The sequence below is a fragment of the Microvirga sp. jy35 genome, from assembly GCF_056148915.1.
This window is the reverse complement of the sequence record NZ_JBWBEW010000001.1, coordinates 56,308-111,843: the sequence shown is the minus strand read 5'-3', so window position 1 is coordinate 111,843 and position 55,536 is coordinate 56,308. Positions and strand designations below refer to the sequence as shown.

52 protein-coding genes and 1 other RNA gene (2 of these 53 cut by a window edge) are annotated in these 55,536 nt (G+C 64.7%); 36 read left to right on the top strand and 17 right to left on the bottom strand.

Annotation, left to right across the window (positions count from 1 at the left end; all coding sequences use genetic code 11):
• The 5 genes from ftsZ to AC0QTX_RS00515 form a co-directional block, all read left to right on the top strand.
• Nucleotides 1-1,458: the 3' portion of a cell division protein FtsZ gene (gene ftsZ / locus AC0QTX_RS00535; RefSeq protein WP_474601860.1), read on the top strand. Its footprint begins 222 nt before the window's first position; 1,458 of the gene's 1,680 nt are visible here — the last part of the coding sequence; the start codon falls outside the window, past its left edge; its stop codon occupies nt 1,456-1,458.
• A gap of 292 nt (nt 1,459-1,750) precedes the next feature.
• The gene (gene lpxC, locus AC0QTX_RS00530; protein ID WP_474601859.1) at nt 1,751-2,695 is read left to right on the top strand and encodes a UDP-3-O-acyl-N-acetylglucosamine deacetylase; all 945 of its coding nucleotides are present in this window, start codon (nt 1,751-1,753) and stop codon (nt 2,693-2,695) included.
• A gap of 308 nt (nt 2,696-3,003) precedes the next feature.
• Nucleotides 3,004-3,900, top strand: a complete 897-nt coding sequence (locus AC0QTX_RS00525) for an outer membrane protein assembly factor BamD (protein WP_474601858.1) — start codon at nt 3,004-3,006, stop codon at nt 3,898-3,900.
• 12 nt (nt 3,901-3,912) lie between these two features.
• Nucleotides 3,913-5,589, top strand: coding sequence for a DNA repair protein RecN (recN, locus tag AC0QTX_RS00520; RefSeq protein WP_474601857.1), 1,677 nt, complete (start codon nt 3,913-3,915; stop codon nt 5,587-5,589).
• Between the two features lie 123 nt (nt 5,590-5,712).
• The gene (locus tag AC0QTX_RS00515) at nt 5,713-7,146 is read left to right on the top strand and encodes a M20/M25/M40 family metallo-hydrolase (protein ID WP_474601856.1); all 1,434 of its coding nucleotides are present in this window, start codon (nt 5,713-5,715) and stop codon (nt 7,144-7,146) included.
• A gap of 26 nt (nt 7,147-7,172) precedes the next feature.
• Here AC0QTX_RS00515 and AC0QTX_RS00510 read toward each other — a convergent pair whose 3' ends face one another.
• Nucleotides 7,173-8,210 (bottom strand): NAD-dependent epimerase/dehydratase family protein, encoded by a 1,038-nt coding sequence (locus tag AC0QTX_RS00510; protein WP_474601855.1) that lies wholly within the window; start codon nt 8,208-8,210, stop codon nt 7,173-7,175.
• A gap of 1,030 nt (nt 8,211-9,240) precedes the next feature.
• Between AC0QTX_RS00510 and ligA the strand changes: the two genes are divergently transcribed.
• From ligA to AC0QTX_RS00490, 4 genes are all read left to right on the top strand, one after another.
• Complete coding sequence (gene ligA / locus AC0QTX_RS00505) at nt 9,241-11,397, top strand: NAD-dependent DNA ligase LigA (RefSeq protein WP_474602076.1); 2,157 nt, start codon at nt 9,241-9,243, stop codon at nt 11,395-11,397.
• Nucleotides 11,398-11,443: 46 nt separating this feature from the next.
• Nucleotides 11,444-12,310, top strand: a complete 867-nt coding sequence (locus AC0QTX_RS00500; protein WP_474601854.1) for a helix-turn-helix domain-containing protein — start codon at nt 11,444-11,446, stop codon at nt 12,308-12,310.
• A 66-nt stretch (nt 12,311-12,376) separates the two neighbouring features.
• Nucleotides 12,377-13,087 carry an AzlC family ABC transporter permease gene (locus tag AC0QTX_RS00495; RefSeq protein WP_474601853.1) on the top strand — a complete coding sequence of 237 codons (711 nt, stop codon included), beginning with the start codon at nt 12,377-12,379 and terminating at the stop codon, nt 13,085-13,087.
• Nucleotides 13,084-13,383, top strand: a complete 300-nt coding sequence (locus AC0QTX_RS00490) for an AzlD family protein (protein WP_474601852.1) — start codon at nt 13,084-13,086, stop codon at nt 13,381-13,383. Before AC0QTX_RS00495 ends, AC0QTX_RS00490 begins: the two co-directional genes overlap by 4 nt.
• Here the strand turns inward: AC0QTX_RS00490 and AC0QTX_RS00485 are convergent.
• Nucleotides 13,380-15,200 carry an aminopeptidase P family protein gene (locus AC0QTX_RS00485; RefSeq protein ID WP_474601851.1) on the bottom strand — a complete coding sequence of 607 codons (1,821 nt, stop codon included), beginning with the start codon at nt 15,198-15,200 and terminating at the stop codon, nt 13,380-13,382. The genes AC0QTX_RS00490 and AC0QTX_RS00485 overlap by 4 nt on opposite strands.
• Before the next feature lie 290 nt (nt 15,201-15,490).
• Between AC0QTX_RS00485 and AC0QTX_RS00480 the strand changes: the two genes are divergently transcribed.
• Nucleotides 15,491-15,715: a hypothetical protein gene (locus AC0QTX_RS00480; RefSeq protein WP_474601850.1), complete on the top strand. Its 225-nt coding sequence runs from the start codon at nt 15,491-15,493 to the stop codon at nt 15,713-15,715.
• Between the two features lie 140 nt (nt 15,716-15,855).
• Here the strand turns inward: AC0QTX_RS00480 and AC0QTX_RS00475 are convergent, their stop codons facing one another.
• Nucleotides 15,856-16,776 carry a 50S ribosomal protein L11 methyltransferase gene (locus AC0QTX_RS00475; RefSeq protein WP_474601849.1) on the bottom strand — a complete coding sequence of 307 codons (921 nt, stop codon included), beginning with the start codon at nt 16,774-16,776 and terminating at the stop codon, nt 15,856-15,858.
• Nucleotides 16,777-16,931: 155 nt separating this feature from the next.
• Between AC0QTX_RS00475 and AC0QTX_RS00470 the strand changes: the two genes are divergently transcribed.
• Entirely contained in the window at nt 16,932-17,807 is an 876-nt protein-coding gene (locus AC0QTX_RS00470) for an SDR family NAD(P)-dependent oxidoreductase (RefSeq protein ID WP_474601848.1), read from the top strand.
• A gap of 132 nt (nt 17,808-17,939) precedes the next feature.
• On the top strand, nt 17,940-18,857 hold the full coding sequence (locus tag AC0QTX_RS00465; protein WP_474601847.1) for a PhnA-like protein: 918 nt from the start codon (nt 17,940-17,942) through the stop codon (nt 18,855-18,857).
• 31 nt (nt 18,858-18,888) lie between these two features.
• On the opposite strand, the gene AC0QTX_RS00460 is transcribed toward AC0QTX_RS00465, so the two are convergent.
• Complete coding sequence (locus AC0QTX_RS00460) at nt 18,889-20,160, bottom strand: class I SAM-dependent methyltransferase (RefSeq protein ID WP_474601846.1); 1,272 nt, start codon at nt 20,158-20,160, stop codon at nt 18,889-18,891.
• A gap of 205 nt (nt 20,161-20,365) precedes the next feature.
• Here AC0QTX_RS00460 and AC0QTX_RS00455 point away from each other — a divergent pair, with 205 nt between their 5' ends.
• Nucleotides 20,366-21,247, top strand: a complete 882-nt coding sequence (locus AC0QTX_RS00455) for a manganese catalase (protein WP_474601845.1) — start codon at nt 20,366-20,368, stop codon at nt 21,245-21,247.
• A 119-nt stretch (nt 21,248-21,366) separates the two neighbouring features.
• On the opposite strand, the gene AC0QTX_RS00450 is transcribed toward AC0QTX_RS00455, so the two are convergent.
• A complete protein-coding gene (locus AC0QTX_RS00450; protein WP_474601844.1) occupies nt 21,367-23,730 on the bottom strand; it encodes an ATP-dependent helicase in 2,364 nt (787 codons plus the stop codon).
• Between the two features lie 149 nt (nt 23,731-23,879).
• Here AC0QTX_RS00450 and AC0QTX_RS00445 point away from each other — a divergent pair, with 149 nt between their 5' ends.
• Nucleotides 23,880-24,164 (top strand): hypothetical protein, encoded by a 285-nt coding sequence (locus tag AC0QTX_RS00445; RefSeq protein WP_474601843.1) that lies wholly within the window; start codon nt 23,880-23,882, stop codon nt 24,162-24,164.
• Here AC0QTX_RS00445 and AC0QTX_RS00440 read toward each other — a convergent pair.
• Nucleotides 24,161-24,703 carry a thioesterase family protein gene (locus AC0QTX_RS00440; protein ID WP_474601842.1) on the bottom strand — a complete coding sequence of 181 codons (543 nt, stop codon included), beginning with the start codon at nt 24,701-24,703 and terminating at the stop codon, nt 24,161-24,163. The two genes, AC0QTX_RS00445 and AC0QTX_RS00440, sit on opposite strands and share 4 nt — an antisense overlap.
• Nucleotides 24,704-24,867: 164 nt before the next feature.
• On the opposite strand from AC0QTX_RS00440, the gene AC0QTX_RS00435 reads away from it, so the two are divergent.
• Complete coding sequence (locus AC0QTX_RS00435) at nt 24,868-26,283, top strand: FAD-linked oxidase C-terminal domain-containing protein (RefSeq protein WP_474601841.1); 1,416 nt, start codon at nt 24,868-24,870, stop codon at nt 26,281-26,283.
• A gap of 83 nt (nt 26,284-26,366) precedes the next feature.
• The gene (locus AC0QTX_RS00430; protein WP_474601840.1) at nt 26,367-29,936 is read left to right on the top strand and encodes an AsmA family protein; all 3,570 of its coding nucleotides are present in this window, start codon (nt 26,367-26,369) and stop codon (nt 29,934-29,936) included.
• Here the strand turns inward: AC0QTX_RS00430 and AC0QTX_RS00425 are convergent.
• Genes AC0QTX_RS00425 through fumC form a run of 3 tightly spaced genes read right to left on the bottom strand, consistent with a single transcriptional unit; the run spans nt 29,912 to nt 31,765 of the window.
• Entirely contained in the window at nt 29,912-30,166 is a 255-nt protein-coding gene (locus AC0QTX_RS00425) for a ribbon-helix-helix domain-containing protein (protein WP_474601839.1), read from the bottom strand. The two genes, AC0QTX_RS00430 and AC0QTX_RS00425, sit on opposite strands and share 25 nt — an antisense overlap.
• The gene (locus AC0QTX_RS00420; protein WP_474601838.1) at nt 30,167-30,355 is read right to left on the bottom strand and encodes a DUF4169 family protein; all 189 of its coding nucleotides are present in this window, start codon (nt 30,353-30,355) and stop codon (nt 30,167-30,169) included.
• Between the two features lie 18 nt (nt 30,356-30,373).
• Complete coding sequence (gene fumC / locus AC0QTX_RS00415; protein WP_474601837.1) at nt 30,374-31,765, bottom strand: class II fumarate hydratase; 1,392 nt, start codon at nt 31,763-31,765, stop codon at nt 30,374-30,376.
• An 89-nt stretch (nt 31,766-31,854) separates the two neighbouring features.
• On the opposite strand from fumC, the gene AC0QTX_RS00410 reads away from it, so the two are divergent.
• The gene (locus tag AC0QTX_RS00410; protein ID WP_474601836.1) at nt 31,855-33,267 is read left to right on the top strand and encodes a cytochrome P450; all 1,413 of its coding nucleotides are present in this window, start codon (nt 31,855-31,857) and stop codon (nt 33,265-33,267) included.
• A gap of 10 nt (nt 33,268-33,277) precedes the next feature.
• Here the strand turns inward: AC0QTX_RS00410 and AC0QTX_RS00405 are convergent, their stop codons facing one another.
• Together AC0QTX_RS00405 and ssrA are read right to left on the bottom strand one after the other, a co-directional pair.
• The gene (locus tag AC0QTX_RS00405) at nt 33,278-33,874 is read right to left on the bottom strand and encodes an SspB family protein (protein ID WP_474601835.1); all 597 of its coding nucleotides are present in this window, start codon (nt 33,872-33,874) and stop codon (nt 33,278-33,280) included.
• Between the two features lie 23 nt (nt 33,875-33,897).
• Nucleotides 33,898-34,254: a transfer-messenger RNA gene (ssrA, locus tag AC0QTX_RS00400) on the bottom strand.
• 77 nt (nt 34,255-34,331) lie between these two features.
• Here ssrA and AC0QTX_RS00395 point away from each other — a divergent pair.
• The 8 genes from AC0QTX_RS00395 (at nt 34,332) to AC0QTX_RS00360 (ending at nt 40,514) form a co-directional block, all read left to right on the top strand.
• The gene (locus AC0QTX_RS00395; RefSeq protein ID WP_474601834.1) at nt 34,332-35,126 is read left to right on the top strand and encodes a thymidylate synthase; all 795 of its coding nucleotides are present in this window, start codon (nt 34,332-34,334) and stop codon (nt 35,124-35,126) included.
• A gap of 5 nt (nt 35,127-35,131) precedes the next feature.
• The gene (locus AC0QTX_RS00390; RefSeq protein WP_474601833.1) at nt 35,132-35,437 is read left to right on the top strand and encodes a DUF2293 domain-containing protein; all 306 of its coding nucleotides are present in this window, start codon (nt 35,132-35,134) and stop codon (nt 35,435-35,437) included.
• A 36-nt stretch (nt 35,438-35,473) separates the two neighbouring features.
• Nucleotides 35,474-35,956 (top strand): N-acetyltransferase family protein, encoded by a 483-nt coding sequence (locus AC0QTX_RS00385; protein ID WP_474601832.1) that lies wholly within the window; start codon nt 35,474-35,476, stop codon nt 35,954-35,956.
• Complete coding sequence (locus AC0QTX_RS00380) at nt 35,953-36,465, top strand: dihydrofolate reductase (RefSeq protein WP_474601831.1); 513 nt, start codon at nt 35,953-35,955, stop codon at nt 36,463-36,465. Before AC0QTX_RS00385 ends, AC0QTX_RS00380 begins: the two co-directional genes overlap by 4 nt.
• A 137-nt stretch (nt 36,466-36,602) precedes the next feature.
• On the top strand, nt 36,603-37,748 hold the full coding sequence (hflK, locus tag AC0QTX_RS00375) for an FtsH protease activity modulator HflK (RefSeq protein WP_474601830.1): 1,146 nt from the start codon (nt 36,603-36,605) through the stop codon (nt 37,746-37,748).
• On the top strand, nt 37,745-38,701 hold the full coding sequence (gene hflC, locus AC0QTX_RS00370; protein ID WP_474601829.1) for a protease modulator HflC: 957 nt from the start codon (nt 37,745-37,747) through the stop codon (nt 38,699-38,701). The genes hflK and hflC overlap by 4 nt, the downstream gene beginning before the upstream one ends.
• 9 nt (nt 38,702-38,710) lie before the next feature.
• Nucleotides 38,711-38,902, top strand: a complete 192-nt coding sequence (locus tag AC0QTX_RS00365; protein WP_036350916.1) for a DUF2065 domain-containing protein — start codon at nt 38,711-38,713, stop codon at nt 38,900-38,902.
• A gap of 88 nt (nt 38,903-38,990) precedes the next feature.
• Nucleotides 38,991-40,514 (top strand): DegQ family serine endoprotease, encoded by a 1,524-nt coding sequence (locus AC0QTX_RS00360; RefSeq protein WP_474601828.1) that lies wholly within the window; start codon nt 38,991-38,993, stop codon nt 40,512-40,514.
• Between the two features lie 83 nt (nt 40,515-40,597).
• Here AC0QTX_RS00360 and serB read toward each other — a convergent pair whose 3' ends face one another.
• Nucleotides 40,598-41,506, bottom strand: coding sequence for a phosphoserine phosphatase SerB (gene serB, locus AC0QTX_RS00355; RefSeq protein ID WP_474601827.1), 909 nt, complete (start codon nt 41,504-41,506; stop codon nt 40,598-40,600).
• 15 nt (nt 41,507-41,521) lie between these two features.
• On the opposite strand from serB, the gene miaA reads away from it, so the two are divergent.
• Nucleotides 41,522-42,475 (top strand): tRNA (adenosine(37)-N6)-dimethylallyltransferase MiaA, encoded by a 954-nt coding sequence (gene miaA, locus AC0QTX_RS00350; RefSeq protein WP_474601826.1) that lies wholly within the window; start codon nt 41,522-41,524, stop codon nt 42,473-42,475.
• On the opposite strand, the gene AC0QTX_RS00345 is transcribed toward miaA, so the two are convergent.
• Complete coding sequence (locus AC0QTX_RS00345; protein WP_474601825.1) at nt 42,432-43,262, bottom strand: RMD1 family protein; 831 nt, start codon at nt 43,260-43,262, stop codon at nt 42,432-42,434. The two genes, miaA and AC0QTX_RS00345, sit on opposite strands and share 44 nt — an antisense overlap.
• 275 nt (nt 43,263-43,537) lie before the next feature.
• Between AC0QTX_RS00345 and AC0QTX_RS00340 the strand changes: the two genes are divergently transcribed.
• The 4 genes from AC0QTX_RS00340 to AC0QTX_RS00325 are packed head-to-tail and all read left to right on the top strand — an operon-like array spanning nt 43,538 to nt 47,082.
• Nucleotides 43,538-45,310 carry an acetolactate synthase 3 large subunit gene (locus AC0QTX_RS00340; protein WP_474601824.1) on the top strand — a complete coding sequence of 591 codons (1,773 nt, stop codon included), beginning with the start codon at nt 43,538-43,540 and terminating at the stop codon, nt 45,308-45,310.
• A 17-nt stretch (nt 45,311-45,327) separates the two neighbouring features.
• Nucleotides 45,328-46,008 (top strand): glutathione S-transferase family protein, encoded by a 681-nt coding sequence (locus AC0QTX_RS00335; RefSeq protein WP_474601823.1) that lies wholly within the window; start codon nt 45,328-45,330, stop codon nt 46,006-46,008.
• A 29-nt stretch (nt 46,009-46,037) separates the two neighbouring features.
• The gene (ilvN, locus tag AC0QTX_RS00330) at nt 46,038-46,580 is read left to right on the top strand and encodes an acetolactate synthase small subunit (RefSeq protein ID WP_036350902.1); all 543 of its coding nucleotides are present in this window, start codon (nt 46,038-46,040) and stop codon (nt 46,578-46,580) included.
• Nucleotides 46,581-46,593: 13 nt separating this feature from the next.
• A complete protein-coding gene (locus AC0QTX_RS00325) occupies nt 46,594-47,082 on the top strand; it encodes an NUDIX domain-containing protein (protein ID WP_474601822.1) in 489 nt (162 codons plus the stop codon).
• A gap of 12 nt (nt 47,083-47,094) precedes the next feature.
• Here AC0QTX_RS00325 and AC0QTX_RS00320 read toward each other — a convergent pair whose 3' ends face one another.
• Nucleotides 47,095-47,643, bottom strand: coding sequence for a DUF924 family protein (locus AC0QTX_RS00320; protein WP_474601821.1), 549 nt, complete (start codon nt 47,641-47,643; stop codon nt 47,095-47,097).
• 279 nt (nt 47,644-47,922) lie between these two features.
• Here AC0QTX_RS00320 and ilvC point away from each other — a divergent pair, with 279 nt between their 5' ends.
• Both ilvC and AC0QTX_RS00310 read left to right on the top strand, forming a co-directional pair.
• A complete protein-coding gene (ilvC, locus tag AC0QTX_RS00315; protein WP_474601820.1) occupies nt 47,923-48,942 on the top strand; it encodes a ketol-acid reductoisomerase in 1,020 nt (339 codons plus the stop codon).
• Nucleotides 48,943-49,100: 158 nt separating this feature from the next.
• Nucleotides 49,101-50,852 carry a patatin-like phospholipase family protein gene (locus AC0QTX_RS00310; RefSeq protein ID WP_474601819.1) on the top strand — a complete coding sequence of 584 codons (1,752 nt, stop codon included), beginning with the start codon at nt 49,101-49,103 and terminating at the stop codon, nt 50,850-50,852.
• Between the two features lie 477 nt (nt 50,853-51,329).
• Here the strand turns inward: AC0QTX_RS00310 and AC0QTX_RS00305 are convergent, their stop codons facing one another.
• Both AC0QTX_RS00305 and AC0QTX_RS00300 read right to left on the bottom strand, forming a co-directional pair.
• Nucleotides 51,330-51,485: a hypothetical protein gene (locus tag AC0QTX_RS00305; RefSeq protein ID WP_160195434.1), complete on the bottom strand. Its 156-nt coding sequence runs from the start codon at nt 51,483-51,485 to the stop codon at nt 51,330-51,332.
• 64 nt (nt 51,486-51,549) lie between these two features.
• A complete protein-coding gene (locus tag AC0QTX_RS00300) occupies nt 51,550-52,071 on the bottom strand; it encodes a DedA family protein (protein ID WP_474601818.1) in 522 nt (173 codons plus the stop codon).
• 152 nt (nt 52,072-52,223) lie between these two features.
• On the opposite strand from AC0QTX_RS00300, the gene pdxY reads away from it, so the two are divergent.
• The 3 genes from pdxY to AC0QTX_RS00285 are packed head-to-tail and all read left to right on the top strand — an operon-like array spanning nt 52,224 to nt 54,693.
• Complete coding sequence (pdxY, locus tag AC0QTX_RS00295; RefSeq protein WP_474601817.1) at nt 52,224-53,072, top strand: pyridoxal kinase PdxY; 849 nt, start codon at nt 52,224-52,226, stop codon at nt 53,070-53,072.
• Between the two features lie 5 nt (nt 53,073-53,077).
• A complete protein-coding gene (locus AC0QTX_RS00290) occupies nt 53,078-53,983 on the top strand; it encodes a PhzF family phenazine biosynthesis protein (protein ID WP_474601816.1) in 906 nt (301 codons plus the stop codon).
• Entirely contained in the window at nt 53,980-54,693 is a 714-nt protein-coding gene (locus tag AC0QTX_RS00285) for an NUDIX hydrolase (protein ID WP_474601815.1), read from the top strand. The genes AC0QTX_RS00290 and AC0QTX_RS00285 overlap by 4 nt, the downstream gene beginning before the upstream one ends.
• Here the strand turns inward: AC0QTX_RS00285 and AC0QTX_RS00280 are convergent.
• On the bottom strand, nt 54,684-54,989 hold the full coding sequence (locus tag AC0QTX_RS00280; protein ID WP_474601814.1) for a hypothetical protein: 306 nt from the start codon (nt 54,987-54,989) through the stop codon (nt 54,684-54,686). The two genes, AC0QTX_RS00285 and AC0QTX_RS00280, sit on opposite strands and share 10 nt — an antisense overlap.
• 426 nt (nt 54,990-55,415) lie before the next feature.
• On the opposite strand from AC0QTX_RS00280, the gene AC0QTX_RS00275 reads away from it, so the two are divergent.
• Nucleotides 55,416-55,536 carry the 5' portion of a 2-isopropylmalate synthase gene (locus AC0QTX_RS00275; RefSeq protein WP_474601813.1) on the top strand. It continues 1,442 nt past the right edge of the window, so 121 of the gene's 1,563 nt are visible here — the first part of the coding sequence; the start codon lies at nt 55,416-55,418; the stop codon falls past the right edge of the window.

The window sequence follows — 55,536 nt, the reverse complement described above, 5'->3', positions numbered from 1 at the left end:
GGCTCGCAGCCGGAAGTCGGCCGGGCCGCAGCCGAGGAGGTGATCGACGAGATCCGCGATCAGCTCGCAGGCTCGCACATGGTGTTCATCACCGCCGGCATGGGCGGCGGCACCGGCACGGGCGCTGCCCCGGTCGTGGCCCGCGCGGCCCGCGAGCTCGGTATACTGACGGTCGGCGTCGTGACGAAGCCGTTCCAGTTCGAGGGCGTGCGCCGCATGAAGCTGGCGGAAGCCGGCATCAACGAGCTGCAGCAGGCGGTCGACACGCTCATCGTGATCCCGAACCAGAACCTGTTCCGGGTCGCCACCGAGAAGACGACCTTCGCGGACGCCTTCGCCATGGCCGACCAGGTGCTCTATTCGGGCGTTGCCTGCATCACCGACCTCATGGTGAAGGAAGGCCTCATCAACCTCGACTTCGCCGACGTGCGCTCCGTCATGCGCGGCATGGGCAAGGCGATGATGGGCACCGGCGAAGCCTCCGGCGAGAAGCGCGCCATCCGCGCGGCCGAGGCGGCCATTGCCAACCCGCTCCTCGACGATGTGTCGATGAAGGGTGCGCGCGGCCTGCTGATCTCCATCACCGGCGGCAACGACCTCACCCTCTACGAGCTCGACGAGGCTGCCACCCGCATCCGCGAGGAAGTGGACCAGGACGCCAACATCATCCTCGGCGCCACCTTCGACGAGAGCCTGGAAGGCATCATCCGCGTGTCCGTCGTGGCGACCGGCATCGACCATGCGATCATGGAGAACGGCGGCGATCTCACGGCCACCGAGCAGCGCATCTCCGAGGTCGCCGAGCGCCTGCGGGCCGAAGCCCGCGCCCGCGCCACCCAGGCCACGCCGACCTTTCGCTCCGCCGCCCAAGCCGAACCGGTGAAGGCGGCTCCGATCCTGACCCAGGGCTCGCCCGTTCTGGCCCCGGCTCCCGTGGCGGCGCTTCAGCCTGTGGAGCCCGCTCCCCAGCCGATCGTGCGCGACGACGTGGTCCTCACCCCGGCCCAGCCGCGGCAGGCGGTTGCCTATGAGGCTCCGGCCCCTCAAGCGTCGGTCTACGAGGAGCAGGTGGAGCCCGGCGCCTTCATTCCGCCTCAGGCGGAGCGGGCCATGCGTCCGGCCCGGATGCCGCGCATCGACGAGCTGCCCATGCCGGGACAGGTCGCCCTGCGCGCCAGCCGCGGCGAGGAGACGGCCCAGGAGCACAAGCCCTCGCTGATCCAGCGTCTCGCGACCATCGGCTTCGGCCGCCGCGAGGAGCCGCAGCAGGCTCCCGTCGAGTCCCGCCAGGAAGCCCCGCGCCAGCCCATGTCCTCGGTGCACGCCGAATACGCCCGCCGGCCCATGCCGGCCCAGGCGCAGCGGCCGCCGCAGGGCCAGCCGGCTCCGGCTCCCCGGGCTGCTTCCGAGGATGATCAGCTGGAGATTCCCGCCTTCCTCCGTCGCCAGGCCAACTGATTAGGCCCGACAGCGCCGCCACGACCGTTACGGAAGGCCCCCAGCCGGTTGCAGGCTGGGGGCCTTCGTCGTTAAAAAGCATTAATATCAGAGGCTTGATACATATCCTCTTTGTAACACACGGTAAGAAAGCGTGATTTGGCCTGGCCTGACAGCGGGACTATGGTGCCAGCACATCAAAAGGGGCAGCGCTCACAAGAAGCCTGCCGCGGGAAGCAAAACGCAGCCAATGCACCTTCCTTCGGCGAAACAGGCTCTGTCAGGCGACAAGGGTAGTTGAGGTCCAGGACACATGAAGCAAAGCCAGCAAACCACGCTTCGCGCCGCCGTGACCCTTATCGGAACTGGTGTCCATTCCGGGGATGAAGTGAAGATGATCCTTCATCCGGCTGAAGCGAACCATGGCATTGCTTTCCTCCGCACCGGCCTGCCGGGCGGCCTGGACCGGCTGATCGATGCTCGGCATCTGGCGGTGACCGCCACCGAGCTCTGCACGGTGATCGGCGACCGCGACTCGGGCGCGGTCGCCACCATCGAACACCTCATGGCGGCTCTTGCCGGCCTCGGCATCGACAACGTTCTCGTCGAGATCGACGGGCCGGAGGTGCCGATCCTCGACGGCAGCTCGGCGCCGTACATCGATGCCATCGACCAAGTCGGCATCACGGCTCAGGGCGTCACCCGCCGCTACATCAAGGTTCTCAAGCCCGTCCGCGTCACGCAGGGCCGGGCCTTCGCCGAGCTTCTCCCGAACGAGCGGGCTTTCCGTCTCGACGTGGAGATCGATTTCCCGACTCCGGTGATCGGCCGCCAGCGCAAGGCCATCGATCTGTCGCCGTCCGTGTTCCGCCGCGAGATCTCCCGCGCCCGCACCTTCGGCTTCATGCGCGATGTGGAGAAGCTGTGGAGCGCCGGTTTCGCGCTCGGCGCCTCCCTCGAGAACACCGTGGCCATCGGCGACGACGGCATCATGAACCCCGAGGGTCTGCGCTATGCCGACGAGTTCGTCCGGCACAAGCTCCTCGACGCCATCGGCGATCTGTCGCTCGCCGGCCTGCCGCTGCTCGGCACCTACCGCTCCTATTGCGGCGGTCACCGCATGAACTTCTCCGTGCTCGAAGCCCTGTTCTCGAGCCGCTCCAACTACGCCATCGTCGACGCCACGCCGCGCCGCGAGACGGGCTATGCGGAGATCGGCAATGCGGTCGCTTCGGTTTTCGCTCCGGAAGTGCACTGAATCCTTCCCTTGAGACGCCGCTTCGATCTTCCTGGCCTCAAGCGCCCATTGGCCGCATGATTTCATGCAGGCTTTCTTAATTCCTATTGGGTAAACCCTGTGCTATGGGCTTGGCTCTTCCCATATACTTGGGCCAGCGCATCGTGCGGAAAAGCGGATCCGGTTTTCCCCACAAAACGGTGCGCCAGCACAAAGGGTTGAGCGTCGGATGGGTTCCAAAAGTGCCTTCCACTTTTGGGTCCGATGCTCTAAAGAACGCTTGATGCACCGTTAAAACATCGGGCACGGTTTTTGGAGGACCGCGAAGCATGTCGTTCGCGAAGGCTTATTCGGGTATGAAAGGCGCGGTCGCCCGCGCCCTGATCCTTGGCGTCTGCGGCTTGGGGCTCGCGGGGTGCGAAACTCTTTCGTCGCTGAACCCATTCGAGAAGGATACGACCTACAAGCCCGAGATCGTGTCGAATGCGCCAGCTGAGGAGATCTACAACGATGGTCTCGCCCGGGTGCAGAAGGGCGACTTCGACGGCGCGGCGAGCAAGTTCAGCAGCCTCGACAAGCAGTACCCCTATACGGACTGGGCCCGCAAAGGCCTGATCATGGAGGCCTACGCCAATTATGAAGGCGGTCTCTATGACGAGGCCATCACGGCTTCCCGGCGCTATCTCCAGAGCTATCCCAACACCACGGATGCGGCCTATGCCCAGTATCTGATGGCCTCATCCTATTACGATCAGATCCCGGACATCACCCGCGACCAGGAGAAGTCCGAGCGCGCCATCCTGGCGCTGCAGGAGCTGATCCAGCGCTATCCGAATTCCGAGTACGTGTCCGACGCCAGGAAGAAGATCCAGGTGGCCAGCGACCAGCTTGCCGGCAAGGAGCTGGAGGTCGGCCGCTTCTATCTGCAGAAGCGCAACTACGCGGGCGCCATCAACCGCTTCCGCAACGTCGTGTCCCGCTACCAGACGACCCGTCACGTGGAGGAGGCGCTCGAGCGCCTCACCGAGGCCTACATGGCCATGGGCATCGTCAACGAGGCGCAGACCGCCGCCGCCGTTCTCGGCCACAACTTCCCCGACTCTCCTTGGTACAAGGATGCCCACGCCCTGCTGACCCGGGGCGGCGTAGAGCCGCGCGAGGACTCCCAGTCCTGGATCAGCAAGGCCTTCCGCGGCGTTCCCCAGGTTGGTCAGCGCACGGGCTAAGCCTCACCATCCATGCTCATCCAGCTGGCGATTCGCGATATCGTCCTCATCGACAGGCTAGAGCTTCACTTCCATGAGGGCTTAAGTGTCCTCACGGGTGAGACCGGGGCTGGCAAATCCATCCTGCTCGATGCCTTCGCCCTGGCCCTCGGCGGCCGCGGCGACGGCAGCCTCGTGCGCCATGGCGAGAACCAGGGCCAGGTCACGGCCGTGTTCGATTGTCCCGTGGATCATCCGGCCCGTCGCATCGCGTCAGATGCGGATATCGACATCGACGGCGACCTGATTCTGCGCCGCGTGCAGGTGGCCGACGGGCGTACCCGCGCCTTCGTCAACGACCAGCCGGTGAGCGTCCAGGTTCTCAAGGCCATCGGCGCGACCCTGGTCGAGATCCACGGCCAGCATGACGACCGCGCCCTCGTCGATCCCGTCTCCCACCGGGCCATCCTCGACGCCTTCGGGGGCCTCTCGGCGGAGAACCTGGCCGTGGCCGAGGCCGCACGCCGGGTGCGCGAGGCGCGCTCCGCCCTGCAGGACCACCGCAACCGCATCGAGAAGGCCCGCAAGGAGGCCGATTTCCTGCGCCACGCGGTTGAAGAGCTGACCACTCTGAACCCGCTGGCAGGCGAGGAGGAGAGCCTCGCCGAGCGGCGCGTGATCATGATGCAGTCGGAGAAGGTGGCCCAGGATCTGAACGAGGCCTATGAGGTCGTCGCCGGCAACGCATCCCCGGTCAACGAGCTCTCGGCCGCCGTGCGCAAGCTGGAGCGCCGCGGCGCCCAGGCACCGGCGCTGGTGGAGCCCAGCGTCAAGGCCCTCGATGCGGCCCTCGTCGCCATCGACGAGGCGCGTGCGTCCCTGGAAGATGCGATCCGCGCCACGGAATACGACCCCCGCGAGCTGGAGCAGACGGAGGAGCGCCTGTTCGCCCTGCGCGCCGCCGCCCGCAAATACAACGTGCCCGCCGACGAACTGGCAGCCCTGCGCCAGCGCTTCGAGGAGGATGTGGCCGCCATCGATGCCGGCGAGGAGAAGCTCGCCGGCCTGGAGAAGGCCCTGAAACAGGCAGACGATGCCTATGTGAAGGCCGCCAAAGCATTGTCTGCCGGCCGCAAGAAGGCCGGTCAGGCCCTCGACGCCGCCGTGCAGGCCGAGCTGCCGCCGCTCAAGCTGGAGCGGGCGCGGTTCATCACGGAGATCACCACCGACGAGACGAGCCGCGACGCGGGCGGCTTCGAGCGCGTCGAGTTCTGGGCCCAGACCAATCCCGGCACCCGCGCCGGTCCACTCATGAAGGTGGCCTCGGGCGGCGAGCTCTCCCGCTTCATGCTGGCCCTCAAGGTGGTGCTGGCGGACAAGGGCTCCGCCCCGACCCTCGTCTTCGACGAGATCGACACCGGAGTCGGCGGCGCCGTGGCGGATGCCATCGGCCAGCGCCTCGCGCGCCTCGCCCGCAAGGTCCAGGTGATGGCCGTCACCCACGCGCCGCAGGTGGCCGCCAAGGCGGAGAGCCATTTCCTCATCGCCAAGGAGGGGGTGCGCGGCACCGAGGACCGGGTCGCCACCCGGGTCATCCCTCTGGAGGCCACGCCGCGCCGGGAGGAGATCGCCCGCATGCTCGCCGGCGCGACCATCACTGAGGAAGCCCGCGCGGCCGCCGCGCGGCTGCTGGAAGCGTCAGCGCATTAGGGCGGCCCGCGCCCGAGGTCTCACGTCTGTGTGAGGGCACAGGCTGCCGCACTTGTTGCGGGGAGCGCAAACCCGATTTCCTTTGGACGCACCACCAGGTGCGGTCATGGAAATGAGCCCCGCGTGCCCCGATTGCAGACGAACATCCGTCGAACCGCCCTTGCCGCCTGTGTCGCCCTGACGGGTGCAGGATCGTCCCACGCCGATGTGGGCCTGCCGGCCTCTGCAACGCAAACCGACCCTTTCCGCCATGTCCAGGCTCTGCAGGATATCGCCACGGCGAGTGGCGGCAACAGGGCGGCCGGCATGCCCGGCTACGACCGCTCCGCGGACTACGTCGCCGATGAGCTGCGCGCCGCCGGCTACACCGTGCGGTTCGAGGAATTCACCTTTCCGTTCTTCGACGAGCGGTCCCCGCCGGTTCTCGTCACCAGGCCCGGAGAGCCCGACTCGGTCACGCCGCCCCGCGAGGCGCTGCGCACCCTGGCGAGTTCCGGCTCCGGCGACGTGACGGCGCCAGTCCAGGCGGTGGATCTGGCCTTGAGCGAGGAGCCTCTGCAGACATCCACGAGCGGCTGCGAGCGAGAGGACTTTGCAGGCTTCACCCCAGGCCACATCGCCCTCGTGCGGCGGGGCACCTGTCCGTTCCAGACCAAGGCGGAACTGGCCCAGGCGGCGGGAGCCGCAGGCCTCGTCATCATGAACCAGGGCACCGGCGACCAGACCGGCACCTTCGGCGGACGCCTCGCCACCCAGGCGGCGATCCCCGTGCTGGGCGTGGCCACCGAGGTGGGGCGCCGGCTTGCCGAGGCGGCACGGGATCCGTCGCGCAGCCGCGTGCGCCTGAAGGTCGATGTGGAGACGGGCACCCGCTCGACCCGGAACGTCCTGGCGGATCGCGGCGAGGCGATCGGCCGCCTCATCGTGGTGGGAGCCCATCTCGACAGCGTTTCCGAGGGACCCGGCATGAACGACAATGCCAGCGGTTCGGCGGCCGTTCTGGAGACGGCCCTGCGCCTTGCAAAGGAGCCCGCGACCGCCACGCCGATCCGCTTCGCCTTCTGGGGCGCGGAGGAACGCGGCCTCATCGGCTCGCGCCATCACGTCGATGCCCTGTCGGACGAGGAGCGGCGCCGGATCCGGTTCTACATCAATCTCGACATGGTCGGCTCGGTGAATTTCGGGCGCTTCATCCAGCTCTCGCAGACGGAGCGCACCGCCGAGACCGCTGGCATCATCCAGGCCTTCACCGACAGCTTCGAGTCGAAAAACCTGCCGGTGGAAGAGCGGTCCCGCAACCAGCGCGGCTTCGGCTCTGACGATGCGGCTTTTGCTGCCAAGAACATTCCGACGCTCGGCCTCTTCACCGGCGCCGGCAATGCGAAGAGCGACGAGCATGCCGGGCGCTTCGGCGGTCAGGCCGGGCAGCCCTACGATCCCTGCTATCACAAGGCCTGCGACAATGCGGAAAACGTGGATCGGGTGGTGCTCGGGCAGATGACCGATGCGCTGACCCAGGTGCTGCGGAATGCGCGGCCGATCATGCCGGATCGGTAACCAAGCAGGATCGCTTTTCCTGCCGGTTAAACGGCCGCATCGGCCTCAACCGAGTCCAACAGCGTAGCCTCCTTCTCCGGAGGCATTCCGGCCTTCAGGGGCGTTGCACGGCGGGTCCTGTCCCAGGCGAGAATGTTCTTGAGCGTTTCATCCCACGGCCGGGTGTGAAGCCCTTGTGCGAATGCCTTTTGCGTATCGATCTCCAGAAAATGGCGGAACGGCTCGTCTGATCGTGGCAGCCAGAGGGGAACCTCGCTCCAGGGCTCGAGGCCCGCGGCCAGCACTGCGTCATCCGGGCACCAGACGAACCGCGCATCCGATCCTGCCACGCGGCGGCATGAATCGAGGAGGGCGCTCATGGGAAGGGGACGGCCGGTGAGGTTGAAGACTCCGCCCAACCCTCTCTCGGCACCCTCGACGGTGAAGCGCGCGGCATCGCGCACATCGATGAGCTGAACGAGCCGCTGCGGATCCCCGGGAGCCGGGACAAGCCCGCCCAGATCCACGCGGCGCACCCAATAGGTCAGCCGGTCCGTGTAATCCCCCGCGCCCACCAGGAGCCCGGAACGAAGAATGAGCGCCCGGTAGCCTAGACGCTCGATGGCCACCAGCTCGCACTCGCGCTTCAGCGGCCCATAGGCCGTGCCGTAGGATGCCGCGCTGGAGCGCCGCTCCACCGGGAGCGACCGGGCGAGGTCCAGCTGCTCGGGCGTTGCGCGGCTCGTAGGCGCCTGTTCCGTCAGGCCGGGCCTGGCGAAATCCGCATAGACCGAAGCGCTCGACACGAGCGCGTAACGGCCGATGGTGGGGGAGAGGGCCTCGAGCAGGCTTTCCACGGCATCGGGCGCGAAGGCGCAGGTATCGACGACAAGGTCGAAGGTTCGGCCCCTGAGGGCCGAAAGGTCGTGGTGCCGGTCGCCGACAATCGTCTCGAAGCCGGCGCCAACCGCCGGATTGACGGTCTGGCCGCGGGTGAAGACCGCGACCCGGTGGCCGGCTTTAAGCGCGGCCTCCGCAACCGCCCCACCCAGAAACCCCGTTCCGCCGACCACGAGCACATTCATTGCAGGCATCCCGACTCACGTTGAGCTCCTGCCTATGAGGGTGGAGGTTCCTCGGGAGGTCAACTTCCCGCAACGGCAGCTCTGAAAAGCCGATCCCGCCATCGCTAGCCTTGGTCCGGTGATCCCAGCATTCATCCGTGCGAAGACGTCATGGCCGCAACAGGTGCGGCCATGACGGCCAGGGTGTCATCTCCTGCGAGCGGAGCGAGGGAAGGCGATCCACTGGTACGCTCAGCATTATGGGTTTCCTTCCCCTTCGCTGCGCTCCGGCCGAGAATGACACCCTTCCCATCCTGCCACCCTGTTCGTCATCCCCGGACCCGGTCCGGGGATCCACGTCTTTGCAACGCAGTAGTTCTCAAAGACGTGGATGCCCGGGACGAGCCCGGCCACGACAGCGAGGGCGAGTTGACGTTCACTCTTTGTTCTTGACAATTCTCCTAACCTTGGCTATAGGTCTGGGTGTCCTGCCTCACGAGGGGCGCGCCCGAGGCGTCGGTTGTGGAGGCGGGATCCGGTTCTGACAGGCCAGGGGCGTCGCACCCCCGGGCGGTCAGGGTCCTTTCGTGGAGGAGGCAGAAAGACCGACCTGTTCGGGCAGGCTCCTGTCTCCGCTCCTCCCAGGCCTTGCCGGCACCGGTGCACCCGGGGCTGCGCACGATGCGCCGTGAAGCTCTCTGAGGGTTCGTCCCTGATGGGCTGGAGCGCGAGGCTCAGGGTCGAAAAGCCGTGCGCGGGAGGCGGGTGCTTCCCGTCCGGGCGGAACTCCCGTCCCGATCCGATCTTCGCCCGCTCCACCGGAGTGAAGCGAAGCAGCCTTGCTCCCGCGCTTCCCTCAAGCCCGAGACAAGCCAAGACAAAGCCCACAGCCACCAGCCCCACAAAGGGGAGGGAACGCTCTCACGCGGCCTTAAGGAATGGGTCATCACGAGAGAGGAGAATGCCGGAAACAGGTGAAACCTCTGTGGTGCGCCCTGGAGACTCCAGCGCCGAGCGCTATGGTTCAAGCACCCTCAAACCCGATTCGATCATGCCCCCACACAACACCTCCTCAAAGCCCGTCGATCACCTGACGCCCGATGAAGCCCGTGCCGAGCACGAGGCCCTGGGCACTGAGATCGCAGAGCATGACCGGCGCTATTACGAGGAGGACGCGCCCAGCGTCTCGGATGCGGAATACGATGCCTTGCGCAAGCGCTACGAGGCCCTGGAGGATCAGTTTCCCGAGCTGAAAAGCCCTGAGAGCCTGACCCAGAAGGTGGGCTCCAGGGTGTCGGAGAAATTCGGCAAGATCCGTCATCGCGTACCGATGCTGTCGCTCGCCAACGGCTTCGCGGACGAGGAAGTCGAGGAGTTCGTCGAGCGCATCCGCCGCTTCCTCAACCTGAAAGACGATGCGGCGCTGGCGTTTACGGCGGAGCCCAAGATCGACGGTTTGTCGCTCAGCCTGCGCTACGAGAGCGGAAAGCTCGTCTCCGCCGCCACCCGCGGCGACGGCGCGGTGGGCGAGGACGTGACCAACAATGCCCGCACCGTGGGCGACATCCCGCACAAGCTCAAGGGCTCGGGCGTTCCGGAGGTCTTCGAGGTGCGGGGCGAGGTCTATCTCTCGCACGAGGATTTCGCCGCCATCAACGCGCGTCAGGAAGCGGCCGGCAAGGCGCTCTTCGCCAATCCGCGCAATGCGGCGGCGGGCAGCCTGCGCCAGCTCGATGCGTCGATCACGGCTTCGCGCCCGCTTCGCTTCTTCGCCTATGCATGGGGCGAGGTGAGCGCCATGCCGGCTGACACGCAACACGGCATGATGGAGTGTTTCAGGAGCTTCGGCCTCACGGTCAATCCGCTGACGCGCCGCTGCGAGAGCATTGCGGAATTGCTGGAGCATTACCACGCCATCGAGACCGACCGCGCCAATCTCGGCTACGACATCGACGGCGTCGTCTACAAGGTGGATTCCTTGAGCCTGCAGCAACGCCTCGGCTTCGTGTCGCGCTCGCCGCGCTGGGCGCTGGCGCACAAGTTTCCCGCGCAGAAGGCAATGACGGTGCTGGAAGGCATCGAGATCAATGTGGGCCGCACGGGCTCGCTCAACCCCATTGCGCGCTTGAAGCCCGTCACGGTCGGCGGTGTCGTGGTGTCGAACGCGACGCTGCACAACGAGGACTACATCAAGGGGATCGGCGGAAACGGCGAGAAGATCCGGAGCGGCGTCGACATCCGCATCGGCGATACGGTGGTGATCAACCGTGCCGGCGACGTGATCCCGAAGGTTCTTGACGTGGTGCTGGAGAAACGTCCCGCGGATGCCAAGCCTTACGAGTTTCCCACCACATGCCCGGCCTGCGGCAGCCACGCGGTGCGCGAGGTCAATCCGCGTACGGCTAAGGAGGATGCGGTGCGCCGCTGCACCGGCGGCCTCATCTGCCCGGCGCAGGCGCGCGAGCGCCTGAAGCATTTCGTGTCGCGCAACGCCTTCGACATCGAGGGACTGGGCCTGCAGCGCATCGACGAGTTCTACGAAGAGGGATTGATCCAGCGCCCGCAGGACATCTTCACGCTTCAAGCACGCAATGCGCGCAGCCTCAAGCGATTGGAGAACCGGGAAGGGTGGGGCGAGACGAGCGCGAAGAACCTGTTCGCGGCCATCGAGGCGCGCCGTTCGATGTCGCTCAACCGCTTCATCTTCGCGCTCGGCATCCCGCATGTGGGCGAGACCTCGGCGCGACTGCTGGCGCGCCATTTCGGCACCTTCGAGCACCTGCGCGAGATCGCCAAGGCTGCGGCCGACGAGACCTCGGAGGCGCATGCGGAACTCACCTCCATCGGCGGCATCGGGCCTGTGGTAGCGGAGGCCATCGTCGAGTTCTTCAAGGAGAGCCACAACGAGGAGATGCTCGATGCGCTGCTCGCTGAGGTCACCACGGAGCCGATGGAGGCGCCGGCCTCCGCGAGTTCCCCGGTCGCCGGCAAGACCGTGGTGTTCACCGGCTCGCTCGAGCAGATGACCCGCGAGGAGGCCAAGGCCATGGCCGAGCGCCTCGGCGCCAAGGTGGCGGGTTCCGTGTCCAAGAAGACCGATATCGTGGTGGCCGGCCCCGGCGCGGGCTCGAAGCTCGCCAAGGCGGCCGAGCTCGGTCTCCAGGTCATGGACGAGGACGGCTGGTTCGCCCTCGTCGGGCGGGGGTGAGACTCCTGTCCAAGACTTGGCAAGCCCGATGTGGCATGGTGCGCCCATGACGGTGATCACCCCGGAGGTCTCGCTCGATCCTGCCCAGGTTGGAGCGGGCGACGTGACGCATTTCTGGCGGGTGCCGCGCTATCGCGGCCTCGACTGCCTGCGCGCGACCTTTCGCCGTCACGCTTATGCCCGCCACAGCCACGACACCTACGCCATCGCGGCGGTGCTGGCCGGCTGCGAGACCTTCTTCCATCGCGGTGAGCAGCGTTATGTTCCGGCAGGCTGCGTGGCGGTCGTCTGCCCGGACGAGATCCATGACGGCGAGCCCTATGGCGGCGGCTTCGAGTATCGCACCTTCTATCCCTCGCCGGAGCTGATGCAGGAGATCGCCGAGGACGTGGCGGGCCGTCCGCTCTCCCGTCCGCCCTGGTTCCGGCATTCCGTCATCGACGATCCCGAGCTGTTTCAGGCTCAGGTCAGGCTCCATGCCTGCCTCTGCCAGGAGGACAGCTGGGCCTCCGAGATGGAGCAGGACACTCGGCTTATCGATTTCCTGAGCCGTCTGATCGCCCGCTGGGCCGATCTCGGTGCCCTGCCGAGCGTCCGCTACGGATCAACGAGCATCCTGCGGGTGCGCGATTACCTCGATGCGCATATCGGCGAGGAGGCGGATCTCGCGGGCCTCGCCACCCTGGCGGGGCTGTCGCGCAGCCATTTCATCCGCGCCTTCGCCAAGGAGACCGGGCTGACGCCCCATGCCTATCTCCTCGACCGGCGCTTCCGGGCCGCGACCCGGCTGCTGGGGCAGGGCGAAGCTCCGGGCGAAGTGGCGGCCGCCTGCGGCTTCTTCGATCAGAGCCATCTCAACCGCGTGTTCAAGGCTCGCATGGGCGTGACGCCGGGGGCTTATCGAACTGCTTGACACAGCACTTTCATCCAAGACGTCCGGGCATTCCTCCCGCATAAGGCCAGGGCAATGAGGAATGTCATGGATCAGGCAAGCCCCTTCGTCTCAACCCCGCGCCGGGATATCCAGGCGGGCCTGCGCGACATCGCGCCGGTGGCCGTTGCGGCCCTTCCCATCGGACTCCTGTTCGGCGCGGTCGCTGCCGCCAAAGGGATGTCGACCCTCGAGGTCGGCCTCATGTCCGCCCTGGTCTTCGCGGGCGGTGCGCAGTTCGCCGCCATCGAGACCTGGATCAGTCCTGCGCCCATCCTGACCCTCGCCTTCGCTACGCTGCTGATCAATGCGCGGCACGTGCTGATGGGGGCGTCGCTGACGCCGAAGGTTCGCATGTCGCGGGTCCAGACCCTGCTGGCCTACTTCTTCCTCACCGACGAGGCCTGGGCGTTGTCCGAGCGCCGCGCGCTGGAACGGCCTGTGACGGGAGCCTACTGGTTTGCCATGGCCGTGGTGCTCTGGGCGAACTGGACGCTGTCGTCGACCATCGGGGCGATCCTGGGCTCCTTCCTCGGCGACCCGGAGCGCATAGGCGCGGACTTCGCCTTTACGGCGCTCTTCATCGGCCTTGTGGCCGGCTTCGGGAAGAGCCGCGTGACCCTCGTCACCGTGGCTGTCAGCGCGGCCGTCGCAGCCCTCGTGCACTATTTCATTGGCGCTCCCTGGCACGTGGCATCGGGCGCACTCGCGGGCATTGCCGCAGCCTATCTCGCAGCACCTGAGGAGGCGCGCTCATGAACCTCGACACGACGACTCTGACCGCCATCCTGGCCATGGCGGTGGTCACCTATCTCACGCGCATCGCAGGCCTCTTCGTGGCCGACCGCCTCGTGCTCACGGGGCGCGCCAAGGCCGCCTTCGACGCCATTCCGCCGGCGGTGCTGGTTGCCGTGATCGCACCGACCGCGCTCACCACCGGATGGGCGGAAGCCATCGCGGCCGCCATCACGGCAGTCGCAGCGTTCCGGCTTCCGCTGCTCGGCACGGTGGCAGTCGGCGTAGTCGCCGTCGTGGTGCTGCGGAACCTGCTCTAGCCGATGGGCTGCGTTGCGTTCTCCAACCAAGCGCGCGTCTCGGCATCGAGATGCGGCCCAATCTTCTCGCGCACCGCTGCATGATACGCGTTGAGCCACGCGATCTCGTCCGCGGTCATGATCGCGGGCTCCACGAGGCGCAGGTCGATGGGCGTGAAGGTGAGCGTCTCGAATCCCATCATCTCGCGGTCGCCGCCGGGGATCGTGCGCGGCTCGACGAGGATGAGGTTCTCGATGCGGATGCCGTAGGCGCCGGGCTTGTAGAAGCCGGGCTCGTTGGACAGCATCATGCCGATCTCCAGCGGCGTGTGGCCGGTCTTGGCGATGCGCTGCGGGCCCTCGTGCACGGAGAGATAGCTGCCGATGCCGTGGCCCGTGCCGTGATCGAAATCGAGGCCCGCTTCCCACAGGGGCTTGCGCGCGAAGGCGTCGATCTGCGCACCGGTCGTGCCTTTCGGGAACACCGCCTGGGCGATGGCGATATGGCCTTTCAGCACGCGGGTGAAGCGGTCCTTCATTTCCGCTGTCGTCTCGCCCACGATGACCGTGCGGGTGATGTCCGTGGTGCCGTCCTCGTATTGAGCACCGGAATCGATCAGGAATATCTGATTGCGCTCGATGGAGCGGTTGCTCGAACTGGTGACGCGATAGTGCGGCAAGGCGGCATTGGGGCCGGCGCCTGAAATGCTCGGGAAGGAGATGTTCTTCAGCGCGCCCGTCTCGACGCGGAAGACCTCCAGCGCTTCCACCGCGTCGATCTCGGTCAGCTTGCCCGACGGAGCCTCACGGTCGAGCCAGGCGAGGAAGCGGGCCACTGCCACCCCGTCGCGCAGATGCGCCGCATGGGAGCCTGCGATTTCGGCCTCGTTCTTCACGGCTTTCATGAGGGCAATCGGGTCAGCCCCCACATCGACCGTGCCGCCCGCCGCCTCGATGCGCCGGATCAGGGCGACTGCGCCGGTTGCCGAGTCGACGCGGATCCTGCCGCCGGTTCCACCCAGCTCGTCGAGAGCGCCCTGGAAGCCGCTGATTGGCGCGAACGCGGCGAGGTCGCCGACCGCGTCGCCGGCCTCGTTCGTCACCTTCACTGGGTCGAAGAACAGGCTGGCGCGACCCTCTCTGGGGAGAATGGCGTAGCCGAGCGGCAGGGGGGTGTGCCCCACATCGCCGCCGCGCAGGTTGAAGGCCCAGGCGAGGTTGTGCGGGTCGGAAATGACGAGAGCGTCGATCTTGGCCTCCGCCATCTTGCGGCGGATACGCTCCAGCTTGGCGGGCGCTGCTTCTCCGGCATAATCGTGGGGATGCGGCCGCACCGGCGCCTGCGGTGGAGCGGGGCGGTCGATCCAGATCACGTCGACGAGGTTCATGTCCACGGGGGCGAGCCGCCCGCCGGCCCGGCTGACCGCCTGTTCCAGCCGCTTGAGCCCGTCGCTGGTGTGAAGCCATGGGTCATAGGCGAGGGTGCCGCCCTGGGGCAGGTTTTCGGCAATCCAGTCCTCGGGGGTGAAGTCGGCGAGTTGAACCGGCGTGATGACGGAGGTGTCCACCTGCTCTGCCGCCTGGACCGTATAGCGACCGTCGACCACGAGAGCGGCCTTGTTCTGCAGGACGACAACCGTCCCGGCCGAGCCTGTGAACCCGGTAAGCCACGCCAGACGCTCCGCGCTCTTCGGCACGTACTCGCCCTGATGCTCGTCGGCGCGGGGCACGATGAACCCGTCGAAGCCCCGGCGAGCCATTTCGGCACGGAGCTTGGCAATGTGCTTGGGTCCTTGGGCGGGAGAGGTCGTGTCATCGAAGAACTGGAACTGAGCCATGGAAAGCAGCACCGGGCATCGCAAATGAAGAGGTCTGCACGCTAGGCCGGAGCGAGCGCGGCCGCAACTGCAATGGCCCGGGAAGAATGGCTGCGCGTTCAGGCAGAGTGCCCGAGAATTATGCGTCGGGTGACTAGGTGTTAATCAAAATTAGCGTTGTCCTGCAGATATCGCATGGCTTGCATGTGATCCTGTGACTTCTACCAAAGTCGAACCGAGCTTATCTTCTGGATAACAAGAACGGAGGAGCGCTGAAGGGTCTCAGCAACAATCCGTTTGGAGACAAGCCCATGACCGCAGCCGTCTTTTCGTCCCGCCTCGCCAGCTCTGACACCGCACCATCCAAGGTTTCGCAGGTCGCTTCCCGGATCATGAATGCCCTCGTCGAGAGCCGCACCCGGAGCGCTGCACGGGAACTGCGCCGCCACGAGGCTTTCATGTCCGATCTGGACCGCCGGCAGGATCACACCCCCCTGTTCCTCGACCAGTCCGACGATTTGCCCATCAAGCTTTGATCACTTCATTTGCGAAGAAAGATAAGACAATGATCATCATCACCGCCCTCAAGGCCATTCGCGAAGTCTGGACCGAAACCCTCAAGCTCCGCCGCGAACTCGCCAAGCGCTACCCAGGCGTTCTGGCCGAGTAAGAGAAATTACAGCCGCGGCAGCGCACGTGCGCTGCCGCGCTTCATTACGAGCGCGGCCCAGCCGTCGAGATCGTACCGGCGCTGCAGATACCAGCCCTGGTGCGCATAGGCTGACAGAACACCGGGGACGTCGCGGTAGAGAAGCCCGGACAGAATGATCGTCCCGTCATCGCTCGCCACGCGCGCCAGCGCCGGTGACAGCATCCGCAGAGGCTTGGCCAGGATATTGGCGAAGACCAGGTCGAAGTGGCCGGGGCGGTCCGCCTCCGCATGGCGGATGCCGGGGCCTACATAGAGCCTCATCCAGGCCGCGATCCCGTTGAGCCGCGCGTTCTCCCGCGCCACTCGCACGGCCTCCGGATCGATGTCCCCCGCCACGACAGGGCGCTTCAGAACCTTCGCCGCAGCAAAAGCGAGAATGCCCGTGCCGGTGCCGACATCGAGCACATGGCGGGGCGTCCGCATCTTCAACTCATCCACGAAAGCAAGCAGGCATCCCTTGGTGGTGCCATGGTGGCCGGTGCCGAAGGCGAGGCCCGCCTCGATTTCGATGGCGATGTCGCTTGGCAGGCGCTGCTCGCGGTCGTGGGAGCCGTGGACGAAGATCCGTCCGGCGCGGACCGGCTTGAGACCCTCCAGGGACGACTTCACCCAATCCTTCTGCTCGAGGGGCAGGAAGACGCCTTTGTCGGCCTCCGCGCCCACGATGGGGCGCAGCAGGTTGCGGATCGCCGCCTCATCCGGCTGGTGGGCGAAATAGGCCTCCAGCATCCAGGGGCCGTCGTCTTCCGTCTCAAACGAAGCGACAGCCGTCTCGGCCGGGTCGAAGATCTCGCCGATCATGTCGGTCATGGCGCGTGCGGAGCGCTCGTCCGTGGTGATGCGGAAGACGTGGGTTGGGCGGTTGGGGTGCAGACCTTCTAGCATGCGGTCGCCTTACCACCCCTCGTGGCGCAGGTCACCTGTCCGTGATGTCCAAACATGGGAGGAACCGTCAGGGGAGCGGCCCGTTTTGTCCTCGCCTGACCGCAGCCAGGGCCGAGGCTTCATGGCTGCGCTTGCCTCACCTTCAGGAGATACCCATGACCGGACGCCTCTTCGACAAGGTTGCCATCGTGACGGGTGCCGGCACCGGCATCGGCGAGGCGATTGCTCTCAAACTTGCTCGGGAGGGCGCCCGCCTTCTGCTCGTCGGCCTGCCGGACGATCCGGTGGAGGATGTGGCACGGATGATCAACAGGGCCGGTGGTTTCGCGGAGATCTACCTTGGCGACATCGCCGAGGAGCATCACGCCCAGGCAGCGGTGGAAGCGTGCGTGAACGCTTACGGGCGCATCGATGTTCTCGTCAACAACGCAGGAGTGTTCCTGGTCGCTGCGGAAACGCAGGACTATCCTGTCGACAAGTTCGACGAGACCCTGCGCGCGAACATCCGGTCCGTCTTTCTGATGACCAAGGCTGCCTTGCCCCATCTTCAGAAGACATACGGCAACATCATCTCCACAGGTTCGGAGGCCGGCATGATCGGCATTGCCAAGAATACGATGTATGGCGGCACCAAAGCCTTCATCCATTCCTTCATGCGCGGCGTGGCCGTGGAGCAGGCGGCCTATGGCGTACGCGCCAATTGCGTTTGCCCCGGTCCCATCGACACGGCTTGGACCCACAAGTCCAGCGGCCCGATGGACCGGGAGATGGAATCGATGATGATCGACGCGACACCGATGGGGCGTCGCGGCACGCCGGAGGAAGTCGCGAACGTGTTCTGCTTCCTCGCCTCCGATGAGGCAAGCTACGTTACCGGCGCGCTCTATGCGGTTGATGGCGGCGTGACGGTCGCAAAGGGCTCCGTCGGCTCCATGGCCGCCCCGCATTTCAAGAAGCAGCCGGAAGGCACGCTGCCGACGCGTCACTCTCACGATGGCCTGAAGAACAAGGATTACGAAACGCTCACCTAAGAAGAGCTTGGCCGCGCCTCGCGGTTTTATGGCAAAACCGTGGAACATATGGGCTGCCCTCTGGTTAAGGGCGTGAAAATAGTCCGCCTCAGGGCGAACTGCTCTTTGCCATGAAAGCCATAGGAGGACACCATGGTGGACCACCCCGCGACGCCTCGCAACCTGGGCGATAAAGACGCGCCGCACATGTCTCCAGTCACTCCCGCCGAAGATGCGCGCACCATCATGTTGAACCGCATCTCCTGGGGCGCAGTCCTTGCCGGTGTGGTCACGGCCCTGGTGACCCAGCTTATCCTCAACATGCTTGGCATCGGCATCGGCGTGGCGACTCTCGATCCAGCAACGGGAGACAACCCGCAGGCGTCAACCTTCTCCATTGCGGCCGGTATCTGGTGGACGCTTTCAGGGATCATAGCCTCCTTCGCCGGGGGCTATTTGGCTGGGCGGCTCTCGGGACGTCCCAAGGAGTCCACTGCCGGTTATCATGGTTTGATAGCCTGGGCCGCAACGACGCTTGTCATCTTCTATCTTCTGACCTCGACCTTGGGCAGTCTGCTCGGCGGCGCCTACAACACGCTGTCCAGTGCTGTGGGCGGCTTAGGCCGGACAGCTGTACAGACTGCAGCGCCGGCTCTGGCACAGAACCCAGATCCATTCGCCGCGATCGAGCAGCAGGTGCGAAGTGCAGCAGGCGGAACGGACCCCGCGCAACTGAGGGACACGGCTATCACGAGCTTGCGCGCCATGCTGACCGGCGATCAAGCGCAGGCGCAACAGGCGCGTGACCGGGCAGTCGACGCTCTCGCCCGTGCGCAGAACATTCCGCCTGAAGAAGCTCGCAATCGGATCGCGCAGTACGAGCAGCAGTATCGCCAGACCGTGGATCAGGCAAAGCAGGCGGCCGACACTGCTGCCACGGGTGTCTCGACCGCCGCGCTTCTCGGCGCGCTCGGACTGATCCTCGGCGCGCTTGCAGGCTGGTTCGGCGGTCGCTCAGGCGCCGTTGACCCGACAATCACATCGCGGCATCTCGCCGGCGAACGACGCTGATCGAGAACTGCAATCAAGCTGATGCCGGATCTTAAACCGGCGTCAGCTCCCTGGCCGGCTCCAGCACCTTGAGACGTTCCGCCTCCTTGGCCTTGTACTCGCGCTGCACGTCCGTGACGTAGTCGCGTACGAGCGGGGCGGCATCGCGCTTGCGGGCGAGCTGCATGTGGAACACGAGTTGGCTGCCGGTGGTGAACATGGTCTCGGCGCTGATGAGATAGAACTCGAACATGCGGCAGAATCGCTCGTCGTACATGGCGGCGATTGTCTCGCGGTTCGCCTCGAAGCGCCGGTGCCAGTGATTGAGCGTCTTCGCGTAATGCAGGCGCAGGAATTCCAGATCCGTCACCCACAACTGGTTCTGCTCGACGACGGGAAATACTTCAGACAGGGCCGGGGAGTAGGCGCCGGGGAAGATGTACTTGCGCAGCCATGGGCTTGCCGTGCCGGGCGGGCTCATCTTGCCGATGGAATGCAGCACCATCAGCCCGTCATCGTCGAGCAACGCGTTGATCTTGGCGAAGAACTCGCCGTAATGGTGCACGCCCACATGCTCGAACATCCCAACCGAAACAATGCGGTCGAATTTCCGGTCCATCTTGCGGTAGTCGAGGAGTTCGAAGCGCACCCGATCCGACAGGCCCGCGCGCCGCGCCTTCTCGTTGGAGAGTTCATGCTGCTCTTTCGAGAGCGTGACGCCGGTGACGTCCACGTCCTCCATGGCGGCGAGATAAAGTGCGAGATCGCCCCAGCCGCTACCGATATCGAGGATCTTCAAGCCCGGCTTCAGCCGGAGCTTCGAGGCGATGAGACGAAGCTTGTTCTGCTGTGCCTCCTCGAGCGTGTCGTCATCGTTGACGAAATAGGCGCAGGAATACTGCATGCCCTTGTCGAGGAAGAGCTTGTAGAAATCGTTGCCCAGATCGTAGTGGTGCGCCACGTTCTGTTGCGCCTTGCCGACGGGGTTCGCCTGCTGGAAGCGCTTCACCCCGCGCGAGATGCGCTTGAGCACGCTCTGCAGCGGGTAGTTGGCTAATGTCGAGCGGTTCATCGAGAAGAGGTTGAGGAAATCCCTCAATGTCGAGCCGTCCTCGAAGCTCATGCGGCCATCCATATAGGCCTCGCCGGCGTGCAGCTCCGGATTGAGGAAGAGCTTGTGATAGAGCGAGCGGTCCGTCAGCCGCATGGTGACGCTTGGGCCTGGTTTCTCCCCGCCGAACGAGTGGATGCCGCCTTCCGCATCGATCACCTTCAGGGTTCCGGCACGCACGAAGGATTTCAGCATGTTGGACAGGGGAAACATCGGCGCCTCTCAGGATCGTTCGTTCGGGCCGGATGGTTCCACAGTTGCGAGCGAGTGGCTAGAGGGGAGGAGAAGCCAGATGAGAATTCGTCTAAAGTACAGGAAGAACGGCCTAAATTGGGAACAACGGCGAGATGGTCCGGTTGGAAGGCTGACTCTTGTGGGGCTGAGAGTCGCCACTCATTCCACCAGACAGGAGCAGCCGATGTTCTTCCGCCAGAAGCAGATGGCGTATCACGCCAAGCCTGACAAACCCGATCCGCTTTTCGCCAAGATGCTTCAGGAGCCCTTGGGCGGCCAATGGGGCGAGATCAGCGTGATGATGACCTATCTGTTCCAAGGCTGGAACTGCCGTGGTCCCCAGAAATACAAGGACATGATCATGGACATCGGCACCGAGGAGATCGGCCATGTCGAGATGCTCGCCACCATGATTGCGCGCCTGCTCGAAACCTCGCCGATCGAGCAGCAGGAGGAGATGGCCAAGAACTCGGTGGTGGGAGCCGTTATGGGCGGCGCCCGCGTGGAAGATGCCATCGTGGCCGGCATGAACGCCCAGCATTACATCGTGGCCGGTCTTGGAGCGCGGCCCTCGGACAGCGTGGGCAATCCCTGGACATCGGCCTATACGATCGCGAGCGGCAACCTGCTCGCCGACTTCCGCTTCAACGTGACGGCCGAAAGCCAGGGACGTCTCCAGGTCGCCCGTCTCTACAACATGACGAACGATACCGGCGTGCGCGACATGCTCTCGTTTCTTATCGCGCGCGACACCATGCACCAGAACCAGTGGCTCGCCGCGATCAAGGAACTGGAGGAGGATGGCCTCGAGATGACCCCGGTGCCGTCGAACTTCCCGCAGGAGCTTGAGAAGAGCGAAGTGGCCTACCAATTCCTCAATCATTCGGAAGGCACGGAGAGCGAGCAGGGCCGTTGGGCTCAGGGGCCCGCGCCGGACGGAAAGGGGACCTTCACCTACATCGATCGCCCGCCGGCCTATACGGAGGACGAGGGCAACCTCAACCCGGTCGATCCTCGCACCTACGGCACCCCGCCGGCACCCGTGCCGCCGGCTGCCGCGGAGTAATTGCTGTAAACTCTTCATCACGTCATGGCCGGGCTGGTCCCGGCCATCTCGATTAGAGGGGCAGCCTTCTCCGAACGAGATCACCGGCACAAGGCCGGTGATGACGAACCCTGGAGCGCTTACCCAAGCGCCTCAACAAAGCTGTCGAGCACCATCTTCCGCCCGGCTTTGTCGAACTCGACCGTGAGCTTGTTGCCGTCCACAGCCTCAATGGTGCCAGGACCGAATTTAGTGTGCAGCACGCGTCCGCCTACCTTGAAGCCCGAGCCGCCGGTGGATTTCGCCACCAGTTCGCCCTCGATCAGCATGGACCCGCGGCGTTCGCCGGAACGCCGGGCGGAATAGCCGCCGTCTTCGGTGGTTGCGCGATGCGCCTGAGCCCGCTGCCAGCCGGGAGTCTGATAAGACGAGCCGCTGAAGGGCTGCATGCGATCGAAGCGTGAACCGCCATAGGAGAAGTTGGCAGGAGCCTCGGCGATCTCCACATTCGATTCAGGCAAGTCGTCGACGAAGCGGCTCGGCACCGTCGAGTTCCATAGCCCATGGATGCGCCGGTTGGAGGCAAAGAAGATCTTGGCGCGGCGCCGGGCGCGGGTGAGGCCCACATGGGCGAGACGCCGTTCTTCCTCCAGTCCAGCGCGGCCGCTCTCATCGAGGGCGCGCTGGTTCGGGAAGAGGCCTTCCTCCCAGCCCGGCAGGAAGACCGTGTCGAATTCCAGGCCCTTCGCCGCATGGAGCGTCATCAGGCTCACGCGCTCGGCGGTGTCGGATTCGTTCGCTTCCATGACCAGCGAGACATGCTCCAGGAAGCTCTGCAGGTCCGGGAATTCCTCCATGGAGCGCACGAGCTCCTTGAGGTTTTCCAGGCGCCCTGCCGCATCCGCCGATTTGTCCTTCTGCCACATGTCCGTGTAGCCGGATTCCTCCAGCACCGTTTGCGCAACCTCGGACTGCGAGAGGGTCTCTGAAAGCTTTGCCCAGCGGCCGAAGGAGATGAGCAGATCGCGTAAGGTCGCGCGTGGCTTCGGCTTCAGCTCGTCGGTCTCGACGATGAAGCGCGCGGCCTCCACCAGCGGCACGCGGGCTGCGCGGGCATGGTTGTGCAGCACCTGGATCGTGGCGTCACCCAGACCGCGCTTGGGCACGTTGACGATGCGTTCGAAGGCGAGGTCGTCGGCAGGCTGGTTCACGACGCGCAGATAAGCGAGGGCATCGCGGATTTCCGCGCGCTCGTAGAAGCGCGGGCCACCGATGACCCGATAGGGCACGCCGAGCGTCACGAGCCGGTCTTCGATCTCGCGCATCTGAGCGGAGATGCGCACCAGGATGGCGATCTCCGACAGGGAATGCTTTTTGGCGTGCAGCGCCTCGATTTCTTCGCCGATCAGCCGGGCCTCGTCCTCGGAGTCCCAGGCGCCGGTGATGGTCACCTTCTCGCCGGGCTCGTCCTCGGTGCGCAGGGTCTTTCCGAGCCGGCCCTGGTTCTTGGCGATGAGACCGGAGGCTGCGGAGAGGATGTGGCCGGTGGAGCGGTAGTTGCGCTCCAGGCGGATCACGGTCGCGCCGGGGAAGTCGTGCTCGAAGCGCAGGATGTTGTCGACTTCGGCGCCACGCCAGCCATAGATCGACTGGTCGTCGTCGCCGACGCAACACAGGTTCTTGCGCGCCTGGGCGAGAAGCCGAAGCCAGAGATACTGGGCGACGTTGGTGTCCTGGTACTCGTCCACCAGCATGTAGCGGAAGCGGTTCTGATACTGCTCGAGAATGTCCGGGTGCTCGCGCCACAGGCGCAGGCATTCCAGCAGGAGGTCGCCAAAGTCGACCGCGTTCAAGGTCTTGAGGCGTTCCTGATAAGCCCGATAGAGCCGACCGCCCTTGCCGTTGGCGAAGGCGCCGGCTTCACCGGCCGGCACCTGATCGGGGCCGAGGCCGCGGTTCTTCCAGCCGTCGATGTGGCCGGCGAGCTGCCGGGCCGGCCAGCGCTTCTCGTCGATGCCCTCAACCTCGATCACCTGCTTCATCAGGCGAAGCTGGTCGTCGGTGCCTAAGATCGTGAAGTCGGAGCGCAGGTCCACGAGCTCCGCATGGCGGCGCAGGATCTTGGTGCCGATGGAGTGGAACGTGCCCAGCCACTGCATACCCTCGGCCACGGGGCCGATAACGGCCGTGATGCGCTCGCGCATTTCCCGCGCGGCCTTGTTGGTGAAGGTCACGGACAGGATCTGGGACGGGTAGGCTTTACCGGTGGCGATCAGGTGGGCAATCCGGGTGGTCAGAACACGGGTTTTGCCGGTGCCGGCGCCGGCCAGCACCAGGACCGGGCCCTCCGTCGCCTCGACGGCGGCGCGCTGTTCCGGGTTCAAGCCGTTCAGATAAGGAGATTGCGGCGCAACCGTCGCGCGGGCGCGAGCGCTCAGCGAGCCGGACGCAGGCTCATGGGCGAGGTTGTCCTGCGGATCGGGTCTGGGATCGGACTGATTCATCGGCGGGACCATGGATCAAAAGGGGAACCGCGTCGAGCCCGGAACGCCTGTCGATCCTGCCGCAGGCGCGAACATCAGAACCAGAACGTCATTGTTGACGGGAGGCCCTGCACCCATATGGGAATGACCGGCTTGAAAAGGAATGTGTCATGCGTTTCATGGCGGCTTTCGCCATCGTCTCCAGCCTCGTCCTGCCTATGTCCATGCCGGCGGACGCTCAGACGCGCCTGCCCCGCGTGAGCCCGTCTGAGCGGGCTTCAAAGGACCTCAACCGCAGGATCCGGCAGGACCAGCGGCTGCTGAACCTGGAGGAGCGGCTTCAAATGGAGAGCAACCAGATCCGGCAGGACATCCAGCGGGACCGCCTTTTTGCTCCCCGTTCCCTCCCTCCGATGCCCCGTGGAGCCTGCCCGCGCGGTTCGATCGGCTGCTAGTGACGGGTGCCCGAGGCTGACAGAGCCTCCTGGACCTCGGCTTTGTGCGGGATGCCGATGACGCGGCCCAGGTTCTGAGGTTTGGGCAGGCGGGCGTGAGTGGTCTGCATCACGGCGAGATTGGCCGAGATGTCATCCGGGAAGGGGCAGACCTTCCGGGTTTCCATATCCACATGGAGGGACAGACCTTCCATGGTCGCAGCAACCCAGCCTTCGCCCGCATGACGGATTTCCATGTAGTAGTGAATGCGCTTCTCGTCGAAGTCGACGAGCTGGAGCGTGACGCGCACCCTGTCGTGCATCGTCAGTTCACGCTTGTAGGTGGTGTGGATCTCGGCTGCGAAGAAGGAAGCCTTGCGCTTTTCCAGGTAGTCGTGACCCAGGCCAACGAGGCTGAAGCCCTCTTCCACGGCCCAGTCAAAGAGCACATGGTAATAGGCCATGTTCATGTGGCCGTTGTAGTCGATCCAAGCGGGCTCGATCCGCATCGTGGAGGACACGAAGGGCGCGAAGAAAAAGACGGGAGTCCGCTTTTCCATGATCACTCTCGTCCCTCAATTCTTCTGTCTGGAGGAAACAATGTTAGCATGGTCCGGCAGATTGTGCATGAGGGGTGCGGCATCTTTCTCATCCGAGTGTTGCCTTTGCAACGGTTCTGGTAGCTATGGGTCACTTGAGCATCACAACCGGATCTGAAGCCTCCATGAATGTGCCCCACGCCGCCGTCCGCCAGAAAGCGACGGATACCGCCCTTGCTTCTCTCCAGTCCGAGCTGTCTCAGCGCCTGGGCGACCGGGTCGCTACATCGGCAGCGGTGCGCGAGCAGCACGGGCATTCGCTCACCTGGGTAAAGAACCAGCCCCCGGACATCGTGGTCTATCCTCGGACGACGGAGGAGGTGTCGGAGATCGTCAGGCTCTGCGCTGCGCACGAAATCCCGATCATCCCCTACGGCACCGGCACCTCGCTTGAAGGGCACGTCAATGCCCCCTATGGCGGCGTTTCCATCGATCTGAGCCTGATGAAGCGCATCATCGCCGTGCATGACGAGGATCTGGACTGCGTGGTCGAGGCCGGCGTGACGCGCAAGGAGCTCAACGAGCACCTGCGCGACAAGGGCCTGTTCTTCCCGATCGACCCCGGCGCCGACGCCTCCATCGGCGGCATGGTCGCCACCCGGGCATCGGGCACCAACGCGGTGCGCTACGGGACCATGAAGGACGTGGTTCTGGCGCTCACCGCCGTGCTGCCCAATGGCGAGATCGTGAAGACGGCGAGCCGCGCCAGGAAGAGCTCGGCAGGCTACGATCTCACGCGGCTTCTGATCGGTTCGGAGGGGACGCTGGGCATCATCACCGAGATCACACTCAAGCTCAACGGCATTCCCGAGGCGATCTCGGCCGGCATCTGCCCGTTCCCAACTGTCAAGGCTGCCTGCGACGCGGTGATCATGACCATCCAGTCCGGCATTCCGATGGCACGCATCGAGCTGCTCGATGAGGTGCAGGTGAGGGCCGTCAATCTCCACTCCAAGCTGTCGCTGCCGGAGAGCCCCCTGCTGCTGCTGGAGTTCCATGGCTCCGAAGCCGGGGTGCAGGAGCAGGCCGAGCGCTTCGGCGAGATTGCGGCCGAATTCAGCGGCGGGCCCTTCGAGTGGGCTACCAAACCTGAGGAGCGCTCCCGCCTCTGGCAGGCCCGGCATGATGCCTATTGGGCGGCCAAGGGCCTGCGGCCGGGTGCCCAATCGGTGGCGACGGATGTCTGCGTTCCCATCTCGCGTCTGGCCGAATGTGTGGACGCCACGAAGCAGGATATTCTCGAGAGCGGGCTCATTGCCCCCATCGTCGGCCATGTGGGCGACGGCAATTTCCACGTTCAGCCTCTCGTGAACACGGACGATCCGGCGGAAATCGAGGCCTGCGAGGCGTTTGTCGACCGGCTCGTGCGGCGCGCGGTGGCCATGGAGGGCACCTGCACGGGCGAGCATGGCGTCGGCCAGAAGAAGATGAAATACCTGGAGATCGAGCATGGGCCGGCGGCGCTGGGCCTCATGCGCGTCTTGAAACAGGCCATTGACCCTCACAACATCATGAATCCGGGCAAGATCGTCGCGCTTTGACGGTGGAACACGGTGAACAGCGCTCCCGGTCCTGGCCGTCATGGGTTAAGGACGTCCCAAAGTAACGGAGAAAAGGCAGCTTCTTGCGCGATATCCTGACGATCATCGCATCCATCGTGATCCTGATCCTGGCGGTCGCCGTGGCGGCGCCTCCCTTCATTTCCTGGGAGGCCCACCGCGAGACGATCGACCAGATGATCGCGCGCGCGTCGGGAACGGAGGCCCAGACCGAGGGCGGCATCGGCATTCGCCTGCTGCCTGAGCCGAGGATCATCCTCGACCGGCTGAGGCTCGGCGGGAAGACGCCGGATTCGCCGGTTCTGACGGCCGACAACGTCTGGGCGGAAGTCGCCCTCACGCCCCTGCTGCGGGGCGAGGTGCGGTTCACGGAAACGCGGGTCGGGCGCGCCGATATTCGAATCCCGGTCTCCGGCGACGGCGAGTGGCGCCTGCCGCCGGAATTGGTCTCGGGCAGCGGGCGGGCTCGGGAATGGGCCATCGAGAACCTCGCCGTCGGCCAGCTCCTCGTCACCACCCAGAGCGCGAGCACCGGCCGCACCAATCAGGCCTTCGCGGAGAACGTGCTCATCGAGGGCCAGAAGCTCATCGGCCCCTGGCGCGTCGAGGGGACGACGTCCGGGGTGCCGTTTCGCCTTGTGACCGGAGAACTGGCCGAGGACAAATCCATTCAGGTCAAGCTCTCGGGCGGTGGCGACGCCTATCCGCGTTTCGATCTGGATGCCCGGCTGGGACTGAGCGAAGGCGCCGGGGAGGCTGCGACCCCGAACGTCTCCGGCAAGGCAAAGATCCTGTTCGGTCCTCCGGCACAGGTCGCCGCGGCCGGCATCCCGATCCCGATCGTCGTCGAGACCGAGTTCAAGACGGTGCCGGGTGCGGTCGAGCTCACCCCTGTCAGCCTGGAAGCGGGCGAGGGCGGGGCGAGCCTGCGCATGACCGGCCAAGGGAGGGTCGGGCTCAACGATCCGCGCATCTCGCTGCGTCTGGAAGGGCGCAGGCTCGATGCGGACAGCTTCATCCTTTCCGGAAACGGCCAGGACTTTGCGAGCCGCCTTCAGCAATGGTCCCTGCCGCTGATCCGGGTGCCGGTCGATCTCGACCTGAAGATCGACAGCATCGGCCTGGGCCAGGAGGATCTGACGAATGCCAATCTGCGCCTGTCCATCGACACCGGACGGGCGACGGTGGACAGGATCGAGTTCACCGCTCCAGGGGACACCAAGGTGGCACTCGAAGGCCAGCTTGGCCTGAACACGAGAGGCGGCATCAACGGCAAGGTGGCGCTGGCCTCCAACCAGTCCGACCGTCTCGCGCGCTATCTTGCCAAGATCCGCCTGAACTCGCCGCTGCTGACGGCCCTGGACGGGCGACCCATCGAGCTCTCCTCGGAGGTCGCGTTCTCGAACCCCGTCCTGTCCTTCAACCGGCTGCGGCTGAAGATGGGCGAGTCCACGCTCACCGGCAATGTCCGCTACACCGCGCCGGAGGCGAACGAACGCGGCAGGCTCGAAGCGCAGGTTGCCCTTCAGGGTCTGAACCTCGACGATCTGCCCCAGGTCTCGAGCGTGTTCCAGGCCACCGAAAATCTTGATGTCGGCTTCATCCTGGATGCCCGCGGGGTCAGCGCAGGCAGGAGCCCGGCGACGGGGCGGATCACGGCGCGCATCCTCTCCGATGGTCCGGCGCTGCTTGTCGAGACCCTCGACATCGTGGATCTTGCCGGCGCCAATGCCCGGGTGCGCGGGCGGATTGCGCCGGACGGCTCGGGCAGGATTTCCGGCAAGGTCACGGCTCAGCGCGCCGATCCCCTGATCGATCTCCTGGGAAGCGTCTGGATCGGTGGGATCTCGAAGCTCGTGCCGCCCTTCGTCCGCGGAGGGGCGCTCGATCTCGATGTCGCCTCCGAGCGGGTGGCGCCGCCTCTCGGCTCGACCGAACTGCGGCTGCGCACGACGGCCACAGGCCGCATGGCCGGTGGGCCTTTCGAAGGCCAAGTCGAGTCCATCGACGGACGCACCGAGAGCCTGACCCTCGCCCTCTCCACCGACAACACCGGACGCTGGGTCAACCGGGTGAACATGGCCGGCCTCAACCAGCCTTCCAGAATGGATCTCCGCGGCTCCCGTGTCGGATCCGGCCGGTTCAGCGTTGCTCTCACCGGGGATGTGGCGGGCGTGAAGGTGGCGACGACGAAGCCGTTTGCCCTGAGCGAGGGCGACGATGTGGTGGACAGCGGCGAGGCCGAGATCGCAACGGCCGACATCACGCCCTTCCTGCGCCTGCTCGGCGATGGGGCCGGCGTAGCCCCACCGGTGCCGGTGAGCGGGCGGGTGACCCTCGGTCGAGAACGAGGCGCGACTCTTCTCGACATCAACGCCAAGGTCTCCAACGAACCCGTGCAGGCGCGCCTCGTGGCCGCCTCGCGATCCGAGATCGGCGGCGAGGTGTCCCTGGGCCGCCTCTCCATGCCGTGGCTCGCAGCGGCCCTGGCGCTCAACGTGCCGGGCGATCAAACCACAAACGCGATCTGGTCCACGGCCCAGTTCGGCCAGAGCGGGCGTCTCGTCTCCGGCGGGCAGGTCACCTTCCGGGTCGCAACCCTCGAGCTGGGCCGCGGCCTCCAGGCCACGCGGGCCGCCTTCGTCGTCGGAGCGCAGCCGGATGGGATCTCCATCCGAAACCTCGAGGCAGCGATCGGTTCGGGCAGGATCACAGGCACGACGACGATCACCCGGCAGGGAGCGCTTGCCACCATCGTGGGCGAGGGAGCCCTGGACAGGGTCCCGCTGTGGGCCCTGACGGGCTCGTCGCCCTTCGAGGCCGTCCTGTCCGGTCCGCTCCGGTTCGGAGCTGCCGGAGCAAGCCTCTCCGAACTCGTCACCAATCTCGGGGGCGCCGGCGAATGGCAGGTCACCAACCTCCGCATCCCGGCAGCCGACCCGAACGTCTTCGACCGCGCGCTCAAGCGTGCGCTCGCGGACAGCGATCCCCTGGTCGAGGGCAAGGCGGAGGCGATCCTCGGCATGGAGCTCGGACGGGCTCCCTTCAATGCTGGTCTCGTCCGGACATCCGCGGCCCTCGTGGGCGGGGTGCTGCGGCTCTCGCCCTTCGTGGCCGAGAGCGGGCCGGCCGTCTGGCAGGGCGGCATCACCTACGACCTGAAGAACCTCCAGTTCGATGCTCGCGGCGCGCTCACGGCGAAGGCTTCGCCCTCCGAGTGGGTCGGTGCGCCGCCGTCGATCGGGTTGAACTGGCAGGGCTCCCTGACGGCTCCCGTTCGCCAGATCGACGCCGGACCGTTCCGCAATGGGCTCGCGGCCATCGTCCTCAAGCGGGAGCTGGAGAAGATCGAGGCATTCGAGCGAGCTGCGGCGGAGCGCCAGCGCCAGATCGAAGCGCAGCGCGAGGCTGAGCGCCAGAGGGTCAGGGCGGCCGAGGAGGAGGCGCTCCGGCAGGCCAGGGCTCGGGCCGAAGCGGAGCGGGCTCGCCGAGAGGCAGAGCGGTTGCAATCGGAGCAGCGGAGGCAGCCCGAGGAGCCTGAGCCGACTCCGTCGCAGACCTCGCTGCCGCCCCTGAATCCTCCGGTCGAGGTCGCTCCACCGCCGTCGGTCTACGGGGCTCCGCCGATCCGCTGATCGGCGTCCGATGCCAGACGGCCACGCAGGTCGTTGAGCACGAAGACACGGATGGCCGAGGACAGATTCTGCTCGCCGCGCTCTGCATCGATGCGCCCGATCAGGGCCTGAACCGAGAGCTTGTCCCGCTGCGCAATTTCCCTCAGTTCCTCCCAGAACGGCTCCTCAAGGGAGATGCTCGTCCGGTGGCCGGTGATGGAGACGGAGCGCTTGACGACGGCAAAGCCCATTCACGGCGTCTCGTCGGGGTCGCGCTTGTGGGCATCGAGGCGGCTCTTCGCCAGATCCTGCTCGGCCTTGCTCAGTGTCTTCTCGACCTTGGTGCGGCCGAAGCTGACGCGGTTTTCGGCGGCGCGGGCCTCTTTCTCGGCCCGCGCCTTCTGCTTGCGCGCCTGACGCAGATTGATGATCTCGGCCATGACGCGACTCTACCGCATTCAGCCCGGCGACAGCATGGTCTCGGGGCGGACGACGGCGTGGAAGTCCTCTTCCGAAACGCCTGCCTTGAGGGCCTCCTCCTTCAGAGTCGTGCCGTTCTTGTGCGCCGACTTGGCGATGGCGGCCGCCTTGTCGTAGCCGATGGTCGGGGCAAGAGCCGTCACCAGCATCAGGGACCGCTCCATCAGGTCCCGGAGGCGCTCGTGATTCGGCTCGATGCCGACCACGCAGTTGTCCGTGAAGCTGACGGCGCCGTCCGCCAGCAGGCGGATCGACTGCAGCACGGCATTCACGATGACCGGCTTGAACACGTTGAGCTCGAAATGGCCCTGGCTGCCGGCGAAGGTGACCGTCGTCTGGTTGCCTGCCACCTGACAGCACAGCATCGTCATGGCCTCGGCTTGGGTCGGATTGACCTTGCCGGGCATGATCGACGAGCCGGGCTCGTTCTCAGGCAGGGAGATCTCGCCGATGCCGGAACGGGGGCCCGAGCCCATCAGGCGGATGTCGTTGGCGATCTTGAACAGGCCGGCCGCGAGGCTCGCCAGCGCGCCGTGGGTGTAGACGAGGGCGTCGTTGGAGGCGAGCGCCTCGAACTTGTTGCTGGCCGATGTGAAGGGAAGGGCGGTCAGCTCCACGACCTTCGAGGCGAAGCGGTCCGCAAATTCCGGATGGGCGTTGAGACCCGTGCCGACGGCTGTGCCACCCTGGGCGAGGGCATAGATGCCTGGCAGCGTCTGCTCGATGCGGGCGATGCCGAGGCGGACCTGCGCGGCGTAACCGGAGAATTCCTGGCCGAGGGTCACCGGGGTCGCGTCCTGGAGGTGCGTGCGGCCGATCTTCACGAGATCCTTGAAGGCTTCCTGCTTGTCCTCGAGCGCCTTCAACAGGTGCTTGAGGGCCGGCAGCAGGCGGTCATGGACCTCGCGGGCGACGGCGATGTGCATGGCGGTCGGGAACGAGTCGTTCGACGATTGGCCCATGTTCACATGGTCATTCGGGTGAACCGGCTTCTTGCTGCCGCGCTCGCCGCCCAGGCGCTCGATGGCGAGGTTCGAGAGCACCTCGTTCATGTTCATGTTGGACTGGGTGCCCGAGCCCGTCTGATAAACCACCAGGGGAAACTCGTCATCGTACTTGCCCTGCACCACGTCGGCCGCGGCCGCCGCGATGGCATCGGCCAGGCGCGGCTCCAGCTTGCCCAGATCCTTGTTCACGAGGGCAGCCGCCTGCTTCACGATGGCCAGCGCATGGACCAGAGGGAGCGGCATCCGGTCCGTCCCGATGCGGAAGTTCTGGAGGGAACGCTGCGTCTGGGCACCCCAGAACTTGTCGGCGGGAACGTCGATGGGGCCGAAGGTATCTGTTTCGATGCGGGTGGAGGGCGACATCCTGACCTCTTTCGATGGAGTTGCGTGTTCTTATCTCAAATAGTGGCGCTCGCAACCGCGAACGCGCATTGGAGGCCTTGGAAATTCGCATGAGCGACACTCTGGAAACGCCCCTTTTCCGCCCGCCTCACCCCAAGCCCCGCACCGAGCTTCTCGGCATGGTGGCCTTCCTGCGCGCCGTACGCGAGAACCCTCTCAACATGTGGATGGAGGAGCATTTCGAAGAGCCCGTCGTCACCGGCGAGGGAGCTCTGGGACGCATGACGGTCGTGAGCGATCCTGCCGGCATCCGCCATATCCTGGTGGACAACGCCGCCAACTACCGGAAGGACGACCTGCAGATCCGGATCCTGGCGCCGGGCTTGGGCCGGGGCCTCGTGACGGCTGAAGGCGACGAGTGGCGGCTCCAGCGCCGCACCCTCGCGCCGCTCTTCACCCCGCGCACCGTCACCAGCTTCTTCCCGGCGATGGTCGAGGCGGCCGATCGCCTGGTCAGGCGGTGGCAGAGACGGCCTGACGGACGCGTGGTCGATGCGGCCCTCGACATGACCCGGGTCACCCTCGACGTGCTGGAGCGGACCATCTTCACGCAAGGGGTGCCGAAGGACCATGACGCCCTGGGGAGGGCGATCACCCGCTACTTCAACTCCATCGGCCGGGTTGACCCGCTGGACATCTTCGGCTTCCCGGACTGGGTGCCCCGGATCGGGCGCCTGCGGGCGAGGCCGTCGATCCAGTTCTTCGAGGAGACCGTCAACGAGTTGATCGAGGCCCGCAAGGCGCTGCTCGCCAGCGGCGAGCCGGCTCCCCGCGACCTGCTGACTCTCCTCCTGGAGGCTGCGGATCCCGAGACCGGCAAGGGTCTGAGCGACATCGAGGTGCGCACCAACATCATCACCTTCATCGGGGCTGGGCACGAGACGACCGCCAATGCCCTGTCCTGGTCGCTTTATCTTCTCTCTCAGGACGAGCATGCCCGCGCCCGGGTCGAGGAGGAGGTGGACGAGGTGCTGGGGCAGGGGGTGATCGAGCTTCATCACCTGGAGCGGCTCGTCTACACCCGCGCGGTCATCGACGAGGCTGTCCGGCTCTATCCGCCTGCACCCTACATGAGCCGGACGGCCATTGCGGACGACCGGATCGGAAACCAGGAGATACCGGCAGGCTCCATGGTGGCGATCGCACCTTACGTGCTTCACCGCCATCGGAAGCTGTGGGATGATCCCGATGCCTTCCGGCCCGAGCGCTTCCTGCCTGAGAACCGCAAAAGGATCGACCGCTTCGCCTATCTGCCGTTCGGAGCTGGCCCTCGGGTCTGCATCGGCGCGAGCTTCTCTCTGCAGGAGGCCGTGATCGTGCTGGCCACCATCGCCCGTTCCATGCGGCTCGAACTCGTGGAGGGGCACGCGGTCGAGCCGGTGCAGCGCATCACCTTGCGGCCGCGCGGCGGCCTGCCCATGCGCCTGACGCAGCGTGTGCCGGAGATTCTGACCGAAGCTTAAGCGGGGAGGCTCAGCTCTTCTTGCGGAAGGCGTCGAGGCTGACGACCTCGGCGCTGCCCGATGCGGCAGCTCCGTCGGATTCGGTAACCTGCTCCTTGAGCGCATCGACCTGCTCGGCCTTGGCGGCAAGGGCGGGCTTCTCCCCTGCGGTCAGGGACTTGCGGGGCTGCTTCAGTTCCACGGGCTCGGACGTGCCACGCGCAGGCTGAGGGGCGGGTGCGGATTCGGGCACCTCGTCCTCCGCCTCATCACCCTGACTGTCGAACTTCAGCCCGAACTGGACGGATGGATCGAAGAAGCCGGTGAGCGCATCGAACGGGATGAGCAGCCGCTCCGGGATGCCTGAGAACGACAGCCCCACCTCGAAGGTGTGCTCGGTGACGTTGAGGTCCCAGTACTGGTGCTGGAGGACGATCGTCATCTCCTGAGGATATTTTTCGCGCAGGCGGTTCGAGAGGCGAACGCCCGGAAAATCCGTCTGGAAGGAGATGTAGAAGTGGTGCTCGCCCGGAAGCCCGTCCTTGGCATCGATCAGCACCTTGCGCACGACGCCCTTGAGAGCGTCCTGCACCAGAAGATCGTAGCGGATCAGGTCTTTACCGGCCATGCGTGCGCCCTTGCAGAAACGAAAGTGGAGGCTTCTGTTGCCAGGTGCCTCCGGACCCCGCCTTACGGTGCTAACCGCAAGGGCTTTGATTCGGCTTTAGGGACCGCTTACGCAGCCACTGCAACCGGAGCATAGTTGTCGTTGGCAACTATAGATTCGGCCCGATAACGGCGGAACCATGCCGAACGAAAGTCTATCCTTTACGCCCTCGTCGATCCTATTTCGCCCCCGCCGAAAGCCAGATCCTGCCTGGATTTTGGTGGAGGCGCCGGGTACCGCCCCCGGGTCCGATGGGTTTATTCCGATAGCCGTTTATCGCCATAGCCGATCTCGCGACCGGCATTCCCAATATAGGTGGAGCGGACGGATTTTGAAAGGGCGGGTTGTCCCCACCCTTCGTTGAAAAGTGACTCGGAAGGCTGTTGCCGCTGCCCTATGATGGAGCGAGGAGTATCGCATGCAGGCCTATCTCGATCTCATCCGCCGCATCATGGACGAGGGCGTCCGCAAGGACGACCGCACCGGAACGGGCACGATTTCCGTGTTCGGCCACCAGATGCGCTTCGACCTCAGCGAGGGATTTCCGCTCGTCACCACGAAGAAGCTGCACCTGCGCTCCATCATCCATGAACTGCTCTGGTTCCTGAAGGGTGACACCAACATCCGCTATCTGAAGGAGAACGGTGTTTCGATCTGGGACGAGTGGGCAGACGAGCACGGCGACCTCGGTCCTGTCTATGGCAAGCAGTGGCGTTCCTGGGCCAAGCCCGACGGCGGCACGGTCGATCAGATCCGCTGGGTTCTCGACGAGATCCGCCGCAATCCGGACAGCCGGCGCCTGATCGTCTCCGCCTGGAACCCGGCGGACCTCGACAAGATGGCGCTCGCACCCTGCCACTGCCTGTTCCAGTTCTACGTCGCGGAGGGGCGGCTCTCCTGCCAGCTCTACCAGCGCTCGGCGGATGTGTTCCTGGGCGTGCCCTTCAACATCGCGTCCTATGCGCTGCTCACGCACATGATGGCGCAGGCGACCGGCCTGCAGCCGGGCGATTTCGTCCACTCCTTCGGCGACGCGCACCTCTACCTCAACCATCTGGAGCAGGCCCGCCTTCAGCTCTCCCGGGAGCCGAGGGCGCTGCCGAAGCTGCGGCTCAACCCGTCGGTGCGGTCGCTGTTCGATTTCTCATACGATCACATCGCCATCGAGGATTACGACCCGCATCCGGCCATCAAGGCTCCCGTCGCGGTCTGAGCGTCATGAACCGGCGCGAGGCCATCGAGAGCGCCATCCGCATTCTGGCCCCGCGCATCCCGCGGCACGAATTCGAGGCCGTAACCGACCACGCGCTGGGCAGCCGCGGCCTGTACGGCGCCTCACCGGAAGCGGCGGCTTGGCTGTCCATCACCGCCTATATCCGCCACAGGATGACGGATTATGACAGCCTTCTGGAGGAAGGATACGATGTCGAGAGCGCCCGGTTCTTCGTTCTGGACGACATGAATGCAATCCTTGAGGAATGGGCTTCGCCACGACGCGTCATGGGTGAGGACGAAGCGGAATAAGCTCGACAGTTCCGTCTGGAGTCGCCACAAGAGAACATGACTCTCTCGATCCGACCTGCCGTGGCATCCGATGCCACCCTGATCTTCCGCTTCATCCGGGAACTGGCCGAATATGAGCGGCTGGCCCATGAGGTCGAAGCGACTGAGGCCGACATCGCCAAGGCCCTCTTCGGCCCCGACCCGCGTGTCTTTGCTGACATTGCCGAGTGGGAGGGCGAGGCTGCCGGCTTCGCCCTGTGGTTTTACAATTTCTCCACTTTCCGTGGGCGCCATGGGATCTACCTCGAGGATCTCTTCGTCAGGCCCGAGTTGCGCTCCAAGGGAATCGGCCGCGCCCTGCTGCGGCATCTGGCTCGCCGGTGCATGACGGAAGGACTGCCGCGCCTGGAATGGGCGGTGCTCGACTGGAACGAGCCGGCCCTGCGCGTCTACCGCTCCATCGGGGCGGTTCCGATGGACGAGTGGACGGTGCAGCGCATGACGGGCGAGGCCTTGCAACGACTGGCGGAGGAGCCATGACTATTCCCCTCATCCTCGTGGTCGCGATGGCCGAGAACGGGGTCATCGGACAGGACAACCGTCTGCTCTGGCGGATCAAGACCGACTTGGGTCGCTTCCGCCGCCTCACCATGGGCAAGCCGATGATCGTGGGGCGCAAGACGTTCCAGTCGATCGGCAAGCCCCTGCCGGGCCGGGAGACCATCGTGCTGACCCGAGACGAGGTCTTCGCCGCGGAAGGCGTACATGTTGCCCACACCTGGGAGGAGGCTGTGGCCAAAGGGAAAGAACTCGCAGGCACGGCAGGAGCCGATGCGGTCGCCGTGGCCGGCGGGGCGGAGATCTATGCCCTTGCCCTGCCGCATGTGCAGACTCTTTTCTTGACCCAAGTCCATGCTGCGCCCGAGGGCGACGCCGTGTTTCCGGCCTTCGACCGGTCACAGTTTCGCGAGGTGAAACGCGAGGATCATCCAAAAGGCCCGGATGACGAGCATCCGTTTACCTTTATTGATCTCGAAAGGCGTCGTTGAGCCGCCTCAAGGTTGACGAAGCGCTTCCGAATCCCCAATTCGCAGGCTTGACAGGCGGAAGAGGCAACACCCACAACCGTCTCGAGTTCTTATCGGCTGTCTCGGCCGGTCTCTTCGTAAGTGAGGAAAGGCGTCCTATGCCTTGGAGTAACCAAAGCGGCGGTGGCGGCCCCTGGGGGCAGCGCGGCGGATCGGGAGGCGGCAAGAGCCCATGGGGCTCGGGAGGCCCGCAGGGGAACGGCAGTCCCCCTGATCTCGAAGATATTCTGCGCCGCAGCCAGGATCGGCTGAAGGACTTCATCCCTGGCGGCTCCATGGGCGGGCGGGGCTTGATCGTCCTGGTGCTGGGCGTGATCGCTGTTTGGCTGCTCACCGGCTTCTATACGGTGCGACCCAACGAAGTCGGCATCAACATGATTTTCGGCAGCTATACGGGGACTTCAGGGGAGGGCTTGCGCTACAACCTGCCTTATCCGATCGGCCGGGTGCTCAAGCCGAATGTGACCGCTCAGCAGCGGGTCGAAGTGGGTTATCGATCCACGCCGACCGGGCAGGGCCGCGCCCGTGACGTGATCGAGGAAAGCCTGATGCTCACCGCCGACGAGAACATCGTCGACATCGATTTCGATGCGGTCTGGCAGATCAACCCGGCCCGTCCGCAGGATTACGTCTTCAACCTCCAGAACCCTGACGGCACCATCAAGTCGGTGGCCGAGAGCGCCATGCGTGAGGTCATCGGCCGCCGCAACATCCAGGCCATACTGACCACCGAGCAGGCCAGCGTTGCCCAGGAAGTGCGCGAGATCATGCAGGAAGCCCTGGACGCCTACGGCGCCGGTGTGCTGATCAACGTGGTTCAGCTCCAGGCTGTCAGGCCGCCGTCGGAAGTCCAGCAGGCCTTCTTCGACGTCAATGCGGCCCAGCAGGATGCCGTGCGCGTCCAGAACGAGGCCGGCGCCTTCGCCAGCCGCGTCGTTCCCGAAGCCCGAGGCGAGGCCGCCCGCACCGTCCAGCAGGCCGAAGGCTACCGCGAGCAGTCGGTTGCCGACGCGTCCGGTCAGGCCGCTCGCTTCCGTCAGGTCTATGAGGAGTACCGCAAGGCTCCTGATGTCAGCCGCGAGCGTATCTTCCTCGAGACGATGGAGCGCGTTTACGGCGGCGTCGACAAGATCATCGTCGACCAGAACGGGCAGGGTGTGGTGCCCTTCCTGCCGCTCAACCAGATGCAGCAGCGCCCGCAGCCTCAGGGCAATGCCGCCAACCCGCAGGGAGCCACGCGATGAACAGTTCGACTCTTCGCACGGGCCTCCTGATCCTGGTGGGCCTGATCGCCATCGTTCTCTACAGCTCCGTCTTCATCGTGCAGCAGACCCAGTACGCCTTGGTGCTGCGCTTCGGCGCGGTGCAGTCGGCGATCTCCACTCCAGGTCTGAAGTTCAAGCTGCCGCTGGTCGACAACGTCACCTACTTCGAGAAGCGGGTGCTCGATCTCGACCTGCCGGTCCAGACCCTGCTGTCGGCCGACCGGCAGAACCTGGAAGTGGACGCCTTTACGCGCTACCGGATCATCGATCCCCTGCGGTTCTATCAGGCGGTCGGCAACGTCGCTCTGGCCAACCAGCGCCTGCAGAGTTTCACGAACTCGGCGATGCGTAACGTTCTGGCCAGCGCATCGCGCGACGCGATCGTGCGCACCGACCGGTCCTCTCTGATGAACCGCATTCAGGACGATGTGAACCGGCAGGCCGGGAGCCTCGGCATCGAGATGATCGACGTGCGTCTGACCCGCGTCGATCTGCCCGCCGCGAACAGCCAGGCCGTCTATCAGAGGATGCGCACGGAGCGCGAGCGCGAGGCAGCCGACATCCGCGCCAACGGTCAGCAGCAGGCTCAGACGATCCGGGCCCGGGCCGAGCGCGAGGCCACGGTGATCCGCGCCGAGGCCAATCGACAGGCCGAGGAACTGCGGGGTCAGGGCGACGCGGACCGCAACCGCATCCTCGCCGAGGCATTCGGTCAGGATCCGGAATTCTTCGCCTTCTACCGGTCCATGCAGGCCTATGAGGCAGGACTGAAAGGAAGTGAGACCCGACTCGTGCTGAGCCCGGATTCCGACTTCTTCCGCTATTTCAACGACCCGACGGGTCAGCGGGCTCGCGGAACCTCTCCAGCTCAACCGGCCCCTGCTCAGCCGGCCCCAGCACCAGCGCCGGCTCAACCGGCTCCAGCCCAATAAGCCTGCCTGATGCTGGACTTGATTGCAGCCCTCGGCCTCGCTCTCGCGGTCGAGGGCATTCTGTTTGCGGCCTTCCCGGACGGGATGCGCCGGGCCATGTACGAGGCCGCTCACAGCCCGAGCGACCAGATGCGGATCGTCGGCATCATTTCAGCCGTGCTCGGCCTTGGGGTGATCTGGCTTGTGCGACAGTTCGGATAGGCGGCGGCCGAGCCTCCGCCGCACTTCCCGCTTGAATGCCGGGGCCAAGCACCAATCTATATGCACAAACTCCGAAAGAGGATTGTCGATGAACATAGCCACGAACGCGCTGGCACCTTCCAAGGCGGTGCTGCCCCATCGTCCCCTGCGCCGGCTTGCCGCGTCCTGTTTCGCGGTCCTGACCCTGGTCGCGACAGCGATGCCGCTGCCGGCCCATGCCCGCTCGGCTCCTGAATCCTTTGCCGACCTAGCCGAGGAGGTCACAGGGGCGGTGGTCAACATCTCGGCCTCCACCACCGTTGAAGCCCGCAACCGCACTCTGCCGCAGCTGCCGCCAGGCACTCCTTTCGAGGATCTCTTCGAAGAGTTCTTCAATCGTCGCGGCCAGGGTGGGCCGGGTGGTCCCGGTGGTGAAAACTCTCCCTCCCGCCCCCGCAGCTCCAATTCGCTCGGCTCCGGCTTCGTGATCGATCCGTCCGGCATCGTGGTGACCAACAATCATGTGATCGGCGATGCCAATGACATCAGCGTGATCTTTCCCGACGGCACGCGCCTGAAGGCCGAGATCGTCGGCAAGGATTCCAAGGTGGATCTGGCCGTCCTGAAGGTGAAGTCCGACAAGCCTCTCAGGGCGGTGAAGTTCGGCGACTCCGAGACCATTCGCCCGGGCGACTGGGTCATGGCGATCGGCAATCCCTTTGGTCTCGGCGGTTCCGTCACGGCCGGCATCGTGTCGGCCCGCGGCCGCAACATCGAGTCTGGTCCCTACGACAACTACATTCAGACCGATGCCTCCATCAACAAGGGCAATTCCGGCGGTCCGCTCTTCAACATGAATGGCGAGGTCATCGGCATCAACACGGCGATCCTTTCGCCCACCGGCGGTTCGGTCGGCATCGGCTTCGCGGTTCCCGCCTCCACGGCGGTGCCGATCATCGATCAGCTGCGCCAGTTCGGCGAGACCCGTCGCGGCTGGCTCGGCGTCCGCATCCAGAACGTGGACGATGCCACGGCCGAGGCCCTGAATCTCGGCACGGCGCGCGGCGCGCTTGTCGCCGGCATCGATGAGAAGGGGCCTGCCAAGCCTGCCGGGATCGAGGTCGGGGACGTGATCGTTCGCTTCGACGGCAGGGAGGTGAAGGATTCCCGCGACCTGCCGCGGATCGTGGCCTCCTCGCCCGTCGGCAAGGCGGTCGACGTGACGATCGTCCGCAAGGGCCAGGAGATGACTCGACAGGTCACCTTGGGTCGTCTGGAAGACACCGAGAAGCAGGCGAGCCTGCAGCAGCCCTCGACCGAGCCTCAGACGGCAACCCGCCAGGCTCTCGGCCTCAACATGTCCGGCATGACGGACGAGTTGCGCCGCCGGTTCAGCCTGAAGGATGACCTGAAGGGAGTGGTGATCACCCGCGTCGACCCGAACTCGGCCGCTTCCGACAAGCGCATCCAGGCCGGAGAGGTCATCGTGGAGGTCAATCAGGAGCCGGTTTCCAACCCGGCCGATGTGACCAAGAAGATCGACGACCTCAAGGCTCAGAACCGCAAGTCCGCGCTGTTGCTCGTCGCCAATGCGCAGGGCGAGGTACGCTTCGTGGCCTTGTCGATCGAGTAAGCTGATCAGTGCGCATGACAATCGGAAAGGCGGCCTTCTGGGCCGCCTTTCTTGTTTCAGGGATGCATCAGAACAGCTTGGGCTTATCCCTGAGCGATGTCGCTGGCCCTATAGCCCTGCACATAGAGCAGCGCAGACAGATCGGCATGGTCGAGCCGCGCATGAGCCGCGGCCGCCACCGCCGGCTTGGCCCGGAAGGCGACGCCGAGGCCTGCTTCGCTCAGCATGGCAAGATCATTGGCGCCGTCGCCTACGGCCATCGTCTCGTGCGCGGCCAAACCGAGCCGGGTGCGTAGCTCGATCATGGTCGCGAGCTTCGCCTCGCGACCGAGGATCGGTTCCTCGACTGTGCCTGCTAGGGTCTCTCCTTCAATAATCAGGCGGTTGGAGCGATCCTCATGGAAGCCCAGCTTTGCCCCGACAGGGCCGGTGAACAGCGTAAAGCCGCCGGAGACGAGGCAGGTATAGGCGCCGTTGGTGCGCATCGTCCGGACGAGAGCCGGACCTCCGGGGGTAAGGGTGATGCGGTTCTCGATGATTTCGTCCACCACATTAATGGGCAGGTTCTTCAACAGGGCCACGCGCTCGCGCAGAGCGGGCTCGAAGGCGATCTCACCGCGCATGGCACGCTCCGTGATCTCGGAAACCTCGCCTTTGAGCCCGACATAATCGGCAAGCTCGTCGATGCATTCCTGTCCGATCATGGTGGAGTCCATGTCCGCCAGGAACAGGCGCTTGCGCCGGGTAGCCAGAGGCTGCACAACGACGTCGATGGGATGATCATGCAGGGTTTTGCGCAGGAGCGCTTCGATGGACCTCGCGTCCGTTGCGCCGAGAACGATCAAGTCCGCCGCGATTCCCCTTGCCAGGATGGCCTGTTCCGTCTCTTGTCCGAGCGACCGAGCGGCCTGGGTCACGATCTCGTCCGTGAGAGCCTGTTCGGATGGATTGGCGATCAGGGTCGCAACGAGGGAATTCGGGGCAGACGCCATTGGGGAGACCTGGCTGTGAGTGACGTTCGGGTCGGCGCGGTTCTCATCGCAGGGCCGACCGCATCAGGCAAGTCCGCATTGGGCATCAGACTGGCGCGAGCCCTCAACGGCGAGGTGATCAACGCCGATTCCATGCAGGTTTATGGCGATCTGCGCGTGATCACGGCCCGTCCGACATCGCAGGAAGAGGCAGAGGCGCCGCACCGTCTCTACGGGCATGTGGATGCCGCTGTGAACTTCTCTGTTGGGCGCTATGTGGCCGATGCGGTCGACGTCCTTAGGACTATCGGTGGCACGAAGCTGCCGATCTTCGTGGGCGGCACCGGCCTCTACTTCAAGGCCCTGACTGAGGGGCTCTCCGAGATGCCACCCGTCCCGGAGGAGGTGCGCGAGCAGGTACGCCGGGAGAGTGAGGGACTTGAGACGCCCGAGCTTCATCGCCTTCTGTCTGAGCGCGATCCAGAAACAGCCAGGACCCTTCGCCCGTCGGATCGGCTGCGTGTGCAGCGGGCTCTCGAGATCTTTGCAGCGACCGGACGCCCGCTGGTCTCGTTTCACGGCGCCCGCGAGCCGGGACCTTTGGCGGGTCGCCCCGTCGTCAAGCTCTTCCTCGCGCCGGATCGGGATGAGTTGCGCCGGCGGATTGACCGGCGTTTCGAAGCCATGATCGAGCAGGGGGCGCTCGACGAGGTGAGGGCCTTGGGCGAGCGGAACCTCGATCCCATGCTGCCGGCCATGCGCGCCCATGGCGTTCCCGGACTATTGGCTTACCTGCGTGGCGAGATCTCGCTCGATGAGGCCATATCCAAAGGGCAGGGGGATACGAGGCGCTATGCCAAGCGCCAGTTCACCTGGTTCCGGCATCAACTGCCGGATTGGCACTGGGTCGAGCCCGAGCAGGGATTCGAAGCGGTGATGGCCCGCATCAATGTCCCGTCAGATAGCCTACGGCCATCTGATAGAAGGTGATGAAGATCTCGAACACGATCAGGAGGACGATGATCAGTTCGAGCCGCAGGGAGCGCTCGGTGTCGATGATGTCCGTCAGGGCCTGCGCGGTATCGCCGAGCACATCGAGCTTGCGGTGGAGGGCTGCGGCGCGTTCCTTCAGCTCGTACTCGTCCTCCAGACGGGCATAGAGACGTTCCAGGTCCGGGCGGTCCCAGAGGACGTCCGGCTTCTCCTCCACGGCTACGCCTCCGGACATGCGCTGGCGGACAAGGAGGGCGTGGCCGACCTGCTTGAGGATCCTGCGCCGGTCGCGCGGGCGGCGCCCCTTTTCGGCAAGGTGCTGGACCGAGGGCTCAACCAGCTCGAAGGCGGCTGTGGCCTCCCGCTCGTCCCGGGCGAGGGTTGCGCTCTTGGACAGGGCATCCGCGATGACGAGCAGGCGCTCGGTGGACATCTGCTTGATGTAGATCGGTCCACCCGGAGGGATCTGGTCGTCCCGGTCGGGTGAGATCTCGATGATGGCGGTTTCTTCCTCATGGCGGGCGAACTCGCCGGCGATCCTCTGGCGCAGGCTGCGGATCACCTCGTCTTCCTCCAGGGGCGTGAGCCCGACCAGAACGGCCACTCCATAGCGGAACAGGGCCACGAAGCCTTCCTGTCCGGCTCTGAAGGCGAGGGGCGTCGTCGACAGAACGTCGCTGCGCTCCAGCCCGGCGACATCGAGGCGATCGCCCAGGAGGAGGGCGCGAGCCGTGAGGCGCAGATTCTGCGTCGGAGCCCCGGTGGTAGAGATGGTCTCGGTCATGGTCATACGACTAAAATAGGGGGCTTAACGTAAAAGCTAAGCCGCTTCTCGCCAAGTCGCCCCCGCTTGACCGAATGAAATGCATGGTTTAGCGTCTGCGCAACTTTTGAACCGAGAGCTGCCCCAATGCGCAAGCTTATTCTCGTAGTACGAGCGCCATCGACGGAGCGGGATTGACCCGCAGGTCCGGCGATGGCGCACAGGCCCCCTCAGGGGCCTTTTTTATTGCCCAGATTTCTTGAGACACAGCAGACGAGCCCGACGGAGCAAGACCCATGAGCGAGACGATGACCGGAGCGGAAATGGTGATCCGAGCCCTGCAGGATCAGGGGGTCGAGCATATCTTCGGCTATCCGGGCGGCGCGGTACTCCCGATTTACGATGCGCTCTTTCATCAGGAGAAGGTGCGGCACGTTCTCGTCCGTCACGAGCAGGGCGCGGTCCACGCAGCCGAAGGCTATGCCCGCTCGTCCGGCAAGCCCGGCGTGGTGCTCGTGACATCGGGTCCTGGCGCGACGAATGCCATCACGGGCCTTGCCGACGCGATGATGGATTCGATCCCGCTGGTCTGCATCACCGGTCAGGTGCCGACCCATCTCATCGGCTCCGACGCGTTCCAGGAATGCGACACGGTCGGCATCACGCGCCACTGCACGAAGCACAACTATCTCGTCAAATCCATCGAAGACCTGCCGCGGGTTCTGCACGAGGCCTTCTATGTGGCGCAGAACGGCCGTCCGGGTCCGGTCGTGGTCGATCTGCCGAAGGACATCCAGTTCAAGACCGGCTCCTATGTGCGACCCTTGAGCAATCAGCACAAGACCTACCGTCCCACCGTGAAGGGCGACATGGAGCACATCCGTGCGGCCATCGAGCTGATGGCCAATGCCAAGCGCCCCGTGTTCTACACGGGCGGCGGCGTCGTCAATTCCGGGCCGCATGCCTCGATGCTGCTGCGCGAGCTCGTCAGGCTCACGGGCTTTCCCATCACCTCGACCCTGATGGGCCTTGGCGCCTACCCGGCCTCCGACAAGCAGTGGCTCGGCATGCTCGGCATGCACGGCACCTACGAGGCCAATCTCGCGATGCATGAATGCGACGTGATGATCAATATTGGGGCGCGCTTCGACGACCGCATCACGGGACGCCTCGATGCCTTCTCGCCCTTCTCGAAGCGCATCCATGTGGACATCGACCCGTCGTCCATCAACAAGACCGTGAAGGTGGACATCCCGATCGTCGGCGACTGCGCGCATGTGCTGGAAGACATGGTGCGCCTGTGGCGGCAGAGCGCTCAGCAGTCCGACAAGGTGGCGCTGAAGGATTGGTGGGGCAAGATCGAAGGCTGGCGCGCGCGCAACTGCCTCGGCTTCCGCAACTCCGCGGAGACCATCAAGCCGCAATATGCGATCCAGCGTCTCTACGAACTCACGAAGGACCGCGAAACCTATATCACCACGGAGGTGGGCCAGCACCAGATGTGGGCGGCCCAGTACTTCAGGTTCGAGGAGCCGAACCGCTGGATGACGTCGGGCGGCCACGGCACCATGGGCTACGGCCTGCCGGCCGCCGTCGGCGCGCAGCTCGCGCATCCCGATGCCCTGGTGATCGACATCGCCGGCGAAGCCTCGATCCAGATGATGCTGCAGGAAATGTCCACCGCCCTGCAGTACAACCTGCCGATCAAGGTCTTCATCCTCAACAACGAATACATGGGCATGGTGCGCCAATGGCAGGAGCTGCTGCATGGCGGGCGCTACTCGCACAGTTATTCGGAGTCGCTGCCCGATTTCGTGAAGCTTGCCGAGGCCTATGGTGGCGTCGGGATCCGCTGCGAGAAGCCGGGCGATCTCGATGCAAAGATCCTCGAGATGATCAACGTGAACCGCCCGGTCATCTTCGACTGCCTCGTCGACAAGACAGAGAATTGCTTTCCGATGATCCCCTCGGGCAAGGCGCACAACGAAATGCTGCTCAACGACTATCTCGGCGAGACGGGAGCCGACATCGGCTCCGTGATCGACGAGAAGGGCAAGATGCTGGTTTGATCCGGAAAGCGCGCGACATGTCCACCCTCGTCATCGCAAACAAGTGCTACTCGTCCTGGTCCCTGCGCCCCTGGCTGCTGATGAAGCAGCTCGGGGTTGCCTTTGACGAGATCGTCATCCCGCTCGATCTGCCGGACACCAAGGAAAAGGTGCTCAAGCACTCGCCTGCCGGAAAGGTGCCGATCCTGATTGATGGCGATGTAACCGTGTGGGAAAGCATCGCCATCATGGATTACGTGGGTGAGGCCTATGGTGCTCCCGTGTGGCCTGAGGATCGCAAGGGTCGCGCCATGGCGCGCTCGATCGCGGCCGAGATGCATGCCGGCTTTCCGGCTTTGCGCTCCGCATGCCCGATGAATCTCGGCAGGAGATATGCCTCGAAGGATCGCGGCGAGGCGGTGGCCCGCGATGTGGCCCGCTTCAGCGAGATCGTGCGCGGGGCGCGTGAGCGCTTCGGGGCCGGTGGCCCATTCCTGTTCGGCGCCTTCTCGGCGGCGGACGCTATGTATGCGCCGCTTGCAACGCGTCTCGACACGTATTCCATTGCTCTCGATGCCACGACGCGCGCCTATGTGGATGCGATCCTGTCACTGCCAGCCTTCCAGGAGTGGCGCACGGCCGCGCTGAAAGAGGAATGGATCGTCCCCGCCGACGAGGTGGACGAGGACGCCGTCGAGAACTACCGCAAAGCGGCTTGAGGCTTGAAAGAAGTTCGGGAAACCAGACCATGCTCCAGATGAAGACCCATTATCCCGATGCGACGCGCGTCGAGCCCTCGCACCGGCGCACGCTCGCCATCATCGTCGACAACGAGCCGGGCGTTCTCGCGCGCATTGCGGGCCTGTTCTCGGGCCGCGGCTACAACATCGAGAGCCTGACGGTCACCGAAACCGAGCACGAAGCGCATATTTCGCGCATCACCATCGTGACGACGGGCACCGACAGCATCATCCAGCAGATCAAGAGCCAGCTCGAGCGTCTCGTACCGGTGCATCGCGTGGTCGACCTCACTCTCACAGGCGAGGCGGTGGAACGTGAACTCTGCCTCGTCAAGGTGGTGGGCAAGGGCGACCATCGGGTCGAGGCGATGCGGCTGGCATCGGCCTTCGGGGCCCGCACCCTCGATGCCACGCTCACATCCTTCGTCTACGAGCTGACCGGCACGACGGACGAGGTCGAGCGCTTCATCAAGCTCATGACCGCAGTCGGTCTCGTGGAAGTCTCCCGCACCGGCGTCGCCGCCATGGCGCGCGGCGCGGAAGGAATGTGAGGCCTTTCTCCTCATGTCCTCGTTCCACGATAGCTACCTTGGACGCCTTCGGCAGGAGGTCGGCGACCGGCTCCTACTCATGCCGGGTACACGGGTCGTAGTAGAGCGGGAGGACGGCGCCATCCTGCTGCAACGGCGCTCCGACTTCGGCATCTGGGGCATTCCCGGCGGCATTCCGGAGGAGGGCGAGGACATCGCCAGTGTCGTCGTGCGGGAGACGCTGGAAGAAACAGGCCTGGCAATCCTCGCGCCGAAGCCATTCGGCTATGCTTGCGATCCGTCCTTCGAAACGATCCGCTATCCAAACGGCCACGCCTGCCAGTACTTTTCGCTTATGTTCTACGCCACGACCTTCGCGGGTGTGCTGGGAGGGCAGGATGGGGAGAGCTTGGAGCTCGATTGGTTCAAGCCCGACAAGCTTCCCGAGATGCTGCCGAACATGAGGCGCAGTGTGGAAGCCTATGAGCGCTTCAAGCAAACAGGAGAGTTTCAGTTGATATGACAAAGATGCGAGTCATCCCCTGAAGTCGCTTTCCTTCAAAAAAGCCTCCTCCTCGGGAGTCGTCTCGCGACCCAGGATGGCGTTGCGGTGGGGGAAGCGGCCGAATCGGGCGACGATGTCGTGGTGGTGGTGGGCATACTTGACGGAATCTGCTTCGCCGAGGGCCTCGTTCAAGACCACCGAGCGCTCCTGATCCGCCAGGGATTCGGAGTGCATGAAGGGCAGGTAGAAGAAGCGTCGGAATTGAGGTTCCACCTTGTGATCGAAGCCCCGCTCGATGGCGCGGTCGGCAGCCATCAGGGCAACGGGGTCGGTCTTATAGGTTTCGCGCTTTCCCCGGAACATGTTCCGGGGGAACTGGTCGAGCAGGAGAATGACGGCGAGCGCACCCTCCGGGGTGAGCTCCCACTCGTTGAGGTCGCCTCGTGCGGCGGCCTCATAGGTTGGCAGGAAACGGTCACGGCAGGCTTGGTCGAAGGACTCATCCTTCGAAAACCATTTCTCAGGACCGGCTTCGCGCCAGAACGAGATGACGTCGTCGGGGGTGGCAAGGCGCTGCATGCGGCTTCGTCCTTCTCGGTCGAGAGATGAAATTTCAATCTAGAGCATTGGGGAGCGATTTGAACTCTCCAGGCTCGGATCGTTTGTGGCGGAACGGCTTCGTCTTGCACCTAGCGCAGGGAAGGGTCGCAGTTTTGCTACAAACAACAGCTTGTCAGCGCAGTTTTATTCGCTAAAAGCGGCGCCTGATAAGTCATTGTTGCGCCATGTCCATGAGGGCGGTGCAGCGTCAACGAAGGCCGGGGGAATGCCCCCTTTGAGACAAGGGACTTGAGGACCATGCGTGTCTATTACGATCGCGACGCAGATATCAACCTGATCAAGGGCAAGAAGGTCGCCATCGTCGGCTATGGCAGCCAGGGTCATGCCCATACGCTGAACCTGCGCGATTCCGGCGTGAAGGACATCGTGGTGGCGCTTCGCAAGGGCTCGCCCTCCGCCGCCAAGGCCGAGAAGGCTGGCATCAAGGTCATGGAAGTGGCCGAGGCCGCCAAGTGGGCCGACGTGGTCATGATGCTGACCCCCGACGAGCTGCAGGCCGATATCTACCGCAGCGACCTTCAGGACAACATGAAGCAGGGTGCAGCCCTTCTCTTCGCCCACGGCCTTAACGTCCACTTCAACCTCATCGAGCCCCGCAAGGACCTCGACGTGCTCATGGTCGCCCCCAAGGGCCCCGGCCACACGGTCCGCTCCGAATATCAGCGCGGCGGCGGCGTGCCGACCCTGATCGCGATCCACCAGGACGCCACGGGCAATGCCCATGACATCGCGCTCTCCTACGCCTCGGCCAATGGCGGCGGCCGCGCCGGCATCATCGAGACCTCCTTCAAGGAAGAGTGCGAGACCGACCTCTTCGGCGAGCAGGTGGTGCTCTGCGGCGGCCTCGTCGAGCTGATCAAGGCTGGCTTCGAGACCCTCGTCGAGGCGGGCTACGCCCCCGAGATGGCCTATTTCGAGTGCCTGCACGAAGTGAAGCTCATCGTCGACCTCATCTACGAGGGCGGCATCGCCAACATGAACTATTCGATCTCGAACACCGCCGAGTTCGGCGAGTACGTGACGGGGCCGCGGATCATCACGCCCGAGACCAAAGCCGAGATGAAGCGCGTCCTCGAGGACATTCAGTCCGGCAAGTTCACCCGCGACTGGATGCTCGAGAACAAGGTCAACCAGACCTCCTTCAAGGCAACCCGCGCCCGCAACGCCGCCCATCCGATCGAGGATGTCGGCTCCCGCCTGCGCGACATGATGCCCTGGATCAAGGAAAAGGCCCTGGTCGACAAGAGCCGGAACTAAGCCTCACGGGCGGGGCGAGGCTGGAGAAATCCTTACTTCCTCAGGAAAAGGCTCCATCTTCGCTCCGCCTGCAGCCTTCTCGCATTAAGCTGGATGTGGATTTGCGAGCTGGGGAAATTCCCGTTAGTGGGCTCTGAAGAGCAAACATCCGACAGCCCATGAGTGCACCGATCCTGACCAAAAATCTGCCGGAGTTCGAGGCGCCTCTCTGGGCGGACCTCGATCCCGTGACGCGCCGCGAGCTCCGGGCGGAACTGCAGCAGGTGGTTCTTCCGGGGGGCGCGGTCCTATTCCAGGAAGGTGATCCGGCGGACGCGCTGTACATGCTCGTGTCGGGCGCTCTCGGGGTCTCCATTCAAGGTACCCACGGTGAGCAAAGGCGCGTCGCCCGCATCTTTCCTCCGGAGACGATCGGGGAAATGTCCCTGATCTCGAATGCGCCCCGCTCGGCCAGCGTGACGGCCCTGCGGGACTCGGTATTGCTCAAGCTGACTCGGGAGGCATTCGAGCGCCTCGTGGAGCGCTGCCCCTCGGTGATAGTCTACCTGTCGAGGCTGCTTGCCGACAGGCTTCGCGCGACGACCCGCCATAGCCCCATCACCTTCAAGCCCACCACCTTCGCCATCGTGCCGGTCACTCAGGGCGTTGCGGTGGCTGATTTCGCCCATGCGTTCCTGAAGGAGATGCGGCGCAGTCACGGGGCGGGGGTCGATCTTCTTGATGCGATGCCGTCCGAGGAGGATGAGAGCTGGCTTTATCGCTTCGAGGCCAACCGCGAGGGTGTCGTCTATGTCGCCTCCGAGCCGTCGGGTCCCTGGACCGGACGCTGCATCCGACATGCCGATCACGTCATGTTTCTGGCCTGCCCAGGCGAGCCCCTGGTCCCCGAGGCGGAGGCGCTGACAAGCGCCGTGTCGTCCTGGCGCCGTCATGACCTTGTGCTGCTTCAGAAAACGGATGCCTCCCGTCCCACCCCGGCCCATCAGTCGCTCGCGCGCCTCCCCGTAGATCAGCGCATTCATGTACGGGGTAAAAGCTCGGCCGATCTGCAGCGTCTGATCCGCACGTCGAGCGGGCGTGCCGTCGGACTGGTGCTGGCGGGAGGAGGGGCCCGGGGCTTCGCTCATCTTGGGGCCATCCGGGCCCTGCGCGAATACGGCTTTCCCGTAGACCTCGTTGGAGGCACCAGCATCGGGGCCGTCATGGCGGCAACGGCTGCCATCCAGATCGGACTGGACGAGGCCAAGGACCTCATGAGGGAGGCCTTCGTCAGAAACCCGCCGCTGAACGACTACACCCTCCCACTTATCGCGCTGGTGAGAGGCAAGAAGGTTGATGCGCGGCTGTTTGAGCATTTCGGCGACCGGAACATCGAGGATCTCTGGCTGCCGTTCTTCTGCGTCTCGTCGAACCTGACGACCGGCACGACCCATGTGCATCGGCATGGCCCGCTCTGGCGCGCCCTGAGGGCGAGCCTTGCCATTCCCGGTCTGCTGCCGCCGGTCATCGAGGCGGAGGGTGTGCTCGTGGACGGAGCTATGATGAACAACCTGCCGGCTGACATCATGGCCGACCTGCAGAGAGGTCCGGTGCTCGGCATCGACGTGGCGCGGGACGTTGCCTTCACCACTGCGGGCGAGGAGGAGAAGAAGGCGCCTTTCCTGCGTCGGCTCCTCGGTCTCCCGGCTCAGGCACCGGACATCGTCAGCCTGCTCTACCGGGCAGCCACGATCTCCAGCGATGCCCAGACGCTGAAGGCCCGCGCCCATGCGGCTCTCGTCATCCATCCTCCGCTGGCCGACGTGCCGCTGAGGGGCTGGGAGCATTTCGAGAGGGTGGTCGAGATCGGTTACGAGCACACGAGGGAGCGCATCGAGGCTGGCGCTCTCGATGGGTTTAAGACTTCCTGAGGACCGCTCGAGGCCTCGATGCTACAGGCGGTGCCATGTCATGGCAGTTGCAGCCACCAGAAGGCAGAGCACGAGGCCAAGGGTCTCTGAGCGATGCTTGTAGAATTGATGGAGAAGATAGCTGCTCCCGAGAGTCAGCATGAGGCACCAGAGATCCTGTGCCAAGTGGTTGACTTGCGTCGGGCCAAACAGGGGCTGCGCTGACCTCCAACTCTCTGCCATCCAGAACACGGAATAAACGAGGGATGCAAAGCCCCAGACGCTGGGCCACCACGCTCTGGGCAGGCCTGCTGCGAGCGGGTTTGCTCCCTCTGAGGACACAGGTGTTAGGGCAAGATCTGTGGAGGAATCAGACGAAGAATAGGCCACAGCAATTTTCCGGAATGTTATAGCTAAGCCGATAACATCCCGGAATGCTGCTGTGACCTATGGAAACAGGTAGGCTCACAGGGTTCCGTACGAAGCAGATCTCAGCGTTTACTGCTGATTGCTCTTCGTGTTCTGAGCCTTGTTGTTGTCCTGCTTGCCGGGATCCTTCCGGTTTTTCATGGTGCCGCCGGAGCCGCGGGTATGGTCGTCGAGGTGCTTCTTGCTCTCGCCCGAATTGTTGCCGTTCATCTTGCCTTTGCCCATGGAGGCCTCCTCTGGTGACCGAGGTTAATGAGCCCTCGGACATCAGGTTCCCGGATGCGTGGCTCTACCACAGCATGTATTGCGCCAGTCCTGCGCCGGGTGCGAGGATCACGAAGGCCCAGACGGAAGCCGAGGCCAGGTTGGCGGCCTGGAACAGCACCCCTGGCATGAGGAAGATGCCGGCGATCAGGGCAATGACCGCCCGGATGGGGCCGAAGAAGCGCCCCAGGAACACGGCCCAGGGGCCAAAGCGCTGGAAGAAATCCTCTCCGCGCTCGATGAGCTTGGGATTGCGGGACAAAGGCCAGACCTCGTAGGCGGTCTTCTTGTAGTGCTGTCCGATCGCATACGAGACCCAGTTGCCCAGAAAGGCCCCGCAGACGGCGCCGGCCCACGCCTGCCAGAACGGGATGTCCGCTGCAGCCAGGACGAAACCGACAGCAATCAGGATCGTCATGGTGGGCAGGAGCAGGGACACGAAGGCGAGCGACTCGGCAAAGGTCATCAATCCGAGCACGAAGGGAGCATAGCCCTGGTGGGTCTGCACGAACTCCAGAACGCTGTTCTTCCAAAACTCGATATCCATCAATCCGACCCGCCTCCTTCGTCGCTGGGGTGAATACAGGCATTTTGCGTGGATCGGATAGACCCAATCGCATCCGTGATGAATAGGATCACATCACACGATTTGAAGCAGAACCTGTGTTGCGCTAACCGGGAAGCAAGGGGGCTAGAGCCATGAACGTTCTCTCGATCCAATCCCATGTCGCCTACGGTCACGTGGGTAACGCCTCGGCGGTCTTTCCGATGCAGCGCCTCGGCGTCGAGGTGTGGCCGATTCACACCGTCCAGTTCTCGAACCACACCGGCTACGGTTCCTGGAAGGGGCGCGTGTTCGACGGGCCCGCCATCGAGGATCTGGTGGAGGGCATTGCCGAACGCGGCGTGCTCGGCCGCTGCGACGGCGTCCTGTCCGGCTATATGGGCTCGGCCGATATCGGCAACGCCATCCTGTCCGCAGTCGCGCGGGTGCGGTCTCTCAATCCTGACACCCTCTATTGCTGCGACCCTGTGATTGGCGACGTGGGCCGCGGCGTGTTCGTGCGCCCCGGCATTCCGGAATTCATGCGCGAGCAGGCGGTTCCTGCAGCCGACATCATCACGCCGAACCAGTTCGAATTGGATTATCTGTCCGGCATCACGGCACAGACCCTCGACGATGTGAAGGAGGCGGTCGCGATCGTGCAGGCAATGGGTCCCAGGGTCATTCTCGTCACCTCCGTCGAGACAAAGGAGACGCCCCCCGACAGCGTGGATCTCATCGCCGGCGAGAATGGGCGCTTCTGGCGGGTGCGGACCCCGAAGCTGTCGCTCTCCGTCAACGGGGCAGGGGATGCCATCGCGGCGCTGTTCTTCGTTCATTATGCACGCTCGCGCTCCGCACTGACTGCTCTTGCCGAAGCCTCGGCCTCTGTCTACGGCTTGCTCAAGCGCACGGAAGAGGCAGGCTCCCGGGAGATCCTGACCATTGCGGCGCAGGAAGAATTCGTCTCGCCCACCCGTCGCTTCGACGTTGAAGAGGTTTGATCCGCATGTCCCGCCGTTTCGTCACCCTCGATGTCTTCACGGGCGAGCGCTTCGCCGGGAATCCCCTTGCCGTCGTCGTCGAGGCGGAGGGTCTCGATACGGCAGCGATGCAGCGGATCGCGAAGGAGTTCAATCTCTCCGAGACGGTCTTCGTCTTTCCGGCTTCCGAGCCCCGCCAGCGTGCCGATATCCGCATCTTCACGCCGGCCCGCGAACTGCCCTTCGCGGGCCATCCGACGGTGGGAACCGCCGTGCTCCTGGCGCTGCTCGACCAGGAAGGCCAACCGGGCGCTGTGGCCTTCGGGCTCAAGGAGCAGGTCGGGATCGTGCCCTGCGCCGTCCAAGTAAAGGATGAGGTGAGCGGTACAGCGCGATTCCGCCTGCCGCGCCTGCCCTTCGTGTGGGGCGAGGGCAAGGAGAGCAAGGATTGCGCCTGGTCGCTCGGGCTTGACCCGACGGAGATCGGATTCGACCAGCACATCCCGAGCCGCCATTCGGCAGGCGTGGCCTATGATCTCGTACCCGTCTCCTCTTTGGACGCGCTGGCACGCGCGAAGCCTCAGGGCGAGGCTTTCGACAAGGTCTTCGGCGACAGTGATCACCCCTCGGCCTATGTCTATGCCCGCGTTCCCGATGCGGTGAGCTTGCGGTTCCGTGCCCGTATGTTCGGCCCCGGCATGGGCATCGCCGAGGACCCGGCCACCGGCTCGGCCGCTGCCGCCTTCGCAGGTGCCCTCATGCAGTGCGAGCCCCTGGGCGACGGCGAGCACAACATCGTCATCGAGCAGGGAGTCGAGATGGGGCGCCCGAGCGAGATCAACCTGCAGATGGTCATCAAGGATGGGGCGCTCACATCAGCCGAGATCGGCGGCGGTGCGGTGATGGTGAGCCGCGGCGAGATTTTCGCGTGAACCGCGAGATCGAGATCCGGCATGTCTCCCGCGTCGAGGCGTGCTGCCGCCCGTTCGATTGGGCTTGGCCCAAGCAGAACCGGGACTTCATCGAGGAGAACTGGAAGCGGCGCACGGCGGGCAAGCCGCAGATGTTCAACGGGCGCGTGCTGCTGCTGCAGGATGTGACCTTCGAGCAGGACCAGTGCCGCAACACCTATTTCGAGGTGGATTACGCCGACTTCGTCGCCTGGATCGACAAGGGCTACCCCGACCCCAACATTGCCAATGGCTTTGCCATGGGTGCGTTGCGAGGATCGGATGGCGCTTACATCTGCGGCGTGATGGGGGGCGGGACGACGAATGCGGGTCGCGTCTACTTCGCAGCCGGTACGCCGGACCCTTCCGATTTGAGGCCCGACGGAACCGTCGACCTCTCGACCAGTCTCACCCGGGAGCTTGCGGAGGAGACGGGGCTGCAGGAAGGCGATTACCACGTGGATGATGAATGGATCGTCGTCCAGCGCTGGCCGACCATCGCCCTTCTGCGCATGGTGACCCTGCCGGTATCGGCGGAGGAAGGCGCGGCGAAGATCCGCGCCAACATCGCCCGTCAGCACGAGCCCGAACTGCAGGATGTGCGCATCATCCGGGGGGCGGGGGATATCGACCCTGAACGGATGCCGCTGTTCCTACAGTCCTTCTTCGGCTGGGTCTTCGATCAGAGATAGCCGTGACGCGCCTTCGTGGCGCTGACCATTCGCACGGCCTCCGCATCGCGCCCGGCGGCGCAGGCCGCCTCGGCTTGAGTGATTTCCCGATCCACCCGTGTGTAGACGGATTGGTTCACATGCCCCATGGCCAGGTCGTTGCTCATGACGGCGCGATACCGGTCGATTTCGCCCTTGCAACCGGTGCCGGAGCTGCTAGCCATCACGCCGGTGCTGGCAGGTGCCGAGGCGGTTTGATTGCAGGCGGCCAGCGCAAGAGTGGCAGTCAGGAGCAGGATAGGGGTGACGATCTTCATGGAAGCATCTCCTCAATGGACCTCGCGAAGGAGGAATAAAGGCCAAGCTTCGTCTGTTCTAGGGCACTTTCCCGTAAGACCAGTCCTGTTGAGCTTCAAGTCATAACCCATCCAATCGTCGAGCCTTCTCTTTTCATTTGTTTCAAAGGCTTGCCATTCGAGAGGAGCGCCGTTACAAACGAGCCCGTTGTTCGCGGCTATATGCCCGCGGCCGAGGAGGATTTGGGCAGCGATGATCATCGGCTCCCCCAGCGCAAGGATGAACGGCACCGCTTCCGCGGCCGCTCGCGCGCGCCTTCTTGGCCTCCTTCTCCTTAGCTGCCCCTGAGGGTCGGCTGGGCGTTGCCGCCTGGGCTCTCAGGGGTTCTGGACAAGCAGGAACAACCTTGAGCCTTGAGGCTCCTACCTCCGAGAAGGACTAGACTGATGACCGCTTCCGTATCCGGCGCCGTTAAGGACCGCGTTCTGATCTTCGACACCACCCTGCGCGACGGCGAGCAGTGCCCCGGCGCGACCATGACCCTGGAGGAGAAGCTCGAAGTCGCGG

Excerpts from the sequence above, each read along its gene's own strand:
- AC0QTX_RS00335 (WP_474601823.1), top strand. The coding sequence starts at position 45,328 with ATGTCCACCCTCGTCATCGCAAACAAGTGCTACTCGTCCTGGTCCCTG.
- AC0QTX_RS00475 (WP_474601849.1), bottom strand. The coding sequence starts at position 16,776 with ATGCTAGAAGGTCTGCACCCCAACCGCCCAACCCACGTCTTCCGCATC.
- AC0QTX_RS00435 (WP_474601841.1), top strand. The coding sequence starts at position 24,868 with ATGAATGTGCCCCACGCCGCCGTCCGCCAGAAAGCGACGGATACCGCC.
- AC0QTX_RS00360 (WP_474601828.1), top strand. The coding sequence starts at position 38,991 with ATGAACATAGCCACGAACGCGCTGGCACCTTCCAAGGCGGTGCTGCCC.
- lpxC (WP_474601859.1), top strand. The coding sequence starts at position 1,751 with ATGAAGCAAAGCCAGCAAACCACGCTTCGCGCCGCCGTGACCCTTATC.
- ilvC (WP_474601820.1), top strand. The coding sequence starts at position 47,923 with ATGCGTGTCTATTACGATCGCGACGCAGATATCAACCTGATCAAGGGC.
- AC0QTX_RS00280 (WP_474601814.1), bottom strand. The coding sequence starts at position 54,989 with ATGAAGATCGTCACCCCTATCCTGCTCCTGACTGCCACTCTTGCGCTG.
- AC0QTX_RS00495 (WP_474601853.1), top strand. The coding sequence starts at position 12,377 with ATGGATCAGGCAAGCCCCTTCGTCTCAACCCCGCGCCGGGATATCCAG.
- AC0QTX_RS00450 (WP_474601844.1), bottom strand. The coding sequence starts at position 23,730 with ATGAATCAGTCCGATCCCAGACCCGATCCGCAGGACAACCTCGCCCAT.
- AC0QTX_RS00300 (WP_474601818.1), bottom strand. The coding sequence starts at position 52,071 with ATGGATATCGAGTTTTGGAAGAACAGCGTTCTGGAGTTCGTGCAGACC.
- AC0QTX_RS00440 (WP_474601842.1), bottom strand. The coding sequence starts at position 24,703 with ATGGAAAAGCGGACTCCCGTCTTTTTCTTCGCGCCCTTCGTGTCCTCC.
- hflC (WP_474601829.1), top strand. The coding sequence starts at position 37,745 with ATGAACAGTTCGACTCTTCGCACGGGCCTCCTGATCCTGGTGGGCCTG.
- AC0QTX_RS00340 (WP_474601824.1), top strand. The coding sequence starts at position 43,538 with ATGAGCGAGACGATGACCGGAGCGGAAATGGTGATCCGAGCCCTGCAG.
- AC0QTX_RS00380 (WP_474601831.1), top strand. The coding sequence starts at position 35,953 with ATGACTATTCCCCTCATCCTCGTGGTCGCGATGGCCGAGAACGGGGTC.
- AC0QTX_RS00390 (WP_474601833.1), top strand. The coding sequence starts at position 35,132 with ATGAACCGGCGCGAGGCCATCGAGAGCGCCATCCGCATTCTGGCCCCG.
- AC0QTX_RS00410 (WP_474601836.1), top strand. The coding sequence starts at position 31,855 with ATGAGCGACACTCTGGAAACGCCCCTTTTCCGCCCGCCTCACCCCAAG.
- ilvN (WP_036350902.1), top strand. The coding sequence starts at position 46,038 with ATGCTCCAGATGAAGACCCATTATCCCGATGCGACGCGCGTCGAGCCC.
- AC0QTX_RS00405 (WP_474601835.1), bottom strand. The coding sequence starts at position 33,874 with ATGGCCGGTAAAGACCTGATCCGCTACGATCTTCTGGTGCAGGACGCT.
- ligA (WP_474602076.1), top strand. The coding sequence starts at position 9,241 with ATGCCCCCACACAACACCTCCTCAAAGCCCGTCGATCACCTGACGCCC.
- AC0QTX_RS00385 (WP_474601832.1), top strand. The coding sequence starts at position 35,474 with ATGACTCTCTCGATCCGACCTGCCGTGGCATCCGATGCCACCCTGATC.
- fumC (WP_474601837.1), bottom strand. The coding sequence starts at position 31,765 with ATGTCGCCCTCCACCCGCATCGAAACAGATACCTTCGGCCCCATCGAC.
- AC0QTX_RS00460 (WP_474601846.1), bottom strand. The coding sequence starts at position 20,160 with ATGTTTCCCCTGTCCAACATGCTGAAATCCTTCGTGCGTGCCGGAACC.
- AC0QTX_RS00345 (WP_474601825.1), bottom strand. The coding sequence starts at position 43,262 with ATGACCGAGACCATCTCTACCACCGGGGCTCCGACGCAGAATCTGCGC.
- AC0QTX_RS00510 (WP_474601855.1), bottom strand. The coding sequence starts at position 8,210 with ATGAATGTGCTCGTGGTCGGCGGAACGGGGTTTCTGGGTGGGGCGGTT.
- AC0QTX_RS00470 (WP_474601848.1), top strand. The coding sequence starts at position 16,932 with ATGACCGGACGCCTCTTCGACAAGGTTGCCATCGTGACGGGTGCCGGC.
- AC0QTX_RS00420 (WP_474601838.1), bottom strand. The coding sequence starts at position 30,355 with ATGGCCGAGATCATCAATCTGCGTCAGGCGCGCAAGCAGAAGGCGCGG.
- AC0QTX_RS00395 (WP_474601834.1), top strand. The coding sequence starts at position 34,332 with ATGCAGGCCTATCTCGATCTCATCCGCCGCATCATGGACGAGGGCGTC.
- AC0QTX_RS00500 (WP_474601854.1), top strand. The coding sequence starts at position 11,444 with ATGACGGTGATCACCCCGGAGGTCTCGCTCGATCCTGCCCAGGTTGGA.
- AC0QTX_RS00320 (WP_474601821.1), bottom strand. The coding sequence starts at position 47,643 with ATGCAGCGCCTTGCCACCCCCGACGACGTCATCTCGTTCTGGCGCGAA.
- AC0QTX_RS00425 (WP_474601839.1), bottom strand. The coding sequence starts at position 30,166 with ATGGGCTTTGCCGTCGTCAAGCGCTCCGTCTCCATCACCGGCCACCGG.
- AC0QTX_RS00455 (WP_474601845.1), top strand. The coding sequence starts at position 20,366 with ATGTTCTTCCGCCAGAAGCAGATGGCGTATCACGCCAAGCCTGACAAA.
- AC0QTX_RS00290 (WP_474601816.1), top strand. The coding sequence starts at position 53,078 with ATGTCCCGCCGTTTCGTCACCCTCGATGTCTTCACGGGCGAGCGCTTC.
- AC0QTX_RS00325 (WP_474601822.1), top strand. The coding sequence starts at position 46,594 with ATGTCCTCGTTCCACGATAGCTACCTTGGACGCCTTCGGCAGGAGGTC.
- AC0QTX_RS00310 (WP_474601819.1), top strand. The coding sequence starts at position 49,101 with ATGAGTGCACCGATCCTGACCAAAAATCTGCCGGAGTTCGAGGCGCCT.
- AC0QTX_RS00365 (WP_036350916.1), top strand. The coding sequence starts at position 38,711 with ATGCTGGACTTGATTGCAGCCCTCGGCCTCGCTCTCGCGGTCGAGGGC.
- serB (WP_474601827.1), bottom strand. The coding sequence starts at position 41,506 with ATGGCGTCTGCCCCGAATTCCCTCGTTGCGACCCTGATCGCCAATCCA.
- AC0QTX_RS00525 (WP_474601858.1), top strand. The coding sequence starts at position 3,004 with ATGTCGTTCGCGAAGGCTTATTCGGGTATGAAAGGCGCGGTCGCCCGC.
- hflK (WP_474601830.1), top strand. The coding sequence starts at position 36,603 with ATGCCTTGGAGTAACCAAAGCGGCGGTGGCGGCCCCTGGGGGCAGCGC.
- pdxY (WP_474601817.1), top strand. The coding sequence starts at position 52,224 with ATGAACGTTCTCTCGATCCAATCCCATGTCGCCTACGGTCACGTGGGT.
- AC0QTX_RS00485 (WP_474601851.1), bottom strand. The coding sequence starts at position 15,200 with ATGGCTCAGTTCCAGTTCTTCGATGACACGACCTCTCCCGCCCAAGGA.
- AC0QTX_RS00480 (WP_474601850.1), top strand. The coding sequence starts at position 15,491 with ATGACCGCAGCCGTCTTTTCGTCCCGCCTCGCCAGCTCTGACACCGCA.
- AC0QTX_RS00445 (WP_474601843.1), top strand. The coding sequence starts at position 23,880 with ATGCGTTTCATGGCGGCTTTCGCCATCGTCTCCAGCCTCGTCCTGCCT.
- AC0QTX_RS00465 (WP_474601847.1), top strand. The coding sequence starts at position 17,940 with ATGGTGGACCACCCCGCGACGCCTCGCAACCTGGGCGATAAAGACGCG.
- recN (WP_474601857.1), top strand. The coding sequence starts at position 3,913 with ATGCTCATCCAGCTGGCGATTCGCGATATCGTCCTCATCGACAGGCTA.
- AC0QTX_RS00490 (WP_474601852.1), top strand. The coding sequence starts at position 13,084 with ATGAACCTCGACACGACGACTCTGACCGCCATCCTGGCCATGGCGGTG.
- AC0QTX_RS00305 (WP_160195434.1), bottom strand. The coding sequence starts at position 51,485 with ATGGGCAAAGGCAAGATGAACGGCAACAATTCGGGCGAGAGCAAGAAG.